At 74.0% G+C, this 57,671-nt stretch carries 51 protein-coding genes (2 of these 51 running past the window's edge); 35 read left to right on the top strand and 16 right to left on the bottom strand.

The features are described from left to right. Positions 1-204: the end of a SpoIIE family protein phosphatase gene (locus LG396_RS19260; protein ID WP_225795700.1), read on the top strand. 1,047 nt of this gene lie to the left of the window's left edge; the window shows 204 of its 1,251 coding nt (coding positions 1,048-1,251); its start codon lies off the left edge, out of view; its stop codon occupies positions 202-204. A gap of 164 nt (positions 205-368) precedes the next feature. Here LG396_RS19260 and LG396_RS19255 read toward each other — a convergent pair whose 3' ends face one another. Next, positions 369-1,142, bottom strand: a complete 774-nt coding sequence (locus LG396_RS19255) for an endonuclease I family protein (RefSeq protein WP_051642493.1) — start codon at positions 1,140-1,142, stop codon at positions 369-371. Between the two features lie 408 nt (positions 1,143-1,550). Further along, positions 1,551-2,180 (bottom strand): type III effector protein, encoded by a 630-nt coding sequence (locus tag LG396_RS19250; protein ID WP_225795699.1) that lies wholly within the window; start codon positions 2,178-2,180, stop codon positions 1,551-1,553. A gap of 127 nt (positions 2,181-2,307) precedes the next feature. On the opposite strand from LG396_RS19250, the gene LG396_RS19245 reads away from it, so the two are divergent. The 6 genes from LG396_RS19245 (at position 2,308) to LG396_RS19220 (ending at position 8,781) form a co-directional block, all read left to right on the top strand. Continuing rightward, positions 2,308-2,739: an Hsp20/alpha crystallin family protein gene (locus LG396_RS19245; RefSeq protein WP_037744228.1), complete on the top strand. Its 432-nt coding sequence runs from the start codon at positions 2,308-2,310 to the stop codon at positions 2,737-2,739. Between the two features lie 284 nt (positions 2,740-3,023). Continuing rightward, positions 3,024-3,458, top strand: coding sequence for a DUF2267 domain-containing protein (locus tag LG396_RS19240; RefSeq protein ID WP_225795698.1), 435 nt, complete (start codon positions 3,024-3,026; stop codon positions 3,456-3,458). Positions 3,459-4,518: 1,060 nt separating this feature from the next. Then, a complete protein-coding gene (locus LG396_RS19235) occupies positions 4,519-5,274 on the top strand; it encodes a (5-formylfuran-3-yl)methyl phosphate synthase (RefSeq protein WP_225795697.1) in 756 nt (251 codons plus the stop codon). A gap of 8 nt (positions 5,275-5,282) precedes the next feature. Continuing rightward, complete coding sequence (locus LG396_RS19230) at positions 5,283-6,686, top strand: aldehyde dehydrogenase family protein (protein ID WP_225795696.1); 1,404 nt, start codon at positions 5,283-5,285, stop codon at positions 6,684-6,686. A gap of 2 nt (positions 6,687-6,688) precedes the next feature. After that, on the top strand, positions 6,689-7,795 hold the full coding sequence (locus tag LG396_RS19225; protein WP_225795695.1) for an NAD(P)-dependent alcohol dehydrogenase: 1,107 nt from the start codon (positions 6,689-6,691) through the stop codon (positions 7,793-7,795). 80 nt (positions 7,796-7,875) lie between these two features. Continuing rightward, a complete protein-coding gene (locus LG396_RS19220) occupies positions 7,876-8,781 on the top strand; it encodes an SAM-dependent methyltransferase (RefSeq protein WP_225795694.1) in 906 nt (301 codons plus the stop codon). Positions 8,782-8,815: 34 nt separating this feature from the next. On the opposite strand, the gene LG396_RS19215 is transcribed toward LG396_RS19220, so the two are convergent. Beyond that, positions 8,816-9,349, bottom strand: coding sequence for an EF-hand domain-containing protein (locus LG396_RS19215; RefSeq protein WP_225795693.1), 534 nt, complete (start codon positions 9,347-9,349; stop codon positions 8,816-8,818). Between the two features lie 319 nt (positions 9,350-9,668). Between LG396_RS19215 and LG396_RS19210 the strand changes: the two genes are divergently transcribed. The 14 genes from LG396_RS19210 (at position 9,669) to LG396_RS19145 (ending at position 26,141) form a co-directional block, all read left to right on the top strand. After that, a complete protein-coding gene (locus tag LG396_RS19210) occupies positions 9,669-10,508 on the top strand; it encodes a DUF899 family protein (RefSeq protein WP_225795692.1) in 840 nt (279 codons plus the stop codon). A gap of 98 nt (positions 10,509-10,606) precedes the next feature. Continuing rightward, a complete protein-coding gene (locus LG396_RS19205) occupies positions 10,607-11,833 on the top strand; it encodes a sensor histidine kinase (protein ID WP_018835273.1) in 1,227 nt (408 codons plus the stop codon). Continuing rightward, positions 11,830-12,537, top strand: a complete 708-nt coding sequence (locus LG396_RS19200) for a response regulator (protein WP_225795691.1) — start codon at positions 11,830-11,832, stop codon at positions 12,535-12,537. Before LG396_RS19205 ends, LG396_RS19200 begins: the two co-directional genes overlap by 4 nt. A gap of 150 nt (positions 12,538-12,687) precedes the next feature. Then, positions 12,688-13,599 carry an ABC transporter ATP-binding protein gene (locus tag LG396_RS19195; RefSeq protein ID WP_225795690.1) on the top strand — a complete coding sequence of 304 codons (912 nt, stop codon included), beginning with the start codon at positions 12,688-12,690 and terminating at the stop codon, positions 13,597-13,599. Further along, a complete protein-coding gene (locus LG396_RS19190; RefSeq protein WP_225795689.1) occupies positions 13,596-16,094 on the top strand; it encodes an ABC transporter permease in 2,499 nt (832 codons plus the stop codon). The genes LG396_RS19195 and LG396_RS19190 overlap by 4 nt, the downstream gene beginning before the upstream one ends. Positions 16,095-16,235: 141 nt before the next feature. After that, positions 16,236-16,895 carry an RraA family protein gene (locus LG396_RS19185; RefSeq protein ID WP_100301916.1) on the top strand — a complete coding sequence of 220 codons (660 nt, stop codon included), beginning with the start codon at positions 16,236-16,238 and terminating at the stop codon, positions 16,893-16,895. Then, a complete protein-coding gene (locus LG396_RS19180; protein ID WP_225795688.1) occupies positions 16,892-18,082 on the top strand; it encodes a pyridoxal phosphate-dependent aminotransferase in 1,191 nt (396 codons plus the stop codon). The genes LG396_RS19185 and LG396_RS19180 overlap by 4 nt, the downstream gene beginning before the upstream one ends. A gap of 112 nt (positions 18,083-18,194) precedes the next feature. After that, positions 18,195-18,812 carry a TetR/AcrR family transcriptional regulator gene (locus LG396_RS19175; protein ID WP_018835279.1) on the top strand — a complete coding sequence of 206 codons (618 nt, stop codon included), beginning with the start codon at positions 18,195-18,197 and terminating at the stop codon, positions 18,810-18,812. 180 nt (positions 18,813-18,992) lie between these two features. Further along, positions 18,993-19,811 carry an alpha/beta fold hydrolase gene (locus LG396_RS19170; RefSeq protein WP_225795687.1) on the top strand — a complete coding sequence of 273 codons (819 nt, stop codon included), beginning with the start codon at positions 18,993-18,995 and terminating at the stop codon, positions 19,809-19,811. Further along, entirely contained in the window at positions 19,804-20,916 is a 1,113-nt protein-coding gene (locus tag LG396_RS19165; RefSeq protein ID WP_225795686.1) for a DUF3500 domain-containing protein, read from the top strand. The genes LG396_RS19170 and LG396_RS19165 overlap by 8 nt, the downstream gene beginning before the upstream one ends. Before the next feature lie 82 nt (positions 20,917-20,998). Then, positions 20,999-22,810, top strand: coding sequence for a gamma-glutamyltransferase family protein (locus tag LG396_RS19160; RefSeq protein ID WP_225795685.1), 1,812 nt, complete (start codon positions 20,999-21,001; stop codon positions 22,808-22,810). Continuing rightward, positions 22,807-23,541: a YoaK family protein gene (locus tag LG396_RS19155; RefSeq protein ID WP_225795684.1), complete on the top strand. Its 735-nt coding sequence runs from the start codon at positions 22,807-22,809 to the stop codon at positions 23,539-23,541. The genes LG396_RS19160 and LG396_RS19155 overlap by 4 nt, the downstream gene beginning before the upstream one ends. 33 nt (positions 23,542-23,574) lie before the next feature. After that, positions 23,575-24,972, top strand: coding sequence for an MFS transporter (locus LG396_RS19150; RefSeq protein ID WP_225795683.1), 1,398 nt, complete (start codon positions 23,575-23,577; stop codon positions 24,970-24,972). Beyond that, positions 24,969-26,141 (top strand): FAD-dependent monooxygenase, encoded by a 1,173-nt coding sequence (locus LG396_RS19145; RefSeq protein ID WP_225795682.1) that lies wholly within the window; start codon positions 24,969-24,971, stop codon positions 26,139-26,141. The genes LG396_RS19150 and LG396_RS19145 overlap by 4 nt, the downstream gene beginning before the upstream one ends. Before the next feature lie 84 nt (positions 26,142-26,225). On the opposite strand, the gene LG396_RS19140 is transcribed toward LG396_RS19145, so the two are convergent. After that, positions 26,226-27,464, bottom strand: coding sequence for an ROK family transcriptional regulator (locus LG396_RS19140; RefSeq protein ID WP_225795681.1), 1,239 nt, complete (start codon positions 27,462-27,464; stop codon positions 26,226-26,228). 162 nt (positions 27,465-27,626) lie between these two features. Here LG396_RS19140 and LG396_RS19135 point away from each other — a divergent pair, with 162 nt between their 5' ends. From LG396_RS19135 to LG396_RS19110, 6 genes are all read left to right on the top strand, one after another. Next, positions 27,627-29,120 (top strand): sulfatase family protein, encoded by a 1,494-nt coding sequence (locus LG396_RS19135; RefSeq protein WP_225795680.1) that lies wholly within the window; start codon positions 27,627-27,629, stop codon positions 29,118-29,120. Then, positions 29,117-30,016 (top strand): ABC transporter permease, encoded by a 900-nt coding sequence (locus tag LG396_RS19130; protein ID WP_225795679.1) that lies wholly within the window; start codon positions 29,117-29,119, stop codon positions 30,014-30,016. The genes LG396_RS19135 and LG396_RS19130 overlap by 4 nt, the downstream gene beginning before the upstream one ends. A gap of 2 nt (positions 30,017-30,018) precedes the next feature. Further along, positions 30,019-30,801 (top strand): ABC transporter ATP-binding protein, encoded by a 783-nt coding sequence (locus LG396_RS19125; RefSeq protein ID WP_225795678.1) that lies wholly within the window; start codon positions 30,019-30,021, stop codon positions 30,799-30,801. Next, positions 30,798-31,826: an aliphatic sulfonate ABC transporter substrate-binding protein gene (locus LG396_RS19120; RefSeq protein ID WP_225795677.1), complete on the top strand. Its 1,029-nt coding sequence runs from the start codon at positions 30,798-30,800 to the stop codon at positions 31,824-31,826. Before LG396_RS19125 ends, LG396_RS19120 begins: the two co-directional genes overlap by 4 nt. Beyond that, the gene (locus LG396_RS19115) at positions 31,823-34,057 is read left to right on the top strand and encodes a DUF4838 domain-containing protein (RefSeq protein WP_225795676.1); all 2,235 of its coding nucleotides are present in this window, start codon (positions 31,823-31,825) and stop codon (positions 34,055-34,057) included. Before LG396_RS19120 ends, LG396_RS19115 begins: the two co-directional genes overlap by 4 nt. A gap of 188 nt (positions 34,058-34,245) precedes the next feature. After that, positions 34,246-36,615, top strand: a complete 2,370-nt coding sequence (locus LG396_RS19110) for a glycoside hydrolase family 20 protein (RefSeq protein WP_225795675.1) — start codon at positions 34,246-34,248, stop codon at positions 36,613-36,615. Positions 36,616-36,694: 79 nt separating this feature from the next. Here the strand turns inward: LG396_RS19110 and LG396_RS19105 are convergent, their stop codons facing one another. The 6 genes from LG396_RS19105 to LG396_RS19080 all read right to left on the bottom strand — a co-directional run bounded on the left by LG396_RS19105 (position 36,695) and on the right by LG396_RS19080 (position 42,995). Beyond that, entirely contained in the window at positions 36,695-37,528 is an 834-nt protein-coding gene (locus LG396_RS19105; RefSeq protein ID WP_225795674.1) for a 6-phosphogluconolactonase, read from the bottom strand. A 4-nt stretch (positions 37,529-37,532) separates the two neighbouring features. Further along, on the bottom strand, positions 37,533-38,363 hold the full coding sequence (locus tag LG396_RS19100; RefSeq protein WP_018835294.1) for a carbohydrate ABC transporter permease: 831 nt from the start codon (positions 38,361-38,363) through the stop codon (positions 37,533-37,535). A 4-nt stretch (positions 38,364-38,367) separates the two neighbouring features. Next, positions 38,368-39,351 (bottom strand): carbohydrate ABC transporter permease, encoded by a 984-nt coding sequence (locus tag LG396_RS19095; RefSeq protein WP_225795673.1) that lies wholly within the window; start codon positions 39,349-39,351, stop codon positions 38,368-38,370. Next, complete coding sequence (locus LG396_RS19090) at positions 39,348-40,739, bottom strand: ABC transporter substrate-binding protein (protein ID WP_225795672.1); 1,392 nt, start codon at positions 40,737-40,739, stop codon at positions 39,348-39,350. Before LG396_RS19090 ends, LG396_RS19095 begins: the two co-directional genes overlap by 4 nt. Before the next feature lie 133 nt (positions 40,740-40,872). Further along, positions 40,873-41,829, bottom strand: a complete 957-nt coding sequence (locus tag LG396_RS19085) for a TIM barrel protein (RefSeq protein ID WP_225795671.1) — start codon at positions 41,827-41,829, stop codon at positions 40,873-40,875. Further along, positions 41,826-42,995: a Gfo/Idh/MocA family protein gene (locus LG396_RS19080; protein WP_225795670.1), complete on the bottom strand. Its 1,170-nt coding sequence runs from the start codon at positions 42,993-42,995 to the stop codon at positions 41,826-41,828. The genes LG396_RS19085 and LG396_RS19080 overlap by 4 nt, the downstream gene beginning before the upstream one ends. 181 nt (positions 42,996-43,176) lie before the next feature. On the opposite strand from LG396_RS19080, the gene LG396_RS19075 reads away from it, so the two are divergent. The 6 genes from LG396_RS19075 to LG396_RS19050 all read left to right on the top strand — a co-directional run bounded on the left by LG396_RS19075 (position 43,177) and on the right by LG396_RS19050 (position 49,901). Then, complete coding sequence (locus LG396_RS19075) at positions 43,177-43,920, top strand: GntR family transcriptional regulator (protein WP_225795669.1); 744 nt, start codon at positions 43,177-43,179, stop codon at positions 43,918-43,920. A 90-nt stretch (positions 43,921-44,010) separates the two neighbouring features. Further along, entirely contained in the window at positions 44,011-44,958 is a 948-nt protein-coding gene (locus LG396_RS19070; RefSeq protein ID WP_225795668.1) for an ROK family protein, read from the top strand. A 251-nt stretch (positions 44,959-45,209) separates the two neighbouring features. Beyond that, complete coding sequence (locus LG396_RS19065; protein WP_225795718.1) at positions 45,210-46,076, top strand: peptidoglycan-binding protein; 867 nt, start codon at positions 45,210-45,212, stop codon at positions 46,074-46,076. 173 nt (positions 46,077-46,249) lie between these two features. After that, positions 46,250-46,798, top strand: a complete 549-nt coding sequence (locus LG396_RS19060) for a 2Fe-2S iron-sulfur cluster-binding protein (RefSeq protein WP_225795667.1) — start codon at positions 46,250-46,252, stop codon at positions 46,796-46,798. Then, entirely contained in the window at positions 46,795-47,793 is a 999-nt protein-coding gene (locus tag LG396_RS19055) for an FAD binding domain-containing protein (RefSeq protein ID WP_225795666.1), read from the top strand. The genes LG396_RS19060 and LG396_RS19055 overlap by 4 nt, the downstream gene beginning before the upstream one ends. Next, complete coding sequence (locus LG396_RS19050) at positions 47,790-49,901, top strand: xanthine dehydrogenase family protein molybdopterin-binding subunit (protein ID WP_225795665.1); 2,112 nt, start codon at positions 47,790-47,792, stop codon at positions 49,899-49,901. Before LG396_RS19055 ends, LG396_RS19050 begins: the two co-directional genes overlap by 4 nt. Before the next feature lie 33 nt (positions 49,902-49,934). Here the strand turns inward: LG396_RS19050 and LG396_RS19045 are convergent, their stop codons facing one another. The 3 genes from LG396_RS19045 to LG396_RS19035 are packed head-to-tail and all read right to left on the bottom strand — an operon-like array spanning position 49,935 to position 51,804. Further along, positions 49,935-50,297: a GNAT family N-acetyltransferase gene (locus LG396_RS19045; RefSeq protein WP_225795664.1), complete on the bottom strand. Its 363-nt coding sequence runs from the start codon at positions 50,295-50,297 to the stop codon at positions 49,935-49,937. Next, positions 50,294-51,334, bottom strand: coding sequence for a pirin family protein (locus tag LG396_RS19040; protein ID WP_225795663.1), 1,041 nt, complete (start codon positions 51,332-51,334; stop codon positions 50,294-50,296). Before LG396_RS19040 ends, LG396_RS19045 begins: the two co-directional genes overlap by 4 nt. Then, positions 51,331-51,804: a carboxymuconolactone decarboxylase family protein gene (locus tag LG396_RS19035; RefSeq protein WP_100301943.1), complete on the bottom strand. Its 474-nt coding sequence runs from the start codon at positions 51,802-51,804 to the stop codon at positions 51,331-51,333. The genes LG396_RS19040 and LG396_RS19035 overlap by 4 nt, the downstream gene beginning before the upstream one ends. A gap of 526 nt (positions 51,805-52,330) precedes the next feature. Between LG396_RS19035 and LG396_RS19030 the strand changes: the two genes are divergently transcribed. Then, positions 52,331-53,482, top strand: coding sequence for a cytochrome P450 (locus LG396_RS19030; protein ID WP_225795662.1), 1,152 nt, complete (start codon positions 52,331-52,333; stop codon positions 53,480-53,482). Between the two features lie 148 nt (positions 53,483-53,630). Here the strand turns inward: LG396_RS19030 and LG396_RS19025 are convergent, their stop codons facing one another. Beyond that, positions 53,631-54,587, bottom strand: a complete 957-nt coding sequence (locus LG396_RS19025) for a TAXI family TRAP transporter solute-binding subunit (protein ID WP_225795661.1) — start codon at positions 54,585-54,587, stop codon at positions 53,631-53,633. Between the two features lie 166 nt (positions 54,588-54,753). Here LG396_RS19025 and LG396_RS19020 point away from each other — a divergent pair, with 166 nt between their 5' ends. Next, positions 54,754-55,956 carry a PucR family transcriptional regulator gene (locus LG396_RS19020; protein WP_225795660.1) on the top strand — a complete coding sequence of 401 codons (1,203 nt, stop codon included), beginning with the start codon at positions 54,754-54,756 and terminating at the stop codon, positions 55,954-55,956. A gap of 53 nt (positions 55,957-56,009) precedes the next feature. Here the strand turns inward: LG396_RS19020 and LG396_RS19015 are convergent, their stop codons facing one another. Beyond that, on the bottom strand, positions 56,010-56,879 hold the full coding sequence (locus LG396_RS19015) for an AraC family transcriptional regulator (protein WP_225795659.1): 870 nt from the start codon (positions 56,877-56,879) through the stop codon (positions 56,010-56,012). A 61-nt stretch (positions 56,880-56,940) separates the two neighbouring features. Continuing rightward, positions 56,941-57,671, bottom strand: the 3' portion of a protein-coding gene (locus LG396_RS19010) for a phytanoyl-CoA dioxygenase family protein (RefSeq protein ID WP_225795658.1). The gene runs 82 nt beyond the window's last position; 731 of the gene's 813 nt are visible here — the last part of the coding sequence; the start codon falls outside the window, past its right edge — the gene reads right to left on this strand; it ends in the stop codon at positions 56,941-56,943.

Raw genomic sequence — 57,671 nt, 5'->3', positions numbered from 1 at the left:
ACCGGCGACACCCTCGTCCTGTACACGGACGGGCTCATCGAGCGACGCGGCGAAGACATCGACGCCGGCCTGCACCGGCTGACGGACACGCTCGCCCGCTACGGCACCGTCGCCACCGAACGCCTCGCCGACACCCTCCTCGCCCGCCTCGGCGTGGCCGGCGGTGCCCGCGACGACATCGCCCTGATCATCGTCCGCCTGTAGTACGCCGGTGCCACGGTCCAGCTGCGGGCACCGAGGCCCGGGGCGTCAGGCTGCGGTGTGAGCCCCGGCGGCGTACGGCCGCACGAGTTGTCCGGTGGCATGCAGCAGCGCGTGTGGCGTGCCGCCGGGGCCCCACTACCGCACGGTCACGGCTTGGAGGATCGTTACGGCCAGATCGAGTCGACCCACTCCGGGTGGTCGATGAACGGGTTCCGGTTGTGCTGGACCTGGTCGAAGATCACCTGGTTGCGGTTCTTCTCGAAATCGCTCGGCGGGTCCTCGTTGTTCCACTCCTTGAGGACCGAGAGCTTGCCGATGGCCGGCGACGAGCCGTTGTTCACCTGGTCGTTGGGCTCCAGGTCGGCGAAGCCGTCGTCGCCGTCGTAGCGGACGGCCATGTAGAGGATCATGCGGGCGACGTCGCCCTTGACCTCGTCGCGGGGCTCGAAGGAGTCGTCGTCGGTGAGGCTCTCCGGGGCCTGGTCGACCGGGCTGCCGCCGTAGTCGAAGTCCTTGTTCCCGCGGGTGCTGTTGACCGTCACGTCCGTGGGGCGCAGGTGGTGCACATCGGTGCCCGGGCCGGTCGACGTACCGAAGTCGCCGTGGCTCTTGGCCCAGACGTGCTCGCGGTTCCAGTCATCGGCGTCGCCGCCGTTGGTGTCCTTGCTCTGCGAGTAACCGCTGTAGAGGAGGATGACGTTGTCCGGGTTCTGCGGGTCCTCGTCGGTCTCCTTGAGCGCGTCCCAGACCTCGCTGTACGAGATCTTGGTCTGGTCGCTGATGATCGTATGCAGGGCGCTCTTGAGCTCGGCGCCCTCCTTGCCGAGCGCGTCCTGGTAGTACGTGTCGTCGTACGCGACGACGGAGGACGTCGCGGGTTCGGCGGGCGTTGCCGCGACGGAGGGCAGCGTACCGGCGGTCGCCGCGGCCAGAGCCATGGCGGAGATCAGCGTGGCGCGCGGTATTCGGGACGTGTCCACGGAAGTACCTCTCTCCGGGAGTCGGCACCTGCCGGTGCCGGTTGTGGGGGGTGGCACGTGGGCCGGCCGGGTGCCGGACCTCCAACGAGCGTGACAGCACGCGCAGTTGGCTTCAAGTACGTACCCGCAGGTGGCCGCGCGTAGACCTGATTGCCCGTGTTGTCACGGTGTCCGGCGCGGGCGGCGGCCTCGCGTTCGGTAGTGGTGATCACGATGGCGGCTCGGCCCGGCGGGTGGTAGCCGAGTGCGGAGAAGGCGGCGACGGTGTGCGGGGCCGTGGTCTGCTCGCGCGGCATCGGACTCAGCGCGGCCGGAGGCGGCTCCGGGACTGTTCCTGCTTCGGCGCCGCGCCGGGCGGTCGTTCGGTCAGGGGGGTGTGAGAGCGTCGAGTTGTGCGGTGAGTTCGGGGTGGGCGGCCAGGTGTGGGCGGGTGGTGGCGAGGGGGGCGATGAGCTCGGCGGGGTCGTCGTGGGCGAGTGCCGCGTGGAGCCGGCGGAGCGGGGGGCGGGCCGCGGCGGGCAGGCCGGTCAGGGCCGTGATCTGTCCGGCGATGCGGCGCAGATCGGCGGCGTTGCGGCGGGCCCAGGTGGCGGTGGTGCGCTCTGCGGCGCGGCGTTCGCGGGTGGCTTGGACACGTTGTTCGCCGGTGGTGCCCGCGGGGCCGGGGCGGCCGCGCAGATAGCGGCGTTCGGCGGCCTGGCGGCTGGCGACGCCCAGAGGGTGGGCGAGGTCGGCCCAGCTCGCGCCCGCGCCACGGGCGGTTTCGATCAGGCCGGTCTCCCATCCGGCGAGTTGCTCGCGGACCTGCCGGAGCAGCACCAACGAGGCCAGTGCCTGCTCGGCTCCGGGGCCGGGCGTATCGAGGGCCTCCGGGGATTCTTGCCGGGCATCGCGCAGGGCTCCGTCAATGGCGTGCAGGGCCGCCGCGGCGGCGAGGAACGACGCCGGACTGTGGGCTTGCGTGCCGTCCGTGGACGGCTGGCCGGCTGCGCTCACGGACGCCTCCCTTTCGCCGTCATCACATCGACGACACGTTGTTTGTCATCCATTGGATGACATGCTACAACGGTGTCAGTGAGCGCATTGGCAGCAACTGCCTGAACCTGCTGGAGGTGTTTTCACGATGTTGATGCGCACTGACCCCTTCCGTGAGCTGGACCGGCTCGCCCAGCAGCTCGTGGGCCCGGGCACCTGGTCCCGGCCGTCGGCCATGCCGATGGACGCCTATCGCGACGGCGACGAGTACCTGGTGACCCTCGACATCCCGGGCGTCACCGCGGACGCGATCGACATCGACGTCGAACGGAACATGCTCACGGTCAGGGCCGAGCGGCGCCCCGTGGCGAAGTCCGAGGACGTGCAGATGGAGCTGTCCGAACGGCCGCTGGGTGTCTTCTCCCGCCAGATCATGCTCGCCGACACCCTCGACACCGAGCGGATCCAGGCCGACTACGACGCGGGCGTGCTCACCCTGCGCATCCCGATCGCCGAGCGCGCCAAGCCCCGCAAGATCTCCATCGGCCTCGCGACCGGGAGCAAGGAGATCTCCGGCTGACGCCGGCCGGACCGGTGCGGAGGGCGGGCACGGATCTCTCCCTCCACCCGCTCTCCGCGCCCCCGCCGGCAGTTCGAAGCAGAAGGGGTGACGACCGGCATGGCTCCGCGCCACGAGGCGTTCCTCGGGCACGTGAAGGAACGCGGCGAGTACGGCGACTTGACCGAGGCCGATCGTCCAACTGCCGGTCGGCTACGACCTGCTCTTCGGCCGCCCCCGGCCCATCTGACCACCACGCACACCGGTGCCCGCCCACCGGCCACAGACAGAAAGGCAACGACCCAGTGATCTCCGACCGGCAGGCGCTACCCCGGCAGTACAGGGCGGCCTACGAACAGATGCTGGAACGGGTCCGCTACGAAGGCGCCTACCCCACCCGGCACAGAGCCGACGAAGCCGTCCGCCTGGTCCTGGCCGGACTGGGCCGCCAATTGATCGGCGACGAACGGGTCGCCCTCGCCGCCTGCCTCCCGCCAGAAGCCGCGCGCATACTGACCGCGGAGATCCCCCGCACCGAGCCACTGACCGGCTGGGCCTTCGTCGAAGACCTCGCCGCCCGCACCGGTGCCTCCCTTGCCACCACCCGCTGGGACACCGGCTCCGTCTTCTCGGCCCTCGCCGCCTGCGCCGGCCCCGACCTCGTAACCTGCATCCTCCGACAACTCCCCACCGGATACGCCCTCCTGTTCGGCCGCGCCGAACTCACCGCCATCGGATAGGCGCGCCACGGGGACGGAGAACTCGGTTTCCCACACGGCCCACGAATCCAGCGGTGCTTCCCCGTCGGCCTCCTCCCGTTCCCGCGTGTTCGGCTGTCCGGCGGTCGGGGAGGGCGGCGTGGGGTTCTCGGAGTCGTCGGTGCGGCGGTGCCGGCCGCGGGGCGCGGCCGGTGAGTCGGGATCAGGGAGAAGCCCCTGGGTGGAGAGCCTCTTGAGCCGGTCGACGACGGTGTTCACCTCTACGCCGATCGCGGCGGCCAGCGCGTGCAGGTCCGCGCCGTTCCGCCAGCCTTCCGCCACCGCCGCGTCCAGCGCCGACAGAGGCAGCGGGTCGGCGGAGGCCCGTGCGCCGGGCTCGCCGGTCTGGTCTCGGCCTTCGGGATCGTCCCGCACGGCGCGCCGGTGGAAGGAAGCCAGCAGCTCGTCGGCCACGATGCGGGCGTCCTTCCTGCCGACGCTGCGGCGCGCTGCACGCACGTCGCGTTCAGCCAGCCCCAGCAGGTCGGCTGCTGAGCGGTCCCTCCCGAGGCTGACCGCGAAGGCGGCCAGCGCGTGCTGACGTGCGGTCTGCGCCTGGGCAAGGACCGTCTCGGCGATCCTGACCTGCTCGTCGTAGTAGCAGAACCCCTCGGCAATCGCCCGATTCCGCTGCCATGAGTGTCGTGGTTCCATATCCGATCAACGGCACGTCGGAAGAGAGGTACTGATCCAATCGCGTCCGCCACCCCAATGGCTTAACGGTGGGCTGACTACGAGAATGACCCGATTGTCGGACGTGTGCAGCGGAAGGTCCGCGCCCGCCCAGCCGGGCACGGAAGGAGCACCCGGTTGCCACGGGCGGCGAGGCGGGCAGGCGCGGGATAAGGAGGCGTAGTGATGCCTATGGTCCGGTCTGCTCCGGTATGCGCGGCGCATTGGGGTGGCGACGGGCACTCTGAGTACTCTGCGCGCCCTCCCGGTTTCTCAGGGTGACGGAAATGATGAGCGCACCGCACATCAGCCAGGCGATCCGCGGTCCCCTGTCCCTCGGCCGGGCGGACTGGCGGCGAAGGAGGTCAGGGTGTTGCTTCTCATCTCTCCGGACGGTGTCGAAGAGGCTCTCGAGTGTGCGAAGGCGGCGGAGCATCTCGACATCGTCGACGTGAAGAAGCCCGACGAGGGCTCTCTCGGCGCGAACTTCCCCTGGGTCATCAAGGAGATCCGCGACGCGGTTCCGGCGGACAAGCCGGTGTCCGCGACCGTGGGGGATGTCCCGTACAAGCCCGGCACGGTGGCCCAGGCCGCGCTCGGCGCGGTCGTCTCGGGGGCCGCGTACATCAAGGTCGGCCTCTACGGATGCACGACGCCTGATCAGGGCATCGAGGTCATGCGCGCGGTCGTCCGGGCGGTGAAGGACCACCGCCCCGACGCGCTCGTCGTCGCCTCCGGCTATGCCGACGCCCACCGGATCGGCTGCGTAAATCCGCTCGCCGTGCCCGACATCGCCGCCCGCTCCGGTGCCGACGCGGCCATGCTCGACACCGCCGTCAAGGACGGGACGCGGTTGTTCGACCACGTGCCGCCGGACGTCTGTGCGGAGTTCGTCCGGCTGACCCACGCGTCCGGTCGGCTCGCGGCCCTCGCGGGGAGTGTCACGCAGACCGACCTCGGCGAGCTGACCCGCATCGGTACGGACATCGTGGGCGTGCGGGGAGCGGTCTGTGAGGGCGGTGACCGCAATACAGGAAGGATCCAGCCGCATCTGGTGGCCGCCTTCCGGGCGGAGATGGACCGGCACGCCCGGGAGCACGCCGTCCGCATCTCCTCCATGAACTGACGGCCGCCATGCCGATCCCTGAGTCCGATCGCCTCGCCGGGGACCTTGCCGCGCGTTTCGCCGTCGTCGACCCGGCCACCGGGGAAGCCTTCGACGAGGTTCCCGACCAGCAGCCGGACGAGTTGGACGCCGTGGTCGACCGGGCCCACCGGGCCTGGCACGGATGGCGGGCCGACCCCGTCGCCCGCACCGCCGCGTTGCGCGGAGCGGCCGACGCGGTGGAGGTGGCCGGCGACGACCTCGCCCGGTTGCTCACCCGGGAACAGGGCAAGCCCCTGGCCGAGTCGTACGCGGAGGTCGCCCGCACGGCGGCCCGTCTACGGTACTTCGCAGACCTCGCCCCCAGAACCCGGCGGATCGTCGACGGCCGACCGGTGCGCAGCGAGATCCGCTGGCGACCGCTCGGGCCCGTCGCCGCGATCGTGCCGTGGAACTTTCCCCTCCAGCTCGCGGCGGCGAAGTTCGCGCCCGCGTTGGCCGCGGGCAACACCGTGGTCCTCAAACCGTCCCCGTTCACCCCCTTGGCCACCCGGCTCCTCGGATCCGTCCTTGCCACCGTCCTGCCCGAGGACGTCCTGACCGTCGTCACCGGCCGCGAACCCCTCGGTGCCCGCCTCGCGTCCCATCCGGGCATCCGCCATGTCACCTTCACCGGTTCGGTGTCCACCGGGCGGGCCGTCGCAGAAGCGGCGTCGGTCTCGCTCGCCCGGGTCACATTGGAACTGGGCGGCAACGACGCTGCCGTCCTGCTGGACGACGTCGACGTGGACCGGATCGCGGACCGGCTGTTCTGGGCGGCGTTTCGCAACTGCGGGCAGGTCTGCATGGCGGTCAAACGGGTCTACGCGCCGGCCCGGTTGCACGCCGAGGTCGTCGAAGCCCTCGCCCAGCGCGCGAAGACCGTCGCCGTCGGGGCCGGCCTCGACCCGGACACCCGGCTGGGCCCGGTCAACAACGCCCCGCAGCTGGCCCGTATCGAGCACGTCACACGGCAGGCTCTGGCGGACGGTGCCCGGGCGGCGGCGGGTGGCCACCGGCTGGACGGGCCGGGCTACTTCTTCGCTCCCACGGTCCTCACCGACGTGCCGCCCGGCAGTCCGGTGGTGACCGGGGAGCAGTTCGGACCGGTGCTGCCAGTGCTGCCGTACCGGAGCCTGGACGAAGCCGTCGACGCGGCCAACGGCACCGGCTTCGGCCTGGGCGGCTCCGTGTGGGGCACCGATGTCGACCGCGCCGAGGTGGTGGCCGGCCGGCTCGAATGCGGCACGGCCTGGGTCAACCACCATGCCGAACTGTCCCTCGCCCAGCCCTTCGCAGGTGTCAAGGACAGCGGGGTCGGCGTCGCGGGCGGGCCGTGGGGGCTGTACGGCAACCTCCGGCCGTTCGTCGTCCACCGCCCGCAGGAGGCCTGACGATGAGGTTTGAGGCAGCCGTACTGCGCTCGTACGAGAGCCCGTTCACGGTCGAGGAGGTGGTTCTGCGGACGGAGCCCGCCGCCGGCGAGATCCTGGTCGAGATCGCGGGCACCGGGATGTGCCGGACCGACCTCGCGGTCCGGCGATCCGCCGGACGGAGCCCTCTGCCTGCCGTCCTCGGCCACGAGGGCGCCGGGGTCGTGGTGCGGACGGGGGGCGGCCCGGACGCCGCGATCGCCGTCGGCGACCACGTCGTACTGAGCTTCGACTCCTGCGGGCACTGCCGGAACTGCCGCGGCGCGGCCCCCGCCTACTGCGACTCCTTCGCCTCCCTCAATCTCTTCGGAGGGCGCAAGGAGGAACCGCCGCGGCTCACCGACGCGACCGGACAAGCACTGGCACCCCGGTGGTTCGGGCAGTCCTCGTTCGCCGAGTACGCCCTCGTTCCGGCTCGCAACGCCGTACGGGTCGACCCCGCACTGCCGCTCGAACTGCTCGGGCCCCTCGGCTGCGGTTCCCTCACCGGCGCCGGAGCCGTGCTGAACACCTTCCGCGCAGGTCCCGGCGACACCCTCGTGGTCTTGGGCGCGGGAGCGGTGGGCCTGACCGCGGTGATGGCGGCCACCGCCGCAGGCGTACTGACCGTGGCCGTCGACCGGCATCCCGAGAGGCTCGCGTCGGCCGAGCGGTTCGGCGCGACCCCCCTGCCTGCCGCCACGCCCGACCTGCCCGAACGGATCCGGCGACTGACCGGCGGCGGCGCCCAGTATGCGCTGGACACCACGGCCTCACCCCCGCTCCTCAACAAGGCGCTCCACGCCCTGCGTCCCACCGGCAGCCTCGGCCTGGTGGCACGCCTCCACACCCCGCTGGAACTCGAACCGGGCACGCTCGACCGCGGCCGCAGCATTCGTCACATCTGCGAAGGGGACGCCGTACCCGGAGTGCTGATACCCCGGCTGATCGGACTGTGGCGGGCCGGACGCTTCCCTTTCGACCAGCTGATCCGCACCTACCCGTTGACCGGCATCAACGAGGCCGAACGCGACTGCGACGCGGGCCGTGTGGTCAAACCCGTCCTGCTCCCGGAGAGAACGAGCCGATGAGCGAGGCACGCGGCACCGAGGACTCACCCCGTCCGACAAGTGAACATCCGGCATCCACCACTCCCGCCGACGGAGGAAGCATGGCAGGCACGACGCCCCAGCACACAGACGTGGCAGGCGTGGACCGGGGTGTGGGCCTGACCGCCCTTCTGGTCGCCGCGGCACGGTCCATCGAGACCCACCGCCACGACAGTCTGGCCCAGGACGCCTATGCGGAGCACTTCGTACGGGCGGCCCCTGCCTGCGCGGACTGGCCGGTGCGCATCGAGCAGGTTCCGGACGGGGACGACAACCCGCTGTGGGGACGGTTCGCCCGCTACTTCGGCCTGCGGACGAGGGTGCTCGACGACTTCCTCCTCCGGTCGGTCGGTACGAGCCCCCGCCAAGTGGTCCTGCTGGGAGCGGGGTTGGACACCCGCGCCTTCCGGCTGGATCTGCCGTCGGACTGCGTCGTCTTCGAGATCGACAGGCCGGGTGTGCTGGCCTTCAAGCAACGGGTGCTCACGGACCTGTCGGTCGCCCCGAAGGCGAAGCGTGTCCCCGTACCGGTCGACTTGCGCGAGGGCTGGGTCAGCGCGCTGACCACCGCCGGCTTCGACCCGGCCGCGCCGAGCGTCTGGCTGGCCGAGGGACTTCTCTTCTATCTGCCGGGCCCCGCCGAGACGTTCCTCATCGACACGGTGGACAAGCTGGCCAGCGGGGGCAGCGCGCTGGCCTTCGAGGCCAAGCTGGAAAAGGACCTGCAGGCGTACCGCGACAGCGCGATCTACACGGCGACGCGAGAACAGATCGGCATCGACCTGCTCCACCTCTTCGACAAGGGGCCACGACCCGACTCCGCGGGCGACCTGACGGCCATGGGCTGGTCCACCGAGATGCGCACGCCCTTCGACTTCACCCGCCGGCACCGACGCGGCCCCCTCCCCGAGCCCAACGACGCGCTGGAGGGCAACCGGTGGGTGTTCGCGCACAAGCCAGCGCCATGACGCCCGCGGCCGGGAAGGGCGCTGACGGACCGTGTCAGACGGCTCGCGCGGACACCAGCTGGTCGCCCGGGATCCCGGCCATGTCCGGCGCGTAGTAGTCCTTGATGCCGACGGCCCACGTGGCCACGGTGATGCGGTCCTCGGTGTCCGGGCCGAAGGCGTCGAAGAGGGCGTGGATGTTCGGCTCCTCGAAGCCGATCGCCTTCATCAGCGATACGAAGAGGGGACGCTCGATCAGGCCGTCTCCGTCGGGGTCGCCGAGCGCGGAAAGGGCCTCGGCGAACTCGGCGATCGTGGGACCGAAACGCTCGGGGTCGAGCACGAACGGACGGAACTCGTCCACGGTGATCACGCCGTCGCCGTTGGCGTCCAGTTCCGTGGCCAGCGTCGTCCAGTAGCGGCGGAACGCGGCCTGGATGGCGGCCTGGGCGCCCTCGTCCGAAGCGGCCGCCGCCTCCAGAACACGGCCCGTCATCAGGTCGAAGTCGTCGGAGTCGATGACTCCGTTGCCGTTGGCGTCGAAGAGGGAGAAGACCAGCTCGACCCGCTTGGCGGCCTCGTCTCGCATTTCCATCACCTGTCTTCTGCGACCCGACGATTCCGGGCCTGGGTCAATGAGGGCCTCTGCGCAGCCGCGTGCAGCGGCCATGACCCATCGAAGCCCCATGACGGGCCCCAGGCTCCCGATCTCCGCTTTTGGTGACATAAAAACTGCTGAATGAGCGTATGTGACAAGTCGGATGCCTCACCTGGGACAACCAGACTGCTTCCACGATGTGCTTGCGTGCGCGGTGCTGCCGTGCGGCATACGCCCGCGATCCCGGCCGGCGGCTACGGTGCTGAGAAGCGACCCCGCAGCCACGACGAAGCGATCCCAGGAGCCGGATATGGCCGAGAACCCGAGCAAGGCGCAACCGCCGGTGGCCGACCGCGCCGCCTTCGAACAGCAGTTGGAGGCGCTGCGGGCGAGGGAGAAGGCCCACACCCGCGAAGGCGACGCGATCGCCGCCGCGCGCCGCAGGCTCCCCATGGTCGAGGTGGCCGCGGACAGCCGGCTGCTGGGGCCGGACGGCCCCGTGACGCTCCTGGACGCGTTCGAAGGCCGACGTCAGATGATCGCCTACTACTTCATGTGGTGGCCCGGCCGGCCGGCCGCCGATCAGTGCGAAGGCTGCACCTGGGTGATGAGCCACGTGGGCGAGCTGGCCTATCTGCACTCCCGCGACATCACCTTCGCCGTGTTCTGCCAGGGGCGGAACACCGCCTACGGCTTCGGGGACGCGCAGACGTCCTACGAGGAGAGCCTGCGCTACCGGGACTTCATGGGCTGGGCGATGCCGTGGTACTCCGCCCAGCCCTCGCTCGAATCGCTTCTTGTCGGCCGGGAGCTCGGTTTGTTCCACCTGGTGTGCTACCTGCGCGACGGCGACCGCGTCTTCGAGACCTACTGGACCAAGCGCCGCGGGGCCGAGGCGGTGGACTACAGCTACGCGCTCATGGATCTCACGGCGTTCGGGCGCCAGGAGGACTGGGAGGACTCACCGGCGGAGTGGCCGCGTCTCGGGCAGGCCACGCGGACCCTGGGCGGGGCTCCCGACTGGCCGCCGCTGCGGGAGTGGCCGGGCGGACGTCCCACAGCACAGTGGCCCCGTATCGACGCCGGCCGCTCCGACGACCTGGGCGCCACCGGCACCGGACCGGCGGCCGAGCCCGGCCACTGCCACTGAGCTTCTTCAGCCCGGCCCGGACGGCGGGCCCCACCCCGCCCGCCCGGTCCACGGGGCGGGCGCACCGGGCCCCGTACGGCCGCGCATAGGGTGGGCCCATGACGTCCGTGGAGCCGGAGCGCCCGCGCCCGCTGCTCGCGACGGCGTCGCACCGGTGGGTGCGACTGCTGCCGTGGGGCCTGGCGTTCGTGCTGTGCGTCGCCCTCCTGCCCACCACCATCCGGGTGCTCACCGTCGACTACGGCCTGAACGCCGGTGTCGCGAGCCTGCTGGCCGTCGCGCAGTCGGCGCCGCTGCTGCTCGCCGTCACCCGGCCGCTGCTCGCCTGGTACGTGATCTTCGCCGCCGACGTGGCCGGCGCGCTGGCGCTGCTCAGCGGCGACTACGGCGAGCGGCAGGAGTGGCCGTTCCCGCCGATGCAGATCGTCGGGTACATCGGCCTCTGCCTCGCCCTCGGCCTGCGCGAGTCCCGCCGGACGCTGGTGCTGGTGTGGCTGGCGACGGCGGGCGCGAACGTCGGGCTGCTGTACGTCGCGCCCGACCGGGTGAACGACAGAAGCGTCCTGCTGATGATCCTCGGCGGGGTGACCCTCCTGATCACCGGCGTGCTGCGGGAGCGGCACGAGGTGCAGCGCAGGCTGACCGAGCAGGAAACGATCAGCGAGGCGGAGCGCGGCAGGCGGACGCTGCTGGAGGAGCGCGCCCGCATCGCGCGCGAGCTGCACGACGTGGTGGCGCACCACATGTCCGTCATCACGGTGCAGGCGGACACCGCGGAGTACCGGCTCGCCGAGCTGCCCCCGGAGGTGCGCGGCGAGTTCACGTCCATCGCGGCGACCGCGCGCGAGTCGCTGGGCGAGATGCGCCGGCTCCTCGGCGTGCTGCGCAACGAGGAGACGCACGGCGAGGTCGCGCCGCAGCCGGACCTGGCGCAGATCGGGCAGTTGGTGGCGGCGACGGAACGGGCCGGCGGGCCGGTGGAGTTCACGCCCTGTGACGCCGACGTGCCGGAGGCGGTGGGGCTGTCCGCGTACCGCATCGTGCAGGAGGCGCTGGCGAACGTCGTACGGCACGCGCCGGGCGCGGCGACGCGGGTGTCGCTGTCGCTGTCGGACGCCGGCGACCGGCTCACCGTCCTCGTCGTCAACGGGCCGCCGCCGGAGCCGCCCGCCGGGCCGCTGGAGCAGAGCGGCACCGGGCACGGCCTCGTCGGCATGCGCGAGCGGGTCCGGCTCGTCGACGGCACCTTCGAGGCCGGCCCGCTGCCGGACGGCGGCTTCCGGGTCGCGGCCCACCTCCCCCTGAACGGAAAGGACCCCGGGTGACGACGCGCGTCATCATCGTCGACGACCAGGCCATGGTGCGGGCGGGCTTCGCCGCACTGCTGGCCGCCCAGAGCGACATCGACGTCGTGGGGGAGGCCCCCGACGGCGTACAGGGCGTGGAGCTGAGCCGGCGTGTCCATCCCGACGTCGTGCTGATGGACGTCCGCATGCCCGAGATGGACGGTCTGGAGGCCGCGCGCCGCATCCTGACACCGCCCGCGGGGGATGGGGGCACCGCCCACGCCGTTCAGGCTGTGGGGGAACACCGGCCACGGGTACTGATGCTCACCACCTTCGACGTGGACGACTACGTCTACGAGGCGCTGCGCGCGGGTGCGAGCGGCTTCCTGCTCAAGGACGCGCCGCCGGCGGACCTCATCGCGGCGGTACGGGTCGTGGCCTCCGGCGACGCGCTGCTCGCCCCGTCGGTGACCCGGCGGCTCATCGCGGACTTCGCCCGGCAGCGCCCCGCCGGCCGGGGCAAGCCCGCGCTGCGGCTGAAGGCCCTGACGGAGCGCGAGACCGAGGTCCTCACGCTGGTGGCCCGCGGCCGGTCCAACGCGGAGATCGCGGAGACGCTGGTGCTGGCGGAGCAGACGGTGAAGACGCACGTCAGCCGGGTCCTGACCAAGCTCGATCTGCGCGACCGCGCGCAGGCCGTCGTCATCGCGTACGAATCGGGGCTGGTCGCCCCCGGCGAGTAGGGCCAGCCGCCGGCGGGGGGTGGGGCCAGCCCCTCCGCCACCCCCTACCGCGGTACCACCTCCACATCGGCTCCCGGGTATGACGCCCGGCGGGCAGCCGTCCGCGCACTCTTCAGCCGTCAGCACGAAGAGATGACGAAAGGGCGGATCATGAGACTGCGTGGCAGCAAGCGGCACAAGGCGGACCACCGGCCGGCGGCCGGCGGCGGGCCGGAGGTCCCGGCCGCCGAGGCCCCGGCCGCCACCCCTGGACTCGCCGTGGAGCTGCGCGGTGTCCGGCGGCAGTACGGCCGCCGCAGCGGCGCCGTACACGCACTGGCGGGTGTCGACCTCGCACTCCCGCGCGGCACGTTCACCGCGGTGATGGGCCCCTCCGGGTCCGGCAAGTCGACGTTCCTGCAGTGCGCCGCCGGCCTCGACCGGCCGACGGCCGGGTCCGTGCGCCTCGGCGGCACGGAGATCACCGGCATGAAGGAGAACGAACTCACCGAGCTGCGGCGCAGCCGCCTCGGCTTCGTCTTCCAGGCGTTCAACCTGCTGCCCTCCCTGACCGTGGAGCAGAACGTCCTGCTGCCCCTGCGCCTCGCCGGGCAGCACCGGAACCGGGGGAGGGCGGACGCGGTGCTGGCGCAGGTCGGGCTCGCCGACAAGGCGCGGCGCCGGCCGGGCGAGCTGTCCGGCGGGCAGCAGCAGCGCGTGGCGATCGCCCGCGCCCTGGTCACCGACCCCGACGTGATCTTCGCCGACGAGCCCACCGGTGCCCTCGACACCGCCACCGCCGCCGAGGTGCTCGGCCTGCTGCGGCACGCCGTCGACACCCCCCGCGCCCTCGGCTCCGCTCCGGCAGGCAGGCACCCCCACGGCGCCACCGTCGTGATGGTCACCCACGACCCGGCCGCCGCCGCCTGGGCGGACCAGGTGCTGTTCCTCGCGGACGGCGCCTTCGCCGACCGGCTCGCGGGCGGCTCCGCGGCGCAGATCGCGGCGCGGATGGCGGGCCTCGGCGCCCGTACCGCCGCCCGCCCGGTGCGCGACGAGACCCTTGCGGGGGTGCCGGCATGATGCGCCCCAACGGACTCGCCCGCGCCGCCGTCCGCTTCAAGCCCGCGTCGTTCGCCGGGACCTTCGTGGTGCTGATGATGTCGGCGCTGATCGTCACGGCCTGCGGCATCCTGCTCGAAACCGGCCTGCGCGCCTCGGTGCCCGCCGAGCGGTACGAGAAGGCGCCGGTCGTCGCGGCGGCCGACCAGTACGAGTACGTCGTCACCGGCAGCGGCGAGGACCTGGAGAAGGAGGCCGTTCCCCTGCCGGACACCGCACGCCTCGACGCCGGGCTGGCCGCGAAGGCCGCCGGGGCGCCGGGCGCCGAGGAGGCGGTCGCGGACTTCACCTTCCCGGTACGGACCGGGGACGGCCCGCTCACCGCGCACGGCTGGGGTTCGCACGCCTTCACCGGTACGGAACTCACGGCCGGCAGCGCGCCCCGTACCGGCGAAGTGGTGCTCGACGCCGCCGCGGCCCGCGCCGCGAAGGCCGGCGTCGGTGACACCGTCGCGCTGGAGACCGCGTCCGGGAAGCAGGACTTCCGCGTCGCGGGCCTCGCCGAGGCCGGCGCGGGGGACACCGCACGGGACAGCGGAGAGCAGGGCTCCCTCGCCTGGTTCGCGGACGGCCAGGCGCCCGCGCTCGCCGGGCACCCCGGCAAGGCGGACGCCGTCGCCGTACTGGCCGAGGACGGCACCGACGCCGACGCCCTCGCCGGCTCCGTGAAGAAGGCCCTCGCCGGGTCGGACGCGCAGGTGCACGTCGGCGACGACCGCGGTGCCGTCGAGGACCCGGGCCTGGCCTACGGCAAGGACACGCTCTTCGGCATCGGCGGCCCCTTCGGCGGCGTCGCCGCCATCGTCGCGGTCTTCACCGCGGCCGGGACCGTGGCGCTGTCCGTCTCGCAGCGGGCCCGGGAGTTCGCGCTCCTGCGCGCCGTCGGCGCCACCCCGCGGCAGATCCGCCGCGCGGTCTCCGCCGAGGCGCTGGTCGTCGCGCCGCTCGCCGGGATCCTCGGCACCCTGCCCGGCATCGGGCTCGCCCACTGGTGGTTCGGGCAGCTCCGGGACCGCGGCGCGGTCCCGGAGGCGGTCGACCTGCACGTGTCGGGGCTGCCGCTGCTCGCCGCCGTCGGGGCCGGGCTGCTCACCGCGCTCGGCGCCGGCTGGGCGGCGGGGCGGCGGCCCGCGAAGATGAAGCCGGGCCAGGCGCTCACCGAGGCGTCGATGGAACGCACCCGGCCGGGCGTGGTCCGTACCGCACTCGGCGTCGTCGCCCTCGCCGGCGGCGCGACCCTCACGGGCGTCGCGGCCAACTCCTCCGGGGACGACGCGGCCGGTGCCTCCCTCGGCGTCGTGATGAGCTTCATGCTCGCCGTCGGGCTGCTCGGCCCGCTGCTGGCACGACTGTGCGCCAGCCTCTTCGGCCTGCCGCTGCGCGCCGCGGGCGCGGCCGCACACCTGGCAGCCGCCAACTCCCGTACCAACGCCCGCCGGCTCGCGTCCGCGATCACTCCGATCGCGCTCGCGATGGCGTTCGCCTCGACGCTCGTCTTCATGAACACGAGCGAGAACCACGCCGCCGACGAGCAGCTGCGCGCCGGCGTCACCGCGGACCATGTGGTGACCGACCCGGCCGGGCTGCCGGCGGGCGCGGCGGCCGACGCCGCCCGCGCACCGGGCGTGGACACGGCGGTCGGGGTGCTCAACACGCAGGTGCTGGTGCCGGTCGGCTCCGGCGAGTTCAAGTCGCTGCTGGGCGCGGCCACCCAGGGGGTCACCTCCGCCGACAAGCTGACGAAGGTGCAGGACCTGGACGTACGCGAAGGCAGCCTGGACCGGCTCGGCAAGGACCGGATCGCCATCGACAGGACCCTGGCGTCCTCCGCGGGCGTCTCCGTCGGCGACCGGCTGCCGCTCTACCTGCCGGACGGCACGAAGGCCGACCCGGAGGTCGTCTCGGTCTACGGCCGGGGCCTCGGCCTGGGCACGGTGACGATGGACCGGGCGGCTCTGGACGGGCACGTCACCTCGGGCTTCGACACGACGCTGCTGGTCCGCGGCGGGGAGGAGGAGTCGCTCACCGGCCTGGGGGAGGTCACCGACGCGACCGGCTACGCGACCGAGAAGAGCCTCGACGCGAAGCTGGGCTCGTGGTCCAACAAGACCATGGCCGCGGTCCTCGGCGGCTTCGCCGCCGTCGCCGCCGCCAACACCCTGGTGATGACGGTCCTCGACCGCCGCCGAGAGCTGGGCACGCTGCGCCTCGTCGGCTCCACCCGGCGCCAGGTGCTGGCGATGCTCCGCTGGGAGGGCGCGCTGGTCTCGGCGGTGGGCGTGGTCGTCGGCACGGCGATCGCCGCGGCCACGCTGGTCCCGATGATGAGCGGCCTGACCGGTACGGCGCCGTACGTGCCGCCGCTGGTGTACGGGTCCTTCGTGGCCGGCGCGGGCGGCCTGGCGCTGCTCGCGGTCACCCTCCCGGCGCGGGCGGTGCTGCGGCGCTGGTCGTAGGGGCCGGGACAAGGGCGGCGGTCGGCGGTGTGCCGGCTGCCGCCTTTGGCGTACCGCCGGACCGCCCGTTGTCGTTGACCGGCCGAGCGGCTATGGTCCTCCTATCTGAGATAACTACCTCATTTAAGAGCGGAGGCCATCGTGTTCATTGCCGCGGCGGCGGACAGCGTGTCCGTCACTCCGGGCTGGGACCGCGTGGCGGCGGGGGAGACCCGCCGGCTGGGGGAGGTGCCGGCCGCCAACGTCGGCGACGCGCTGGAGCGGATGACCGTCGTGGACGGCGGCATCCGGCTCGTCACCGAGCGCGCCGCGCTGCTGGGCAACGCCCTCACCGTCGACGTGCGGTCGGGCGACAACCTCGCCGTCCACCGGGCGCTCGACGAGGCCCGGCCGGGCGACGTCCTGGTCGTCAACGGGCACGGGGACACGACCCGCGCGCTGATCGGCGACCTCATCGGCGAGATCATGGTCAACGCCGGGCTCGCCGGCGCGGTGGTCGACGGCGCGGTGCGCGACGTCCAGGCGCTGTCCGACATGGGCCTGACGGTCTACGCGCGGGCCGTCACCCCCGCGGGACCGTTCAAGGAGGGGCCGGGCACGGTCGGCGCCCCGGTGGCGGTCGGCGGCGTGGTGGTGGCGGCGGGCGACGTCCTCGTCGGCGACGCCGACGGTGTCGTCGTCGTACCGCGGCGCCGCGCGCGGGAGGTGGCGGGCGCGGTCGACGGGATCGTGGCGAAGGAGGCGGCGCTGCGCAGCCGCATCCTCGCCGCCCGCCCCGGCGACGAGGCGGCGGTCCGGTGACCGCCGTGCCGCCCTCCTCCGTGCCGCCCGCACCCGGTCCCTCCTCCGTGGCGCCCGCCTTCCGGATCGCGGAGGTGCGCCGCCTCTCGCGGCGCCCGGCCCTCGCCCCGGCGCCACCCGGGACCGTCTCGCTGGCCATGGGCGAGCCGGACTGCCCGACCCCGCCGCCGGTGATCGCCGCCGCCGTGACCGCCCTGCGCAGGGGGCACACCCACTACGCCGACCAGCGCGGCATCCGGGAGCTGCGCGCCGCGCTCGCGGCCCGCCTGCCGGCCCGCCCGGACCGGGCGTGGACCGCGGACGACATCGCGGTCACCCACGGCGCGACCGCCGCGCTGGCGGCGGTGGTGCTGGCGACGATCGACCCCGGCGACCGCGTGGTGATCCCGGAGCCCGCCTACTCGCTCTACGCCGACCTGGTCGTCCTCGCCGGGGGCACCGTGGACCACGTCCCGCTCGCCCCCGACCTGCACTGGGACCTCGACGCGCTGGCCGCCGCGCTCCCGGGCGCGGCCATGGTGGTCTTCTCGAACCCGGCGAACCCGACGGGCATCGTCCACCGCAGGCAGGAACTGGCGGCCCTCGGCGAGCTGCTGGACGGCTCCGACACGCTTGTCGTCAGCGACGAGGCGTACCACCGGCTGATCTATCCGGGGCACGAGCCGGCATCGGCGCTGGAGATCGACTCGCTGCGGGACCGGACCGTGTACGTGCAGACCTTCTCCAAGACGTACGCGATGACCGGCTGGCGGGTGGGGTTCCTGACCGGGCCCCGCGCGGTGGTGGACGCGGCGGCACACGTGCACCGGAGCCTGAACGGCTCGCTGAACACCGCCGTCCAGCACGCGGCCCTGGCCGCCCTGGAGCTGCCGGAGGACGTCGTGGCGGCCATGGTCGACGGGTACCGGCGGCGGCGCGATCTGGCGGTCGCGCGCCTGTCCGGCGTGCCCGGCCTGCATCTGGTGCCGCCGGAGGGCGCGTTCTACGGGTTCCTCCGCTACGACACCGGCGTGCCCTCCGAGGACGTCGCCCGCGAGCTGGCCGGGCAGGGGGTGCTGGTGCGGGCCGGCGCCGAGTACGGGCCCTCGGGCGAGGGGCACATCCGGATCTCGTTCGCGACCGCGGAGGACGACCTGTGGACCGGGCTGGAGCGCATCGTCCGCTACTTCGGTGCCGCGGGCCCGTGACGGTGCCGGTGCATGTGCCGGCGGGGGCGGGCCCGCCGCGTACGGGCGTGCGGCCGGCCCGTACCCCGAGGCGCTACCCTTTGCCTGCACGTCGATGAGGCGGAGGAGCCCCGTGGCCGACCAGCAGGCCGCCCCGGGAGGGGGGCGCAAACTGCGCAGCGACACCCGCCGCAACCGCCGGCGCCTCCTGGAGGCCGTCGGCGAGCTCGCCCGGGAGGCGCCCGACCGGCTCACGATGCAGGCGGTCGCGTCGCGCGCGGAGATCGGCCCGGCCACCGCGTACCGCTACTACTCCTCGATGGACGACGTGCTCGCCGCCTACGTGCTCAGCGTCGTCGAGGAGCTGCGCGACTTCAGCGCGACGTCGGCCGCGCAGGGCCGGCCGCTGTTCGACGCCGTCGTGGACAAGTGGGTGGACCTGCTCGCCGAGCACGGCCCGGCGCTGGTGCAGCTCCGCTCCCGGCGGGGCTTCCTCGAGCGGCTGCACGGCGGGAACGAGATCATCGTCGCCACCCGGGACGCCTGGAGCGGCCCCGTGCGCGGGCTGATGGACGACATCGGCGTCCCGGACGACATGCTCGAGTACGCCCTGTTCCTCAGCAACGTGATCTTCGACCCGCGGGAGGTCCAGGACCTGCTGCGGGAGACGGGGCTCTCCCGCCGCGAGGTCATCACGCGGCTGACCGAGGCATACCGCGGCGCGCTGCGCGGGTGGGCCCGGGCCGGCTGACCGGCCGCACCCTCCCCCTACCGCGGTAGCACCCCCTCTCACCCCCCGGGTATGACGCCCGGCGCACAGCCGTGCCCGCACACTCCCCTCCGTCGGGCGGAAAAATCCCTTCCTGTGAAGTGATAGACGCGTCTCAAATCGTAGGTATATCTTACGACTGCATCGACAAGGAGGTCAGCGGTGGCAACGCACCAGCAAGAGCAGGAACCCGCGGAACCGGCCAGTGCGACCGTGCGGGCGGGCGGACTCGACGTCGGGGTCGTCGACGGCGGCAGCGGCGTGCCGCTCGTCCTCGTGCACGGCGGCGAGAGTGACCGCACGCAGTTCGCCGCGCTCCGCGGCCGGCTCGGCACCGGGGTCCGGGCGATCTCGTACGACCAGCGGGACTCGGGGATCACCGTGAACCCGCCGGTCCCGTACGCGCTCGAAGACCTCGCCGACGACCTCGCCGCGCTGCTCGACGCGCTTGAGCTGCCGCGGGCGCACCTGCTGGGCACCTCCTTCGGCGGCGCCGTCGCGCAGCACGCCGCGCTCCGGCACCCCGACCGGGTCGCGTCCCTCGTCCTGGTGGCCACCACGCCGAGCTACGCCATGGGCGGCGAGGCGGTCGACGAGCTGCTGCGGATGTCGCCCGACGACCGGCAGCACGCCGCCGCCGACTTCTTCTTCACCCCCGCGGGCCGGACCGGGCTGCCGGCCGCGGCCGGCCGGACGCTCACCGTCCGTACGCCCGGGCAGCGCGCCCGCCGCCACGACGTGGCCCGGCGGCACGAAGTCCGCGATCGGCTCGGGGAGATCACCGCGCCCGCGCTGATCGTGCACGGCACGGCGGACCGGCTGGCGCCGTACGCCGGCGCCGTGCTGATGGCGCAGCGGATGCCGCACGCCGAGCTGTGCGCGATCGAGGACGGGCGGCACGGGATCGCGGTGGAGTTCGCGGACACGATCGCCCTTCGGGTACGCGACTTCCTCGGCGTCGCCGGCGGCGGCCGTGGCTGACCGCAGCCGCGAGGTCGCGGCCAGGATGGCCGAGGCGGCCCTGGTGTGGCTCGACTCCCTCGACCCGGACCAGCGCCGGGCAGCGGTCGGGCCGCCGCCGGCGGCGGGCGGGGGCGGCGAGGCCGAACGGACCCGGTGGTTCTACACCCCCACCGACCACGGCGGACTGACGTTCCACCAGCAGCGCCCTGCCCAGCACCGGCTGGTGATGCGGCTGGTCGCCAGCGGCCTGTCGGAAGCCGGGTACACCACCGTCGCCACCGTGCTCGGCCTGGAGAACGTGCTCGACCGCGTCGAGGGCTTCTCGATCGACTGGGGGCGGGAGCGCACCCGCGACCCCGGCATGTACTACCTGCGGGTCTTCGGCGAGCCCGGCGGGGCGGAGCCGTGGGGCTGGCGGTTCGGCGGCCACCACGTCTCGCTCAACAACCTCGTCGTGGACGGGCGCGTCGCCGCCGCCACCCCGTGCTTCCTGGGCGCCGACCCCGCCGTGTCGCCGCTGCTGGGCGGGGCGGCACTGCGCCCGCTCGGGACGGCCGAGGACCTGGCCCGGGAGCTGGTACGTTCCCTGCGCCCCGGCGCCGCCGCCCGCGCCGTACTGCTGCGGCGCGCCCCGCACGACGTCGTGGCGGGCAACAGCACCCGGGTCGACGGCCGCGAGCTGCGGCGCAGCGAGCTCTGGCGCCCCGGGCGGCACGTCCCGGACCGCGCCGACCACCCGGTCACCGGGCTGGCCGGCACCGACCAGCGGGCGCTCGCGCTCACCCCGGTGCCCAAGGGCGTGCCGGGCGCGGAACTCGACGCCGCGCAGCGGGAGTTGCTGCGCGCGCTGCTCGGCACGTACCTCGACCGCGTCCCCGCCGGGGTCTCCCCGCTGGCCCGCTACGAAGAACCGGCGGCGCTGGACGCCGTCCACCTCGCCTGGGCCGGCTCCACCGCGGCGGGCGAACCGCACTACTACCGGCTGCAGGGCCCGCGGCTGCTCATCGAGTGGACCAACATCCACCGCGGCGTCAACCACGCCCACGCCGTGTGGCGGGACCCGGTCGCCGACTTCGGCGGCGACGTGCTCGCCGCCCACCACGCCGCCCACCACGCGCCGTAGGCCCGTCGCGTACCGGACGAACCGCGCACCAGACGAACCGCGTACCGGACGGACCGCGCACCAGACGAACGGAATGACAGACATGGCCGGTCAGCAACCGTCACCGACCGACGCACCCCCGCACACCACGCGCCCCACGCTGCGCGGCTCCTTCGGCATGTGCGCCTCGACGCACTGGCTGGCCTCCGCGACGGCCCAGTCCGTGCTGGAGCGCGGCGGCAACGCCTTCGACGCGGCCACGGCCGGCGCCTTCGTCCTCCACGTCGCGGAACCGCACCTCAACGGCCCGGGCGGCGACCTCGTCGCCGTACTCGCCACCGCGGCGGACCCCGCACCGCGGGTCCTCGCCGGGCAGGGCCACGCCCCGCGGGGGGCCACGATCGCGCACTTCCGGGCCGCGGGCCTCGACCACGTGCCGGGCGCCGGGGCGCTGGCCGCGGCCGTCCCGGGCGCGGTCGACTCCTGGCTGTGGCTGCTCGCCGAGTTCGGCACCTGGGAGCTCGCGGACGTCCTGGCGTACGCCGTCGACTACGCGGAGCGCGGAGTCCCGGTGGTGCCCCAACTGGCGCGCGTCCTGGCGACGGTCGAGGACCTCTTCCGCACGCACTGGCCGACCTCGTACGCGCAGTGGATGCCGCGGGGCCGCGCCCCCGGCCCGTACGAGACCCTGGTCAACCCCGCCTACGCCCGCACCCTGCGCCGGCTGTGCACCGAGGGCACCGGCGCGACCAGGGCCGCGCGCATCATCGCCGCGCGGGACGCCTGGCGCACCGGCTTCGTGGCCGCCGCGCTGGCCCGCTCCGCGGCCGTACCGCACCGGCACTCCTCGGGCCGCGACCACGCCGGCGTGCTCACCGCCGCGGACCTCGCCGACTTCCAGCCGTCACTGGAGCCCGCGGTCACCGCGGAGTTCCGCGGTATCACCGTGGCGAAGGCCGGGCTGTGGTCCCAGGGCCCCGTGCTGCTGCAGGTCCTCACCATGCTCGACCACTTCGACGACGACCGGATCGACCCGTCGACCGCCGACGGAGTCCACACCCTCGCCGAGGCGCTGAAGCTGGCCATGGCCGACCGCGAGGCGTACTACGGGCACCTGGACCCGGCGGACGCCGAGACCGTCCTGCGCCGGCTGCTCTCGCCCGCGTACGCCCGCGAGCGCGCCGCGCGGATCGGCGCCGCCGCGTCGGCGGCGTTCCGCCCCGGCGACATCGGCGCCGCGCCGTACACACCGCCGCTGGTCACCGAGCAGCACCCCGTACGGGCCGGCGGCGTGGGCGAGCCCACCGTGCAGCAGACCGGGGACACCCGCGGCGACACCTGCCACCTCGATGTCGTGGACCGCTGGGGGAACATCATCTCCGCCACCCCGTCCGGCGGTTGGCTCCAGTCCTCACCCGCCGTGCCGGAACTCGGCTTCGCCCTGGGCACCCGGCTCCAGATGACCTGGCTGGACCCGGCGGCCCCCGCCCGCCTGGCGCCTGGGCGCCGGCCCCGCACCACCCTGAGCCCCACCCTGCTGCTGCGCCGGGGCCGGCCCGTGGCCGCGCTGGGCACGCCGGGGGGCGACCAGCAGGACCAGTGGCAACTGCTCTATCTGGTACGCACCCTGGCCCTCGGGCTGACACCGCAGGAGGCGATCGACGCACCCGCGTTCCACACGACCGCGGTGCCGAGTTCGTTCTGGCCGCGCACCTGGACGCCCGGCGGGCTGGTGATCGAGGAGCGGGCGGGGGAGGGGACCGCCGGCGAACTGCGCGCCCGCGGCCACGACGTGACCGTCTCGGGGCCGTGGAGCCAGGGCCGGCTCTCCGTCGTCACCCGCGACCCGGACACGGGCCTCCTCCAGGCGGCGGCGAACCCGCGCGGCGCCCAGGGTTACGCGACCGGGCGATGAGCGGCACCGCGGCCCGCCCACGGCCGGCCACCCCGCCGGCGCTGATGCTCGCCCTCACCTTCGCGACGGGTGTGGTCGACGCCGTCGGCTACCTGCACCTGGACCAGGTGTTCGCGGGCAACATGACCGGCAACGTGGCCATCCTCGGGATGGCGGCCACGGGCGGGACGGGCCTGCCGGTGCTCGGTCCTTCCCTGGCGCTGGCGCTCTTCCTCACCGGCGCCGCGGTCGCCGGCCGGCTGCTGCGTACCGCAGCCGCGGGCTGGAGCCGACGGTGCACGGTGCTGCTGGCCGGCGTCGGACTGGCCCTGGCCGCAGCGGCGTTCGGCCTGACCGCGGGCGGGGCCGGCTCGCCCGCCGCCCGCGCGATGACGGCCTCGGGGCTCGCGCTGGCCATGGGGGCGCAGGCGGCGACGGCCCGCCACCTGGCGGTCAAGGACGTCACCACCGTGGTCGTCACCTCCACGCTGACCGGGCTCGCGGCGGACTCCCGGCTGGGCGCGGCCCGCGGGCAGGGGGCGCTGCGGCGGAGCGCGGCCGTCGCGCTCCTGGCCGCCGGCGCGGTCGCCGGGGCGGCGCTGTGCCGGGTGCACACGGGTCTCGCGGTGGCGGTGGCGGCGTGCGTCGCGCTGGCGGTGTCCGCCCTCGGCCACGCCGCCGCGCGCTCCGCCGGCGTACGCCCCCGCGGGGCGGCGCGCCCCCGTACCGCCGCGGCCTCACCGGCTCCGTAACCCCCCGAACCCCTCGGCTCGGAAAGGACCCTCATGACCTCAACCCTGGCTCCACCCATCCCCATCGGAAAGGCCGCCGTCGGGGCCCTCGGCATGCTGGCCGTCGCCACCGGCGCCCTGGAGTCGGTGGTGACGCCGACGCTCCCGCTCCTCCAGCGCGAGCTGCATCTGAGCCCGGCGGAAGGCGCGCTGCTCAGCGTCGCGCTCCTCATCACCGGCGCGCTCACCACCCCGATCGCCGGCAAGTTCGGCGACCGCTACGGCGGGAAGCGGGTCCTGATCCGGCTGATGGCGGTGGTCTCGGTGGGCGGCCTGGTGTCCGCCGTGGCACCGAACCTGCCGGTGCTGCTGCTCGGCCAGGTGCTCCAGGGCGCGATGGTGGGCGCGCTGCCGCTGTCGTTCATCGTCGTACGCGCCCACTTGCCCGCCGGCGAGTCGAAGGTGGCCATCGGGGTCGTCAGCGGGCTGTTCCTCGCGGGCGGGATGACGGGCACCCTGGCGGCCGGGCCGGTGGCCGAAGAGCTGTCCCGGCACTGGATGTTCGCGCTGCCGACCTTCGCGGTCATCGGGTCGACGCTGCTGGTGCAGCGGCTGATGCCGTCCGACGGGCCCGGCCGCTCCGACGACCGCGGGATCGACTGGCCGGGCCTGCTGCTGCTGAGCGGCGCGCTGGGCACGCTCATGACCATCCTCGCCAAGCTCCCGGAACTCCGCTCGCGGCCCCTGGTGCTCGCGGCCCTCGTCGCGGCACTGGCCGCCTTCACGGTCGGCTGGACCGCCGTCGAGCGCCGCGCGTCCGCGCCGATGATCGACCTGCGCATGCTGGCGCGCCCGGAGATCTGGAAGGCGTGCGTCCTGACGTTCCTGATCTGCGTCGGGACCTCGGTGCCGGTCTTCCTCGTACCGCAGTTGCTCGCGCTGCCCAAGGAGGCGTACGGGTTCGGGGCCGGCGCCACCGCGATCGGCTTCCTCCTGCTGCCGGGCGCCGTGGCCGCGTCGCTGGCCGGGCCGCTCGGCGGGCTCGGGACGCGGCGGTTCGGCTCGCGCGCGGTGGTCGGCACCGGGGCCGTCATGCTCGCCGTGTCGCTGTTCGCCCTGGCGGCCGTGCACGGCGAGGTCTGGCACGTCGTCGTCGGCAAGGCGCTGATCGCGCTCGCCAACGGCCTGTGCGTCACGGCGATGATGACCAGCACCGCCACGTCCGTCGAGCAGCGCGACACCGGCATCGCCAGCAGTCTGATCCTGGTCACGCGCGTGGTCGGCTTCGCCGTGGGCGCGCAGCTCGCCGGCGCCCTCCTCACCGCCGGGACCCCCGCGGGCGGGCAGATCCCGGCCGAGTCCTCCTTCGTCACCGGCCTCGTCATAGCCGGCGCCGTCGCCGCGCTGTCCCTGCTGGTCACGCGCACCATGAGCAAAGGAGCCAAGGAATGAGCACCACGCCCACCCGCGTCCTGATCTCCGGGGCGAGCATCGCGGGCCCCGCCCTCGCGTACTGGCTGAACCGCCGCGGATACGAGGTCACGGTGGTGGAGAAGGCGAGCACCCTCCGCGCCGGCGGCTACCCCATCGACGTACGCGGCACCGCCCTGGAGGTCGTCCGCAGGATGGGCATACTCCCGCGGCTGCGGGACGCCCACATCGACCTGCGCCGGCTCACGTTCCTCGCCGGCGACGGCAGCACGGTGGCCGCGGTCCACCCGCACTCCGTCACCGGCGGCGTCGCGGGCCACGACCTGGAGGTACGGCGCGGCGACCTGGCCGACGCCCTGTACGCGGCGGTCCGCGACGACGTGGAGTTCGTCTTCGACGACTCGGTCGACACCCTGGAGCAGCACGGCCGCGGGGTCGACGTCGCCTTCCGCGGGGGCGGGAGGCGTACGTACGACATGGTGTTCGGCGCGGACGGGATGCACTCGCGCACCCGGGAGCTGCTCTTCGGCCCCGAGGAGCAGTTCCACCGCTACCTCGGCTACTGCTTCGCCGTCTTCACCGTGCCCAACACCTTCGGACTCGACCACGAGACCGTCATGTGGAACACCCCCGGCAGAGCCGCCGCGCTCTACGCCACCGGCCCCGGCGACGACGTCCACGCCTTCCTGAACTTCGCCCGCCCCGCACCGCCGTTCGCCGCCTTCCCGGACCCGCGGGCCCAACGGCACCTGGTCGCCGAGGTCTTCGCCGACGCGGGGTGGGAGGTCCCGTGGATGCTGACCGCGATGCAGGAGGCGGACGACGTGTTCTTCGACGCGGTAGCCCAGATCCGGATGCCCCGCTGGTCGAGCGGCAGAGCCGCCCTGCTCGGCGACGCCGCGTACGCCCCCTCGTTCCTCACCGGCCAGGGCACCAGCCTCGCCCTCGTCGGCGCGTACATGCTCGCCGCCTCGCTGGCCGACCGGGACCACACCGGGGGCCTGGCCGCGTACGAACACGCCACCCGCGACTTCGTCACCCGGAACCAGGACCTGGTCGGCGAAGGCGGCGCGACCCTCTTCCCGACCACCCCCGAGGCCCTCGACGCCCGCAACACCAGGCTCCGCGCCCTCACCTCCCTCCCCGCCCCGCGTCCCCGCCCGGAGCACACGGCCCTCGCCCTCCCCTGAGACTCCGCTCGGTTCACGCGCCGTTGCCCGAGCGGAAAGCCCCGGTCGCCCCAGGGGGCGACCGGGGCCCTCGAGTCCGCAGGTTCAGCCGCCCGGTACCGCTCCCTGCCCGGCCGCGGCGGCCGCGGAGGCCGGGTCGCCGCCGCCGGCCGGATGCCCGCCGGCCGTGCTCGCGGTGTGCAGCAGCAGCGCCACGCCCCCGCGGGCCGCGGCGTCGGCGCCCAGCGTCGCGGGCCGCACCGCGATGGTGCGGGCGGCGGCCGGCAGGGACAGGGCGGCGACCTGCTCCGCCACGTGATCGAGCACCAGACCGCCCAGCGCCGCGGGCTCGGCGTCGATCAGGATGCACTCGGGGTCGAGGTGGCCGGCGAGGGCGGCGAGGGTCCGGCCGACGGTCGCGGCGGCCTCGCGTACGACCTCGACGGCGACCGGATGCCCTTCGGCGGCCCGCGCGGTGAGTTCGTCCGCGTCGGCGACGGCGGCGCCCCGCGCGGCGCAGGCCCCGAGGAGCGCGGGGATGCTGACGGCGCCCTCCAGGCAGCCGCGCCCGCCGCAGTGGCAGGGCGGCCCTTCGGGGTCGCAGCTCGTGTGCCCGATCTCGCCCGCGGTGCCGTGGGCGCCGTGCACCAGGCGGCCGTCCACGACGAGGCCGCCGCCGACGCCGTGTGCCCAGCGCAGGTAGACGATGTTGCGCAGGCCGCGGCCCGCGCCCCAGGTGGCTTCGGCGAGCGCGGCCAGGCGGGCGTTGTTGTCGGTACGCACCGGGGCGCCGAAGCGCTCGCCGAGCGCAGCCGCGATCTGCCCGGCGAACGGTGTCATGTCGTGCGGCACCTGTGAGGCGGGGTCCCGTACGAAGCCCACGAGGCCGAGCCCGATGGCCTGGAGCGGGGCGAGCGAGATGCTCTCGCGGCGCACCAGTTCCTCCACCGCGGCGACCGCCTGCGCCGCGGCCTGCTCGGGCTCGCCGGCGCGGGACAGCGGGGCGCTGTACCGGCCGACGAACTCGTGGGCGCAGTTGGCGATCACCACCTGGATCTGGTCGCGGCGCAGGTCGATCCCGATCAGCTCGGCCCCGTGCGCGTTCAGGGCGATCTCCAGCGGCGGCCTGCCGTTGCGGCGCGGTCCGTCCTGCGGCGTGGGCTGCTCGACGACGGCCTTGCGTTCCAGCAGGTCGGAGACGATGCGGAACAGCGTGGTACGGGACAGTCCGACCCGCTTCATGAGCTCGCTGCGGCTGAGTGCGCCGGACCGGCGCAGCTCGCCGAGGACCGCGGCTTCGTGTGCGCCGCGCAAGCGCTGAAGGGCGTCGGTGCGTTCGCTCATGGGCGCATCGTCGTCCGCGCCCGGGACTTCTGTCAACGCGTGGGAAGAAGCTGCGACGAGGTTAGTCCCAAGGGTTGACGTAAATCGCCGCACGTCCTTACGGTTCCGGTCACCGGGCCGCGGCACACCCGTACGACAACCCCCCGGAAGGGCGGCAGGCCAGTGTCTCCGCGCAACATCCTCTTCCTGATGACCGACCAGCACCGGGTGGACACCCTCGGCTGCTACGGCAATCCCACCGTCAAGACACCCGCCCTCGACGCGCTGGCGGCGGCGGGCACCCGCTTCGACCGCTTCTACACGCCGACCGCGATATGCACCCCGGCCAGGGCGTCACTCGCCACCGGACTGCACCCGTTCCGGCACGGCATGCTCAACAACCCCGAACGCAACGGCGGCAGCAAGGACGAGCTGGACGACGACGCCCCGCTGCTCTGGCGCCGGCTGCAGGACCACGGCTACCGGGTCGGTCACGTCGGCAAGTGGCACATCGGCCGCGAACGCGGCCCGGAGCACTACGGCCTCGACGGCGAGCACCTGCCCGGCGCTCTCAACCCCTTCCACCACCCGTCGTACGGGAAGTGGCTGGCCGAGCACCGCTATCCGCCCTTCGCCGTGGCCGACCCCGTCTTCGGCACCGCCGCCAACGGCACCGGGCGCGGCCACCTCATCGCCGGCCGGCTGCGGCAGCCCGCGCACGCGACCGTCGAGGCCTTCCTGACCGAGCGCACACTCGAACTGCTCGAACGCTACGCCGCCGCCCGGCAGTCGGACGGCACACCGTTCATGCTCTCCTGCCACTGGTACGGGCCCCACCTGCCGTACCTGATCCCGGACGAGTACTACGACCTCTACGACCCCGCCGACGTACCGCTGCCCGCCTCCATGGCGGAGACCTTCGCCGGCAAGCCCGACGTGCAGCGCCGCTACAGCGAGTACTGGTCGGCCGACGCCTTCGACGCCGACGCCTGGCGCAAGCTCATCGCCGTCTACTGGGGCTACGTCACCATGATCGACCACCAGGTCGGCCGCCTGGTCACGGCCCTGAAGCGGCTCGGGCTGTGGGACGACACGGCGGTGTTCTTCACCGCCGACCACGGCGAGTTCACCGGCGCCCACCGGCTCAACGACAAGGGCCCGGCGATGTACGAGGACATCTACCGCATCCCCGCCATCGCCCGCGTCCCCGGCGCCCCGGCGGGCCGGGTCCGCGACGACTTCGCGACCCTCACCGACCTCAACCCGACCCTGTCGGACCTGGCCGGCGCTCCCCGTACCGAGTACTGCGACGGCAGCAGCCTGCTGCCGCTCCTCCACGGCGCCGCCGCGGCCGACGGCGAACGGGACCAGGTGGTCGCGGAGTTCCACGGCCACCACTTCCCGTACTCCCAGCGCATGATCCGCGACCGGCGGCACAAGCTCGTGCACAACCCGGAGAGCACGCACGAGCTGTACGACCTCCAGGCCGATCCGCACGAGCTGCGCAACGTCTACCGCGCCCCCGCCTACGCCGCCGTGCGCCGGGACCTCACGGTCCGGCTCTACCAGGAGCTGCAGCGGCGCGGCGATCCCGCCTACACGTGGATGAGCTACATGGCCGACATCGGCGGCGGCCGCGCGGCGGACGTGGACGGCGTCGCCGGGGAGGTGTCGTGAGCGCCCGGCTCACCGGCGGCGGGCGCCTCCGCGCCGGTGAACCCGCCGCCCCCGGCGACCCGGAGGCACCGCCGCGGCACCCGGGGCCGAAGCCGGCGGCGGGCGGGGAGCAGCCCGCACCCGGCCCGGCGCCCTCCGGCCGCGGTCGCCGGTTCCTCGTGTCGGCCGCCTTCGGCGCCGCCTCCGCCGTGCTCGGCCTGCTCCTCTGGATCGCCCTCGCCGCCGGCGGCGTCGACGACTTCCCGGGCCCCGTGCCCGTCGCCCGCCGCGCAGGCACGCTCCTCGCGGACGGGACGCTCCTCGAGGACGCGTGGTCGAGCCTGCGCCGGGTGCTCACCGGGTTCGCACTCGGGACCGCGCTCGCCGTCCCCGTCGGCTTCGTACTGGGCTGGTACCCGGTGGTGCGCCGGCTGGTCGAGCCCTGGCTGCAGTTCTTCCGCATGGTGCCGCCGCTGGCGATCATCCCGCTGGCGATCGTGCTGATGGGCATCGACGAGAAGCCGAAGATCTTCGTCATCTTCCTCGCGGCCTTCCTGACCTCGGTCGTCTCGACCTTCCAGGGCGTCGTCGCCGTCGACGTCACCCTGGTCAACGCCGCCCGTGTGCTGGGCGCCCGCGACCGGCAGGTCTTCCTCGGCGTCGTGGTCCCGGCCTCGACCCCGTTCATCCTCGTCGGCATGCGCGTCGGCCTCGGCGCCTCCTGGGCCACGGTGGTCGCCGCCGAACTGATCGCCGCCCAGGGCGGACTGGGCTTCCGCATGCAGCAGGCCCAGCTCTACAACGACCTCACGACGATCTTCGTCCAGCTGATCGCCATCGGCACCATCGGCCTCGCCATGGACCGGTTGCTGCTGCTCGCCGAGCGACGGCTGACGCAGTGGCAGGAGCGGAGATAGCCATGCCGACCATCGCCTTCCGCGCGGTGACGCGCCACTTCACCACGAAAAGCGGCGGCTTCACCGCCCTCGACCGGGTGAGCCTGGACATCGCCGACGGCGAGTTCGTCACCGTCGTCGGCCCGTCGGGCTGCGGCAAGTCCACACTGCTCAACATCGCGGCCGGACTCCTCGAACCCACCGCGGGCGACGTCGCCGTCGACACCGAGCCCGTCCGGGGCCCCGGGCCCGAACGCGGCGTCATCTTCCAGCAGTACGCGCTCTTCCCCTGGATGACCGTGGCCGCCAACGTCGAGTACGGGCTGAAGGTCGCCGGCGTACCCCGGGGGCAGCGGCGCGAGCGGGCCCGGGCGGTGATCGACCTCGTCGGACTCGCCGACTTCGCCGACGCGCTGCCCAAGACCCTGTCGGGCGGCATGAAGCAGCGCTGCGCCATCGCCCGGGCCTACGCCGTCGACCCGAAGATCCTGCTCATGGACGAGCCGTTCGGCGCGCTCGACTCCCTGACCCGGGTACGCATGCAGGACGCCCTGCTCGACACGTGGAGCCGGGACCGCCGGACGGTCATGTTCATCACGCACGACGTCGACGAGGCCGTGTACCTCGCGGGCCGCGTCGTCGTCATGGCCGCACGCCCCGGCCGCATCCACAGCGTCATCGACGTGGACCTGCCCTACCCGCGCACCGAGGAGCAGCGGCTCTCGCCCGCCTTCGCCGAACTGCGCGCCCGGGTGTGGAGCGCCGTCCACCACCAGCCCGCCGCCCCCGAAGGAGCCACGCCGTGAACCCACCCCGCACCCTCCGCCGCAGACTGACCGGCCTGCTGCTCGCGCTCGTGCTGCTCCCCGCCGCGAGCGGCTGCGGCGACGACGGCCCTGAGGCCGCCGAAGGCGGCGACCGGGCCGTGACGTTCGGCTATATCGCCGACTACAGCGGCGCCGCCGCGCTGGCCGTGGCCGACCGGCAGGGCCTGTGGGACGAGGCCGGCATCGAGCCGGAGCTGAAGGTCTTCACCAACGGGCCGCTGCAGGTCCAGGCGCTCGACGGCGGCGACCTCGACTTCGGCTACCTCGGCCCGGGAGCGCTGTGGATGCCCGCGTCCGGCCGGGCGGCCATCGTCGCCGTCAACATGCTCGGCCACGCCGACCGGGTCATCGCCCGTCCGGACACCGGCATCACCGGCCCCGCCGACCTCAAGGGAAAGAAGGTGGCCGTCCCCGAGGGCACGTCCGGCGAGATGATCCTCAACCTGGCGCTGCGCGAGGCCGGGCTGGCGCCGGACGACGTCGAGAAGGTCCGTATGGACCCCTCCACCGTCGTCACCGCCTTCTCCTCGGGCCAGGTCGAGGCCGCCGCCATCTGGTACCCGCTCGTCGACACCATCAAGGCGAAGGTGCCGGACCTGGTGGAGGTCAGCTCGACCACCGACTACTACCCGGAGCAGACCTTCCCCAACGTCTTCGTGGCCCGGCCGCAGATCGCCGAGGAGGACCCCGAGCTGGCCCGGGAGGTCACCGGGGTGCTGAAGGCGGCGGGCGACTGGATCGCGGCGCACCCGGAGGAGTCGGAGAAGGTGACCGCCGAGTTCCTCGACCTGCCGCCCGAGCAACTCGCCGGTTCCACCGAGCACGTCGAGGTCCTGACCTCCGCGAAGCTCACGAAGCTCACCGAGGACGGCACCGTCGCGGGCTGGTTCGACGAACTCGCCGGGCTCTTCGAGGAGATGGGCACGCTGCCGGAGCCGGGCAAGGCCGAGGACTACTACCTCGGCGACCTCTACACGTCCGCGGGAAAGGGAGAGCACAGATGACCGGAACACCACGACGTGGCTTCCTCGCCGGCACCGCCGGCCTCACCGCGGCCGCGGCCCTCGCGGGCCCGGCGGGGGCGGCGGGGGCGGAGTCGGAGCCCGACGCGGCCGGCGCCGCGCTGACGCTGGTCGCCCGCGGGCGGGCCCGTGCCACCGTGCTCTGGCACGGCGGCGGCAGCACCCGGTTCGCCGCCGCCGAGGTACGCGACTACGTCCACCGGATCACCGGCGTACGCCTGCCGCTGCGCCCGGCCCGCCTCGCCCCCGACGGGCCGGTGCCCGACGGCGTCGGCGGCTTCGTCGCGCTGCGGGCCGGCACGGGACCGGACGACACCGTGCCCGCAGCCCGCGTCGCCGCCGCCGCGGCGGAACTGTCCGGCGCGCCCGAGGACGCTTTCGCCGTGCACGTCGACGACGCGTACGCCGTGCTCACCGGCCTCGGCGACCGCGCCCCCCTCTACGCGGCCTACGCGCTGCTGGAAGGGCTCGGCGTCCGCTTCTTCGCCCCGGCGTTCCCCGCCTACGAGGGCCACCACGAGTACGTCCCGCGCAGCCGCTCCCTCGCCGTCCCGGCCCGGCGCCTCGCGGACCGGCCGGCCTGGACCATGCGCCGCCAGTACGCGGAAGAGGGCTACAGCCACAACGACGCGACCCTGCCTCCGCTGCTCGACTGGATGGCGAAGAAGCGCCTCAACACCTTCGTCCACCCCACCGACTACCTCGGCATCGGCGTCACGGTCTACGACGAGGTACGCGACGTGCTGGTCCGCGAGGCGGGCAGGCGCGGCATCCGCATCGAGTCCGGCGGCCACGGCTACGACACGTTCCTGCCGCCGGAGGACTATCCGCAGTTCTACGAGTCCGGCGGCCCGCTCTTCGACATCTACAACCCCGAAGCACTCGACGCCTACGTGGCGCGCGTCGTGGCCTTCCTGGCCGAGCGCCCTGAGATCACCGTCTTCGACTGCTGGCCGCCGGACGTCTGGCAGTTCCAGAAGCCGATCCTCGACCGCTACGGCACCCCGTCCAACGCCGAGTCCGTCGTCGTCAACGCCCTGGCCGCGGCGGTGCGCGAGCAGCTGCCCGGCGTGCGCGTCGAGCGCATCGCCTACGCCTCCACGTTGCAGCCACCCGACCCGGAGTACGCCACCGACCCCGACGTCGTCGTCGACTTCGCCCCGTACGCCCGCACCTACGCCGGCCCTCTCGACGACCCGGCGATCCCCGCCAACGTCCGGCACGCCGAAGCCCTGCGCGCCTGGCGGGAGTCGTACCGCGGCACCCTGTCGATGTACGAGTACTACCGCCGCTACCGGTGGCGGAGCCTGCCCGTGCACCCGCTCGCGACCATCGCGGGCGACGCGGCCTTCACGGCACGCACCGGCGCGAACGGCGTCGGCATGTACTGCGAGCCCGCCGACTGGATCACGTACGAGCACGTCCAGAACCTGGTCGCCGCGCTGGCCTGGGACCCGGCGCTGGACGCCGGCGGCCACCTGGCGGACTACCTGCGGACCCGCTTCGGCGTCGCGGCGGTCCCCGCCATGCGCACGTACTACGACCTGACCCGCTTCGACCCCGACACCCGGGCCGCCGCCGCGCTGCACGAGAGCTACGCCGGGGCCCGGGACGCGCTGACCGCGGCCGCCGGGCACGCGGCCGGCGAGGGTGCGCGCCTGGTCGTCGACCGGCTGGCGCGCAACGCCGACATCGCCCTCGCCGACATGGCCGTCGGGAAGGCGCCGCCGGACAGCCCGGAACAGCGGGCCGCCCGGCTGGCCTACCGGCGCCTGGTCCAGCGCAACCGCTTCAACGGCGTCAGCCTCCCCAACGTGCAGGCCCGGGGGCGCTGGGGGAACGAGGGGTCCTACGGCGACGCCGAGGTGCGGCGCAACATCGCCGACGACTACCGCGCCGCCGCGGCCGGCTTCGCCGACCCGGGCGAGTTGACGCTCGTCCGCGGCGGCGACCCGGCGTCCGTGACGGTCGAGGCGCAGGACGTGGACTTCACCGGCCACACCGTCACCTGGACCGCCGTCGCGCCCGAGGGCGTGCGGGTGGAGCCGGCCGGCGGCACCCTCCGGGTGGCGGGGACCCGGGGCGGCGCGCAGCGCGTGGCCGTCACCGCGACGGCCGCCGCGCCCGCCGGGGAGCACCGCGTCACCCTGGTGTTCCGCCTCGCGGACGGCCGCCGGCAGCCGTCGGCGCACCGGTGGCTCACGGTGGAGTGAACGCGTACCGGTCCGCCCGGCACCGAGCGGTCGGTGCCGGGCGGACCGGCGCCAACTCTGCTCGGTCATGCACGAAGTAGTGGGACTTCTTGCAGAAATCCGCACGCACACTCTTGCGGCCCGGTTGGACCAGTGGTGTAGTCCACTGCGCCGGGCATCAACCCCACGCCTCCCTGGAGGGCCGCATCTTGGGCAGCAGCCACGTCTCCCGCAGAACCGTGATCACGGCCGTCACCGTCGCCGCGGCGGCCACGGCACTGCCGCAGGCTCCGGCGACGGCGGTGCCCCGGGCCGCGCGTTCGGAGGCCTCCGCGGACGGCCCCGACGCCCGCCCCGCCGTCGCCCCCGCGCTCCAGGAATGGACCGGCGGCACGGGGGAGTTCCGCCTCACGGCCGGCTCGCGCGTGGTCCTCGCGCCCCGCGACGCCGGACGGCTGATGCCGCTGGCCGCACAGCTGACGAAGGACATCGCCGACGTCACCGGCGTCCGGACGGCCGCCCCGCTGGTCTCCGCCACCGCGCCGGCGGGCGCCGTCGTCCTGCGGCTCGACAGCGGTGACACGCACCCCGCCGGCGGCGAGCTGTACGCCCGCGAGGGCTACACCTTCGAGGCGACGGCGCGGAACGTCACCGTCACCGCCCCCGCGTACAGCGGTGTCTACTACGGCACCCGCACCCTGCTGCAGATCCTCCTCGGCGACGAGCTGCGCAGCCGGGTCCCGGCCGGCACCGCACGCGACTGGCCCAACTACCGGCTGCGCGGCTTCATGCTGGACGTCGGGCGGCGCTTCTTCACCCCGGAGTTCATCCGCGACTACCTGCGCGTCATGGGCTGGTTCAAGCTCAACGACCTCCAACTGCACCTCAACGACAACGAGATCCAGCCGCCCGGCGGCGACTGGTCGCGCGCGTACGACGCCTTCCGGCTGCGCAGCGACAAGCCCGAGTGGGACGGCCTCGCCGCCCCCGACGGCTCGTACTCGCGCGCCGACTGGGACTCCTTCGAGGACACCGCCGCCCTGCACGCGGTCCAGCTGACGCCGGAGATCGACGCCCCCGCGCACGCGCGCTCGTTCGTGCGCTTCCGGCCGGACATCGGCCTCGGCGGCGCCAACTCCGACCACCTCGACCTGGGCAACCCGGACACCCTCCCCTTCATGGAGTCGGTCTTCGCCGAGTTCGCCCCGTGGTTCCGCAGCCCCGAGGTGCACTTCGGGGCGGACGAGTACACCGGTCCGGAGGAGCACTACCGCGCGTACTTCAACGGAATGGCAGCCCACCTGCGCGGTCTCGGCAAACAGCCGCGGGCCTGGGGCAGCCTGACCCGGATGGCCTCCGACCCGTCGGCCTACGACCGCGGGATCACGATGCACAGCTGGAACAACGGCTGGTACGGACCGCGGGCGGCGAAGGCCGACGGCTACGAGATCGTCAACACCAACGACGCGCTGCTGTACATCGTGCCGTTCGCCACGTACTACCACCCGCTGGGCCTGGACGGGCCGTACCTCTACGACAGCTGGGAGCCGCACGTCTTCCCCGGCGACCAGAGCCTGGAGCCCGGCGACCCGAAGCTGCGCGGGGCGATGTCGGCCGTCTGGAACGACCTGGTGCACGCCGACTACACCGAGCGGGACGTGCACGGGCTGGTGGAGAAGACGTTCGGCATCCTGGGGCAGAAGATGTGGAGCGGCGCCGCCGCGGGCGTCTCGTACGGCGACTTCACCGGGCGGCTGCGGCGCGCGGCCCTCGGCCCCGGACTCTCGGCGGTCGCGCCGACGAGGCCGGAGCCGGAGCAGGTGTCCTTCGGCGCGGCGGCCGCCGCCTCCTCCGGCGCCCACCCGGGGGCCGCGACGGACGGCAACCCCGTCACGCGCTGGACCAGCGGGGCGGAACGGGGCGGGCCCTGGCTGCGGATCGACCTCGGCGAGCCGCGGAGCTTCGCCCGGGTCCGGCTCGACTGGGCGGCGGACCACGGCCGTTCGTACGACGTGGAGGTCTCCGGCGACGGCTCCGCGTGGCGCACGGTGGCGGGCCGCCGGGACCGCGACCGGGCGGGCTGGGACGAGCTGGCGTTCGAACCCGTGCACGCCCGCCATGTGCGGCTGCGGGGCCGCGAGCGCGGCAGCGCCCGCTGGAGCCTGTGGTCCGTCCAGGTCCTCGACACCCCCGACCTGGCGCGCGGGAAGCCGACGACGGCGTCCTCCGCCGAGACGCCGTCGCTGGCCGCCCCGCGAGCGACCGACGGCGACCCCGGCACCCGCTGGAGTTCCGCCTACACGGACGACGAGTGGCTGGCCGTCGACCTCGGCACCGGCACCCCGGTCGGGCGGGTCCTGCTGGACTGGGAGACGGCCGCCGGCCGCGACTACGACATCCAGGTCTCGCCGGACGGCACGACGTGGACCACGGTCGCCGAGCGCCGCGGCCGCGACGCGGCCGGCGAGGACGCGGTGGTGCTGGCGGAGCCGGTCACCGCACGGCACGTACGCATGCTCGGGCTGGCGCGGCAGACGGACTACGGATACTCCCTCTACCGCTTCGAGGTCCGCGGCTGAACCGGCTCCGCCCCGCAGGGAGTACGGGCCCGCCGGCCCCGGTGCACCGCGGTGCACCGGGGCCGGCGGCCTGTTCCGCTCAGCCGTCCGCCCGGCTCCCCGCGTACGGCGCGGGCCCGGCGGCGAAGGCGGCGGCGTCGACGTAGAGCGCCGGGTCGCGGCAGTCGGCGACGAGGGTCGCCGGCCACTGCGGGTCGTACGCCGTGCTCGCGGCCAGCCGCCGCACCGCCTCCCGCTTGTGCGCGCCGTGCACGGCCATCACCGCGCGGCGGCTGTGCGCGACGATGGTGCGCACGCCCACGGTCACGCCGTGCCGAGGCACCTCCGCCAGGTCGGCGAAGCCGGGGAAGGTGCCCATGTTGTCGGCGCGGGTGGTCTCCGCGAGCGCCGTGATCCGGCTGCCCGAGTCCGCCGCCGTACCCGGCGGGTTGAACGCGACGTGCCCGTCGGAGGCGCCCGAGGCCAGCAGGAACAGGTCCACCCCGCCGGCCTCCGCCAGCCGCACGTCGTACGCGGCCGGGTCCTGCGGGGACGGGAACCACACCGCGTCGGCGGGCATCGAACGGCCGGGCCCGGCCGCCGCGTCGAGCGGTCCGGCGATCTCCTCGGCGGCGAAGCGGTGGCAGCTGTGGTGCGCGGTGTGGTCGATGTCCCGGAAGCCGCCGCCCGGCGCCGGCAGCACGTACTCGTCCATCATCGCGATCACCACGTGGCGCAGGTCGAGGCCGCGGGCCGCGGTCAGCCGGGCCAGCGCCCGGTACACCGGCCGGGGGCTGCGACCGCCCGGGCACCCCAGCACGTACCGGCGGCCCGCCTGCCCGGCGGCGGCGATGCCGTCGGCGATCTCGGCGGCGAGTGCCGCGCCGAGGCCGTCGGGGGTGGCGAAGACGCGGGGGGTGAGGGGGGCAGGCACGGAGTCACTCCTTGACGGCGCCCGCGAGCATGCCGCTGATCATGCGGCGCTGCAGGGCGAGGTAGGCGATGAGTACGGGCAGCGCGACGAGGACGGCCGCGGCGGCGGTGACCCCCGGGTCGCTGTTGCGGCGGTTGCCGGAGAAGAACGACAGCGCCAGCGGCGCCGTCTGCACGCTCGCGTCGTCGGGTACGAGCACCAGCGCCAGCAGGAACTCGTTCCAGGCGAAGAGGAACAGCAGGGTGGCCAGGGTGCCGATGGCGGGCAGGGCCATCGGCAGCAGGACGGAGCGCAGGGTCCGCAGCCGCGAGGCGCCGTCCACGGAGGCCGCCTCGCGCAGCGCGGCGGGGGTGGAGACGAAGAACGTGCGCATCCAGAAGATCGCGAACGGCAGGGAGAGGCCGATCTGCGGCAGGATCAGGCCCGCATAGGTGTTGACCAGGCCCCAGTCCTTGAGCTGGTAGTACAGCGGGATGACGGTGGCCTCGTACGGCATGACCAGGCCGGCCAGCAGCAGCACCAGGAACACGCCCTTGAGCGGGAAGGGGAAGACCGCGAAGGCGTAGCCCGCGAGCACCGCCATCACCAGGGTGCCGATCACCACGCTGGTGGCGACCAGCAGCGACGACAGCAGCGGCTGCGCGTCGAGGCCGCGGTCCCAGGCTTCGGTGAAGTTGGCGAAGCTGATGCTGGTGGGCAGCGAGAATCCGCTGGTACGGGCGCCCGGTTCGCCGAGGGCGAGCAGCAGCACGGACAGGAACGGATACAGGGCGACACAGGCGGCGCCGATGAGGATGGCGTGGCCGATGGCACTCTGGCGTCTGCTGACGTGCATGGTGTCAGCCCTCCTTCCCGCGCACCAGGCGCATGATCACTGCGGTGACCGCGAGGACGAGCACCGTCAGACAGACGGACAGGGCGGAGGCGGCGCCCACCTCGCGGGTGAGGAACGCGCCCTGGTAGATGAAGACGCTGGGCACCGAGGTGGACTCGCCGGGGCCGCCGGCGGTGGTGTTCCACACCAGGTCGAAGTTGCGCAGCGCGTACGTGACGGTCAGGACCAGCGCGATGGCGATCTCCCCGCGCAGTGCGGGCAGCGTGACGGTGAAGAACTCCCGGACGGGCCCGCAGCCGTCGAGCCGCGCGGACTCGTACAGCTCGGTGGGGATCTTCTGCACGCCGGCCAGGAACAGCACCATGCACAGGCCGAACATCACCCAGGTGCCGACAAGCCCGACCGCGGGCAGCGCGGTCGCGTAGTCGCCGAGCCAGGCGCGGGTCAGCGAGCCGAGGCCGACGGCGCGCAGCGCGGCGTTCAGCGGGCCGTCGATGTCGTACACCCAGCGCCAGGAGACCGCGACCACGACGGTGGCCAGGATCTGCGGTACGAACAGCACGGCGCGGAAGAACGACAGCCCGCGCACCCGCATCCGCGACATCAGCCCGGCCAGCGCCAGGCCGATGGCGACGGGCAGGACCGCGTAGAAGACGACGAAGACCAGCGAGTGGCCGAGGGCGGCGAGGATGCGGCTGTCGCCGAGCAGTTCGCCGTAGTTGTCCAGACCGGTCCAGCGGCCGACGGTGAGGCCGTCCCACTCGAACAGCGAGATCCAGGCCGTCTGGCCGAGGGGGCGCAGGACGAACAGGCCGTAGCAGACGGCGGCGGGCAGCAGGTAGAGGAAGGAGGGCCAGTACTGGCGCGAGGCCCAGGCGCGCACCCGCCCGGATGCGCCGACCCGCCGCGCCGGGGCCGCCCCCGCCCCGGGCCCGGCACCGGTGTCCGCGCCCGCGGTGCCGGAACGCGGCGTGCTGAGCGTGCTCATGAGGCGTCCTCGGCGCCGGCCCCGGCCGCCTCCCGCTGCTCCGCGGCGAAGTCCTGCCAGTCCTCCTGGAGTGCCTCGGTGAACCCCGCGGGGCTGGTACGTCCCGACAGCAGGTCCTGGGTGGTGGCGCCGACGGTGTCGTACATGGTCGTCGACGCCCAGTCGAGGTAGAAGTTCTGGCCGTCGTCGGCGAGCAGCTTCAGTCCGGTGTCGTTGACCGCGTCGGCCACGGGGCTGGTGGCCTCCGCGGAGCCGGTGACCGGGGTACGGCCCACGTCGGCGATGGACTGGGCGAAGTCCTCGCTCATCAGCATGTCGAGGAAGGCGACGGCGGCCGGGAGCTTCTTCGTCTTGGCGGAGATGTGCCAGCCCATGCCCAGCGAGCCGACGGTGGCGCGGGTGCCGTCCGGGCGGGTCGGGAGGGTGAAGCCGACCTCGCCCTTCATCGACTCCTGGAGCGCGGGCGCGTTCCAGGAGCCGGCCACGAGGAAGGCGCCCTTGCCGGCGGCGAACTTCGCGACCGCGTCGTCGGAGGAGATGCCGTCGTAGCCGCGGCCGAAGTAGCCGTCGTCGGCCCACTCCTGGACGGTACGGGCGGCGTCCTGCGTGCCCTTGTCCGCCACCGTCGCCCCGGGCACGCCGCTGACCCACGACCGGACGTCCCTGCTGGACACGTTCTGGCCCTGCACCAGGCCGATGACCTGACTGGCCGGGTACTTCTCGGCGTTGCCGAGCATGAGGGGCTGCCGGCCGGCGGCCTTGACCTCGTCCAGGGCCGCGGTGAACTCCCGGTAGGTCCCGGGCGGCTCGATGCCGAGGCCGTCGAGGATCTCGCGGTTGTAGAAGACGCCGACGTACTCGGTCACCGGGCTGATGCCGTAGAGGCTGCCGGAGCCGAAGAGCGCGCCGTCCGGGGTCCAGCGGTACTGCTTGAGCGCGCCGTCGGTGTAGGTGTTCTCCCAGCCGTAGGTGCGCATCACGTCGTCGAGCGGGCGGAGCAGGCCGGCCCTGACCAGCGGGCCGTCGGTGCCGTAGCCCTGGTTGCCCTGGGCGAGGTCGGGGGCGTCGGAGCCGGAGAGGGAGTTGGGGACGGTCTTGAGCAGGTCGTCGAAGCCCTTGGTGACGACCTCGACCTCGACGTTCGGGTACGCCTTCTCGTAGCGCGGCACCAGCGCCTCGAGCGTCTGCTCCTCGCCGGCGTCGGCGAGGACGCGCAGGGTGGTGTCGCCCATCTTCGCGACGTCCTCGGGGGTGACGCGCTCGGTGATCCGCGGGCCCTCGAACCCGGAGGAGGCGGCACCGCCGCCCGCCCCCGGGACGCCGCAGGCGCCCGCCAGCAGCGCCGTCAGGGCGATGCCCGCCGCTGCGGTGATACGCGGTTTTCTCATGAGTGCTCCGACGTGACGGGCCCGCGCCGTCGCGGGCTGTGGAAGTGGCGGAACCACCTGGGGGTGTCGGTCGTGTCCAGGGGACGGGTGCTCGGGGCCGGGGCCGGGCACCGAGGGGGAGCCGGCGGGCGGCTCAGCCGGGCGGCCGGGCGGAGGCGGCCGCGGCCCCCCGCGCCAGCCAGGCCCTGTTGGCGGCCTGCTCCGCGGCCACCTGCGGGTAGTCCGCCGCGGAGGCCGGGGCACGGTCCTGCTCGACGAGCAGCCAGTCGCGGTAGCCGCCGGCCAGCAGTTCGGTGAGGAAGGCGTCGACGTCCACGTCACCGGAGCCGAAGGGCACGCACACGTCGGCCCACCACTCGTCGAAGTCCTTGCGGCCCTCGTCCTTGGCCCGCTGGAGCACCGCCACGCGCACGTCCTTGATATGCACGTGGTTGACGCGCTCGCGCCACCGCCGCAGGCAGCCGACGGGGTCCCCGCCGGCGAGCCGGACGTGCCCGGTGTCCAGGGTCAGCCCGACCTCGGTGAGCTCCAGCAGCCGGTCGACCTCCCAGGGGGACTCGACGTACGTGGAGACGTGCGGGTGGAAGGAGGGGCGCAGCCCGTACGAGCGGGCCAGTGCGACCGCGCGCTCGGAGAGCCGCGCCAGCCGGTCCCAGCCCTCCTCGTCCAGCGCGAGCCTGCGGTCGTCCCAGGCGCGGGCCGGGTTCTCCAGCAGCGCCTGGCTGCCCTCGTCGGCGAGGATCGCCAGCGGCTGCCCGCCCGACTGCTCGGCGCAGGCCGCCAGCTCGCGGCAGGTGCGCTCCATGCGCTCCATGTCGTACGCGACGACGTCGTCGCCGAGGGCGTAGTGCACGGGGATGTACGCGCCGACGGCGGCAAGACCGTGGCGGGCGAGGGCGGCCGCGGTCTGCTGCGGGGTGCCGAAGAACCCGGGCGGGCCGAGTTCGGTGCCCTCGTAGCCGGCCTCGGCCATGGAGGCCAGCAGCGCGTCGGGGGAGGCGCCGGCGCCGCCTGCGCCCTCGCCGTAGACGCCGTAGCTGACGGGCGCGTTGCCGAGGCGGACGCCCGCGGGGAGGTCGTGGCGCGTCATGCGGGCCGCCCCTTCCCGGCGGACGCGGCCTCGCCGCCGACCGTCACACCCTGGCCGGCGGCGATCGCCGCGAGCAGCGCCTGGAGGCAGCGCACGTCGGCCGCGGCGCCGGCGGCGTCCGAGCGGACGGGGGCGCCGGTGCGTACCGAGGCGGCGAACTCCTCCAGCTGGCGGACGAATCCGGTGTCGTACCCGTGCCGCAGGACGGCGTCCTGGCGTACCCCGTCCTCGGCGCGCTCCACGTGCAGCGAGGAGCGGACGTCGACCAGGTACGGCGGGGCCATGTGCAGGGCGAGGCGCCCGTCGCGGGCGAGTACGGCGATCTCCTCGCCGTACTCCGGGTGGTCGGGCAGCCAGTTCCAGTTCACCACCAGCCGGGCGTCCTGGCCCAGCGCGGCGGTGGCGAGCAGGCACGGCGGTTCGCCGCCGCCGGATATCGGCCCGGGCCACAGCTCGGCGTGCTCGAAGCGGTCGGGGAGGGTGAGCCCGAGGGCGCGCAGCACGGACAGCTCGTGGATCACTGAGCCGTTGAGCACGTCGCGGTAGTAGCGGCCCAGTTCCTCGGGGATGTCTCCGAGCGCCTCGGCGGTGCGTACGGCCTCGTAGGTCTGCGCCTCCCGGAGCGCGGCGGGGTCGGCGTCGCGCGCGGCCGGCGCGAGCCGGAGGTGGTCGACCTGCGGCTCGTCCGCCGGGTGCAGCACGGTGACGCGGACGGTGCGCGGGGTGTCCATGCGGGCCAGCTCCGCGGCGGCGGTCTCGGTCAGCGGGTCGTACATCTTCATGTAGCCGACCTGGAGCACCAGGCCGCGGGACGCGGCGAGTTCGCCCAGGACCGCCGCTTCCGCCGCGGTCAGGCACAGCGGCTTCTCGGCCAGGACGTGCTTGCCGGCCTCCAGCGCGGCGCGGGCGTCCCGTGCGTGGGTGCCGGGGGTGGCGAGCAGCACCGCGTCGACGTCGGGGTCGGCCAGCACCTGCGCGTAGTCGTGGGTGGCGCGCACCCCCGTGCCGGCCCGGGCCGCGACCTCGGCCGCCCGCGAGGGCGACAGGTCGCACACCGCGGCAAGCTCGAAGAGCGCGCCGAGCCGGTGGACGGCGGGCAGGTGCACCGACTGGGAGATGGTCCCCGCGCCGACGACGGCGAGGCGGACCGGTACGGGTACCGGCATCGAGGATTTCCTTGGGCTGGGACGCGAGGCGTGGCGGATCGGAGGCGGCGGAGTCCCGACCCGTGTCGGGCCCGGGTTCCGCCATGCCCCGGATGATGCACCACCTCAGACCAGATAGTCCAGTGATCAGACCATATTGCGATCTGGTCTGGCGATTGGTTGCTCTGGTATTTTCCTGCCTGTGACCGAACTCGACGAGCCCGCGAACGCCGGCCCCGCCGTCCAACTCGCCTTCCGCGAGCTGGGGATCCTCCTGGACAAGAGGGTCTGGACTCCGGGCAGCCGGCTGCCCGGCGAACGCGCCCTGGCCGGACAGCTCGGCGTGAGCCGCAGCAGCCTGCGCCAGGCCCTGGCCTTGCTGGAGGCCGAGGGCCGGGTGCACTCCTCCGCGCAGCGCGGGTGGTACGTCACGACGAGCGTGGTCAGCGAGCCGCCGAGCGTACTGAAGAGCTTCACCGACAACGCCCGCGAGCGTGGGCTGGTCCCCACCGGCCGCGTCCTGCACCGACGGGTGCGCCCGGCGGCGTACGAGGAGTCGCGGCGGCTGCGCATAGCGCCCGCCGCCGAGGTGCTGGAGATAGCGCGCGTGCGCGGCCTCGACACGGTGCCGGTGTGCTTCGAGACCACGGTGCTGGTACGGGCCAGGGCGGCGGGGCTGGAGAGCGTCGATCTCACCGACCGCTCGCTCTTCGCGACGCTGGAGGAAGTCGCGGGCGTCCGCGTGCTGCGCAGCGCCTACTCGGCGCACGCCGACGCCGCGGATGCCGAGGCGGCCCGGCTGCTCGGCGTCCCGGTGGGCTCCCCGGTCCTGGTCGGCGAGGAGATCACCTCCGACCAGGAGGACACACCGGTGCTGCTGTGCCGCTCGGTCTACCGGGGGGACGCCTACCGCTTCGAGGCGACGCTGCACCGTTCGCCGGACTGACGCTCCGCCGGCCGCCGGAGCGCGGCACCCCGGCTCCTCCCGGCGGGCAGCCGGAACGCGCACGCCCCTCCGGGCGGGAAGGTGAACAGCATGAGTACCACCACCGGCGTCACCGCCGCACTGGACGTCGGCGGCACGAAGATCGCCGCGGGGCTGGTGGCCGCGGACGGAAGCCTGCTGCACCGGCACCAGGCGCCGACCGCGGTCGCCCCCGGCGGCCGGCTGCGCGACCCGGGTCTGGCCGGCACCGCGGCGGGCCTGCGTGCCCTGCTGAAGCGAGCCGCGGAACTGGACCTCGACGTCACCGCGATCGGCGCCGGCTTCCCCGAATACGCCGCCCCCGACGGCCTGCTGACGAGCCATGAGGTCCTGGCCTGGGACCGCCAGCCCCGCGACGTCCTCGCCGCCGAGGCGCCGGGGCTGCCCTGCGTCACCGGCTCCGACGTGCGCTGCGGCGCACTCGGCGAGGCCCGGTACGGCGCCGGCCGCGACCACGACGGCTTCCTGTACGTCTCCCTCGGCACCGGCCTGTCCTCCACCCTGGTGCTCGACGGCATCCCGGTGCCCGGGCACCGCGGCGAGGCCATCGCACTCGGCGAGTTCGAGGTCCCCGCCTCCGTCGACCCCCGCTGGCCGGGCACCCTGGAGTCCTACTGTTCCGGGCTCGGCATCGGCGGACGGTACACCGCGCTCGGCGGCACCGGCACCCCTGGAGCCCGGGAGGTGGCGCGCCTCGCGGCCGCCGGCGACACCGCGGCCGGCCGCGTCCTCGACGGCGCGGGCGCCGCGCTCGGCACCGTACTCGCCATGGCGGTCCGGCTCCTCGACCCGCCCGCGGTCGTCCTCGGCGGCGGACTCGGCAGCGCACCGGGGCGGCTGCGCACCGCGCTGGACCACGCCTACCACCGCAGAACCGCCGCCCGCCCCGGCCCCCCGCCGCTGCTCACCGCGGCGCTGGGCCCGGACGCCGCGCTCATCGGCGCCGCCTGCCTGGCGACGATCCCCACGGCAAGGCCCGGGACGACACCGGGGCGTTGAGCCGCGTACGCGGCCGGGGAGATCCCCCTGTCCGCAGGTGACAGGCGGCGGCCTCCCGCAGGGCAGGCGGTCTGGAGGGCGGCGTCCTGACATGGCATGCTCTCGTCATAGCTACGCGAGTAGAACGAGCGGCATCCAGGGAGGAACGGGACATGTGTGAGCAGTGTGGTCCGGCGGAGACGTCGCAGGATGTCCGGTCTGCGGACCCGTCGCGCAGGAAGCTGGTCCTCGGCCTCGGTGCCGGGCTCGGCGTGGCGCTGGCGGGCGTACCGGCCCTGACCTCGTCCGCCTGGGCGGCGACGCTCAAGGACGGCCGGTGGTGCAACCCCGCCCTGGGCTACTTCCCGTCCGGCGGCCACTACGGGGCCCCGCGCGGCTCCTCGTCGCACGCCGGCCAGGACGTCACCAACTCGACCGGCACGGCCGTCTACGCCGCGGCTGCCGGCACCGTGATACGCCGCGGCACCGCGGTCGTTCCCGGGCGTACGGGGAACGGACTGGTCATCTCGCACGGCAGCGGGCGCTACACCTACTACGGGCACCTCAGCGTGTTCCGGGTGTCGCTCAACGCCACGGTTGCCGCGGGTCAGTGGATCGCCGACATGGGCGCCACGGGCAACGTGACCGGCCCCCACCTCCACTTCGAGACCCACAGCGGCGCGCTGGGCACCACGGTCAACCCCGTCTCCTACCTCGCCGCCCGCGGCGTGGACCTCGGCGGCGGCTGGTCGACGATCGACCCCGGCGCCGTGGGTGCGACCGTGAAGGCCGTCCAGCACCTGATCACCCAGCGCGGTACCACGCTGGTCGCCGACGGCGACTACGGCTCGGTGTCCGTCAACGCGGTCAAGAAGTTCCAGGCCGCCCGGGGCCTGGTGGCCGACGGCCAGGTCGGCCCGAAGACCTGGGCAAGCCTGGTGTACTCGCTCAAGCAGGGCAGCTCCGGAGCGCATGTGCGCGGGCTGCAGACAGCGTTGAACAAGCGCAGCGCGGGGATCGCGGTCGACGGCGACTTCGGCTCCGTGACCAACTCCGCCGTCCGCACTTACCAGAGCGTCAACCGCCTGGTCGTCGACGGCGTCGCCGGCCCGAAGACGTGGGCGGCCGCCGTCGGCTGACGGCACGGCCGGTGGTGCGGGGCGACACGCGCCGCGGGTTCCATGGCTCCGGATCCGGGCTTTTTATCGGTAATGTCCGGTTGTGAGCGTCGGCGCGGTCACCGGGTTTTCGCCCGGCGCAGCGTGGTACCCCTGCGCTGGGACCGACACCGGAGCGCCCCGGGAGGCGGCATATGGAACACCGGATCACCCTGCGGGTGGACGGCACCGAGAGGGCCGTGACGGTCGACTCGCGCACCACCCTGCTCGACGCACTGCGTGAGCGTCTGGGGGTGACCTCACCGAAGAAGGGCTGCGACCACGGCCAGTGCGGCGCCTGCACGGTGCTCCTGGAGGGCCGCAGGCAGCTGAGCTGCCTGACCTTCGCCGTCGCCCACGACGGCGACCAGGTGGTCACCGCCGAGGGGCTCGGCGAGGTACGAGGTGACGGCGGACTGCACCCGGTGCAGCAGGCGTTCATCGAGCAGGACGGCTTCCAGTGCGGCTACTGCACACCCGGCCAGGTCTGCTCCGCGGTCGGCATGCTCGACGAGGCGGAGGCCGGCCACCCCAGCCACGTCACCCGGGACCTGGCGCCGCCCGGCGCGCCGGACTCGCCCGCTCCGCTCGACGACGGGGAGATCCGCGAGCGGATGAGCGGCAACCTGTGCCGGTGCGGGGCGTACGTGAACATCGTCGCCGCGCTGCGCGAGACCGCGACGGCATCGCGGGGGGCGTCGTGATCCCCTTCGAGTACCGCCGGGCCGCCGACGCCCAGGAGGCGGTGGCCACCGTCGCCGCCCGTCCGGACGCCGTGTTCCTCGGCGGCGGCACCAACCTGGTCGACCACATGAAGCTCGGCGTCGCCGCGCCGCACATGCTCGTCGACGTGTCGCGGCTGCCTCTCACGGAGGTGGAGGAGACGCCCGGCGGCGGGCTGCGCGTCGGCGCGGCGGTGCGCAACAGCGACCTGGCCGCCCACCCCCTCGTACGGCAGCGCTACCCGGCGCTGGCCCGCGCGCTGCTCTCCGGCGCCTCCGGGCAGCTGCGCAACACCGCCACCACCGGCGGCAACCTCCTGCAGCGCACCCGCTGCCGCTACTTCCAGGACGTCACCACCCCGTGCAACAAGCGCGAGCCCGGCTCCGGCTGCGCCGCGATCGGCGGCTGGGACCGTCACCACGCGGTGCTCGGGGCCTCCGAGCACTGCATCGCCGTGCACCCCTCCGACATGGCGGTGGGCCTCCTCGCCCTGGACGCGACGGTGCATGTGCTCGGCGCGGACGGCGCCCGTTCGCTGCCGCTCGCCGATCTGCACCGGCTGCCGGGGGACTCCCCGGAGCGGGACACGGTGCTGGCGCACGGTGAGCTGATCACCGCCGTCGAGCTGCCGCCGGCGAGCGCCATGACCCGGTGGTCGACGTACCGCAAGGTCCGCGAGCGCGCCAGCTACGCCTTCGCCCTGGTGTCGGTCGCCGCCGCGCTGGACGTGGACGACGACAGCGGTGTCGTACGGGACGCGCGGGTCGCGCTCGGCGGCGTCGCCCACAAGCCGTGGCGCGCCGGGCGGGCGGAGGACGTGCTGCGCGGCGCCCCCGCGACGGAGGAGTCCTTCCGCCTGGCCGCCGGCGCCGAGTTGGCCGCAGCCGAGGTACGGGACGGCAACGCGTACAAGGTGCCGCTGGCCCGCAACACCATCGTTGCGGTCCTGCGCGACCTCACGGAGGCAAGGCGATGACCACTCTCCGCCCCCGCGCCGTCGGCACTCCGCTGGAGCGTCTGGACGGCCCGGCCAAGGTGACCGGGACCGCCCGCTACGCCTTCGAGCATCCCGTCGAAGACCCGCTCTACGTCCATCCGGTGCAGGCCGCCGTCGCCCGCGGCCGGATCACCGGCGTGGACACCGAGGCGGCCGCGGCCTGCCCCGGCGTCGCGGCCGTGCTCACCCACCGCGACGCACCCCGGCTCGAGGAGACCGGCGACGAGGAGCTGGCGGTGCTGCAGTCCGGCCGGATCGCGTTCCGCGGCCAGCTCGTGGGCGCGGTGGTCGCCGCGGACGCGGAGACCGCCCGGCACGCTGCCTCCCTGGTGCGGATCGCATACGAGGACGAGCGGCCAGACGTCGAGCTGCGTGCCGACCGCGACGACCTGTACGCCCCGGAGACCGTCAACCCCTTCTTCGCCACCGACACCGGGGAGGGCGACGTCGACGCGGCGATGGAGCGGGCCCCGGTCACCGTCGACGTCACGTACACGACACCGATGGAGCACAACAACCCGATGGAGCCGCACACCACGGTCGCCGTATGGCAGCCGGACTCCCCGGTGCGGCTGCTGCTCTACGCCTCCACGCAGGGCGTGCACACCGTACGCACCGCCCTCGCCCCGCTGTTCGGGCTGGAGGCCGACCAGGTGCGGGTGATCTCTCCGCACGTCGGCGGCGGGTTCGGCTCGAAGGGCATGCCGCACGCGCACGACGTGCTGGCCGCGCTGTGCGCCAGGGCGGTACCGGGCCGGCCGGTGAAGCTGGCGCTGACCCGCCAGCAGATGTTCACGCTCGCCGGGCACCGCACCCCCACGATCCAGCACCTGCGGCTGGGCTGCGGAACGGACGGCCGGATCACCGCGATCAGCCACGACGTGGTCGAACACACCGCCCGTATCAAGGAGTTCGCCGAGCAGACGGCCACCGGCACCCGGATGATGTACTCCGCGGCCAACCGCCGCACGTCGCACCGGCTGGCGGCGCTGGACGTGCCCGTGCCCTCCTGGATGCGGGCACCGGGCGAGTGCCCGGGCCTCTTCGCGCTGGAGTGCGCGATGGACGAACTGGCCGCCGCCTGCGGCCTGGACCCGATCGAGCTGCGGGTGCGCAACGACCCGCCGCAGGACCCCGAGACCGGGCGCCCCTGGTCCGGGCGGAAGCTGGTGGAGTGCCTGAGCGAGGGCGCCCGCCGGTTCGGCTGGGACCGGCGCGCCGCCGCTCCCGGCGCCCGCCGCGAGGGACGGGAGCTGGTGGGCCTCGGCGTGGCGTCGGCCACGTACCCGTACTACGCGAGCCAGGGCTCGGAGGCGCTGGTCCGCCACGAGGGCGCGGGCCGCTGGACGGTGCGGATCGGCGCGGCCGACATCGGCACCGGGACCTGGACGACACTCACCCAGATCGCCGCCGACGCGCTGGACGCGGCGCCGGACGACGTGACGCTGCACATCGGCGACACCGCACTGCCCCCGGCGACGGTGGCCGGCGGCTCCTCGGGCCTCGCGTCCTGGGGGTCGACGGTGGTCGCGGCCGTCCGCGCCTTCCGCGAACAGCACGGCGACGACCCGCCGCCTGGCGCCGAGTCCCGCGCCGGCACACCGGAGAACCCGGACCAGAAGAAGTACGCGCTGCACTCCTTCGGCGCGCACTTCGCCGAGGTACGGGTCGACGCCGACACCGGCGAGATCCGCGTGCCGCGGATGCTCGGGGTCTTCTCCGCGGGCCGCATCGTCAACCCGCGCACCGCCCGCTCCCAGTTCATCGGCGGCATGACCATGGGCCTGTCGATGGCGCTGCACGAGCACACCGTGCTGGACCCGCGCACCGGGCAGGTGGTGAACGACGACCTCGCCGACTACCACATCGCCGCGCACGCGGACGTCTGCGACCTGGACGCGGTCTGGCTGGACGAGGAGGACCCGCACAGCAACCCGATGGGCACGCGCGGCATCGGCGAGATCGGGATCGTGGGATCGCCGTCGGCCGTGGTCAACGCGGTGTTCAACGCCACCGGCGTGCGCGTACGGGACCTGCCGGCGACCCCGGACAAGCTGTTGGAGGGCCTGGACGCACTGCGCGCATGACGCCTCCCCGGCATCGACGGCCCCTGACCGCCGCTACTTCTGCCGGGAGTCCACGGCGCGCAGGTGGTCGGGTCTGGGCTTGACGACGTGGTCGTCGTACTCGGGGTGCCTGGGGAGCCACCCGGCGACGTACGGGCAGACCGGGACGACGGCGTAACCGCGCGCCACGACATCGTCGACCGCACCGCGGACCAGCAGGGAGGCGAGGCCCTGCCCGGCGTAGTCCGCCGACACCTCGGTGTGGAACAGCACGCGCTGGACGCCGTCGGGACCGTCGACGTCGACGTAGTCCTCCGCGCCGATGATCTGGTCCGCAGGGTTTGCGGCATCGTGGTCGACGAGGACGTAGCGCGACTCCTCGGGCCGATCCTGCACCTCGAAGCGCTGGTCCGTCATGGCCGTCCTCCCTCTGGTGGCGTGTTCTCCGTGGCGTGCGGCTGCCGGCGCGGCCGCAGGCGGGTGGTGGGCAGGACCGGGGCGGGCAGTGCAGGCGGCTGGTCGGGCGGGAACGGCCCGAACAGCTCCGGTTTGCCAGCGTCGTCGGGGTCGGCCGGTTCGGCTCCGATCTCCGCCTGGTAGCGGCGCCGGAACTCGACGATCTCCTCGTGGCTGCGGCCCACGAAGTTCCACCACATGACGATCTGCTCGTCCAGCGGGACGCCGCCGAGCAGGATGAGCCTGGCGCCGTCCGGGCCGGCGGTGAGCGTGAGCGTGTCCGAGCCGGGCGGTACGTACGCCAGGCAGCGGTGTGCGAGATCGGTGGCGTTGACCACGGCCGTGCCCGTCTCGGCGAGGGCGGCATGCTCGAAGTCCGCCCGCACGTCGAGGGTCACCGTGGCGCCCGGGTCCAGCATCAGCTCCGCGCCGAGCAGGTCGGGGGTGCGGGTCAGGACGGTGGAGGACGAGCCGAGGAGGTCGCCGAGGAAGACCCGGGCGGTCATGCCGGGCACGGTGACGGGCTCGGGGCGGTAGTGCTCGAAGTGGTTCGGGCCGAAGCGCGTCGCCTCGGGGAGTGCGTACCAGAGTTGGACGCCGTGCAGGGTGTCGGCGTCGGTGGGGCTGATCTCGGAGTGGGTGATGCCCTGTCCGGCGATCATGAGGTTCAGTTCGCCCGGCCGCACCTGTGCCGCGTTGCCGCCGGAGTCGAGGTGGTCGATGCGGCCCGTGAACAGCCAGGACACGGTGGCCAGCCCGGTGTGGGGATGCCGGGCGACCTCCATGCCGCCGGTGGCCGAGACGTCGTCGGGGCCGTAGTGGTCCAGGAAGCACCACGCCCCGACCAGGGACCGGCTGCGCTGCGGCAGCGTCCGGTACACGGTCATGGCCCGCGGCCCGCCCAGGGGCACGAGCCGCGGTTGAAGGACCTCCACGGCGGTGCACGGCTGACCGGGAGCCAGCACGGCCAGGTCGGGACGTCCGTCGAGGTTGCTCACCGGATCACCTTCCCGTCCAGCCCTCGCGGGCGTACCGGATGCCGGCTGAGGATGGAGATCCGGTTGAACATGTTGATCGATACCGCGACCCACTCGGCTGCGACGAATCCCTCCTCACCCAGGATGTCGCGCGCCGCCTCCAGGTCGGCCTGCGCGTCTTCGCCGAGGGGCAGCACGGTGGCCGCCTCCGCGACGGCGAGCGCGGCGGTCTCGCGATCGGCGTAGACGCCGGAATCGCGCCAGGCCGGAAGCAGGTCCAGCTTCTGCTGCGCGACCCCGGCCTCCCGGGCCTCCCGGGAATGGAGGTCCAGGCAGAACGAACACCCGTTGAGCTGCGAGGAGCGCACCTTGATGAGCTCGATCTCCTGCGGATCCAGCCCACGGCCCAACGCGGCGTCGCGGATCGCCGCCGAGTAGGACCTCGCGGCCTGCCACGCCTCCGGCATGACCTTGTCCAGGAACGGTCGCATCTGGCTCCTCACCGTTGTCACCCTCATTCTCAACGACGTCCCCACCGGTGCGGCGGCGGCCCTTGTCCCCGGCGCTCCCGGTGCGGACTCGCGAGCAGAACGTGTGATGAGACCAGGTGTATTCCGCGGCGCGGCTCATCGCGGGGTCAGCCGCCGCGGTCGGCCCCGGCTCCCAGCGGGTGGCGCGGGCGGTCGAAGCTGGCGTGCGCGGCGTGCCGGTACCACCGGGGGTCGGATGTGCTCCGGCGTGCACTCCTTCATCCGTGTGACCGTGCGCATCCCCCGTACCGGAGGGGCCCGGGCCGGGGCTGCCGCGGGCGCGCCGCCAGGCGTGCGCTGCGCGGGGACGCAGGAGCGGCTGCGTCGCGTGGCGGCGGTAGCGGCAGTTCGGAGCACCGGCGTGCGCTCACACCTTGGGGTCACCGCTGACATGCACCGACAGCCGAGTGGAATCAGCCAGGTGATTCCACTCGGCTGCGGGGCGCTCCGGCTTCGCGTGCCGGGACACCGGAGAGGGGGGATGAGGATGAGGCACAAGATCCGCTTGCTGCGGGATCCCCTCGTCTGCATCGAGCAGCTGAGCCACGGCAGCACGGCCGGGGTGATGCGGCTGCCGTGGGGTGGCTGGTGCGTCCGCGATACCGAACTGGCGCAGGCACTGCTGCAGGATCCGGACTTCCACACGGGCGGGTCGCTCTTCTTCGGCGAACTGCTGCCCGCCCGCGGCGCGCAGGCCGGGCTGGGCCGCGCGGTGCGCAGCCTCCTGCGGACCGCCGTGCCGCACTACCGCGCCGCGTTGCCCGGGGCCGTGGCCGCACTGCCGCCGGCCAGCCGGTGGCCGGACGCCGGCACGCGGCTGGTCCACCGCTGCCTCGCGGACGTCCTGCTGCACCCCGGCACACCGGGCGGCTCCCGCGAGCTGATGCGGCAGGCCGCCCACGGGGGTGTGGCGGTGCGCTCGCGGTACGTGTGGCGGCGGGCCCGGGCGGAACTCGTACGGGCCAGGCTCTTGGCCGCAGTGACCGAGGAGGCGCACCGCCGCCGCCGCCAGCCCGCCGGCGAACCGCGGGACATGCTGGACGCGGTGCTCACGGCATGCCCGGAAGCGGATGTGTCCGACCGAGTGGTGGCCGAACTGCACCTGATGATGTTCCGGGCGATCATGGCCCCTGTCAGCGGCTCGCTGGCCTGGTCGGTGCTGCTGGCCTGTCTGCACCACACCGGGGCCGCACCGTGGCCCTGGGCGATCGACCACGTCGTGCGCGAGGCGCTGAGGCACCGCCCGGTGCCCTGGATGCTCGGGCGTACCCTCCCGCACGCCATGGACATCGGTGGCACCGTCATCCCATCCGGTGAGGTGCTCTCCGTCTGCCCGTACCTGCTGCACCACGACGCACGCCACTGGGCCTCCCCGGGCGCGTTCCGGCCCGAGCGCTGGGCCAGCGACAGCGGACACGGCCCGTACATCCCTTTCGGCACGGGGCCCTTCAGCTGCGCCGGCGCAGCGGTGGCACAGACGCTGCTCACCGAAACCCTGTCCGCCCTCACCGGCCACGCCCGCCTGGCCGTCACCGGCGGCGACACCCGCGCAGCCATGTCGGAGGGCAACGTTCCGCGACCCTTCGTCCTGCACCGCACCCCGGACCACCCGCCCGCACTCGACACGGGAAGGAGGTGAGCAGCCGTGGCCGCGACGATGCGACGCATCTTCACCAACAAGCCAGCCCGACGCTGGTACTGGTACTGACGATCGGGCCCCACGGACCCGGACGCCCCGGCGTCCGGGTCTTCCTCTTGGGGGGCCTTCCGCCTGGAGGTGCCGGGGTTCAGGCCATGAAGCCCGCTTCCCGGTAGGCGTGCGCGGCGCCCGGGTGCAGCGGCGCGGGGACGTTGCGCCAGGCGGTGGCCGGGTTGAACCCGGCCAGCGACGGGTGTACGCCGGGGAGTCCGTCGAGGGCGCCGAGCAGCAGCCGGGTCAGTGCGTACGCGGTGCCGTCGGCCAGTTCCGCGGAGACCACGAGGACGGTGGCGGCGAAACACGTCGCCACGTCCGCGGTGTGCAGGCCCGGATAGGTGCCGGCCGGGATCGCGCCGGGGGTGCAGCCGTAGCGGCGGGCGAGGTGGGCGATGAGGTCCGCCGGCAGCGGGGCGAGTTCGACCCGCCGGACGCCCCGGGCCGCGGCGGCGATGCCGGGGGAGGGCAGTGTCGTCGCGCCGAAGACGTGGTCGATCTCGCCGGCGTGGAGGGCGCGGACCAGCGCGTCGTAGCCGTCGAGGAGCACCCGGCCGCCGCAGGCGCGGATCCGGGCGTACGTCGCGCCGTAGTGGCCGACGACGGCACGGAACATCAGCTCGTCGGTGGTGTCCTCCGGCGGCGCCCCGAACCGCCCGCCGGGCCGCCCCGTGATCGCCTCGCCGAGACGGGACCCGGACCCGGCACCGGCGTCGGCCGCCCGCAGCAGGTTGTACGGCAGTGCCGACCACCCGGTGCCCAGAACCCGCAGGGCGGGCATCGGAGCGTCGAAGGGCGGGCCGCCGTTGTACGCCGCGGCCACCACGACGTCCGTGCTCATACCCACATGGCCCGCGCCGTCGCGGATCCGGGTCAGGTTCTCCCGCCCGCCGCCGGCGGCCAGCGTCAGGTGCAGGGCGGGGTCGCGGCCTTCGAGGAGGCGGATCAGCCCGCCGGTCATCTCGTACCAGCCGTCGCCCGGGTTGCCGCCCAGCCACGTCAACTCCCGGAGCGCCACGGGCTCGCGCGCCTGCTCCGTACGGTCGGCCACGGGTGTCCGCCTCTCGGCTCGGGCGGCCACGGCCGGGACGGCCGGGGCCGGGGGAGATCACCACGCTAGGCCGGGGCGGGTCCCCGGCACATCGGACGCGTGACGGGACCGGCCCGCGCCCTCTCCTACACTTGTAGGAACCCAGCGGTACGTCGAGGACGGTCCCGTGGCCCACGCCGGCAGCCTCCAGGAGCAACTCGACTCGCTCGCCGACGAGCTGGGGCACAGCCTCTCCGTGGACGCCCCCGACGGCCGCCTCGTCGCCTACAGCGCACAGGGCGCCGACGCCGACCCCGCGCGGATCGCAGCCATCCTGTCCCGCCGGGTGGCCCCCGCGGTCCTGGAGTGGGAGCTGCGGCACGGCATCGCGGATGCGGCCGGGCCCGTCGAGGTGCCGGCCAACCCCGGGCTCGGCATGGCCGCCCGGCTGTGCGTGCCGATTCGCAGCGGACGCGGCTGCCTCGGCTACCTCTGGGTGCTCGACGCCGACACGGCGCTGGACGGGACGGCGAAGGCCGCGGCCGCGCGTGCCGCGCGTGCCATGGCCCCGGCGCTCGCCCCGCACCCGCCCGCCGCCGCGGCCCCGGCCGCGGGCCGGGAAACCGACGAACTGATCCGCGCCGTGCTCGTCGAGAGCCCCGACCCGCAGGCTCTGGACCGCCTCGCCGCGGCGGCCCCGGGCCTCCTCGGGTCCCGGATCCGGGTGTACGCGGTGGTGCCCGCCGCGCCGGGACGGGGCGGCGCGGTGCCGTTCGCCGGGCGCGAGTTCCGGCGGCTGGCCGGGGCGCTCCCGGCGGCCCTGCGCGCGTACGCGGGGTACGTCGGTTCGTACGTCGGCGCGAGCCACGCGGTGGTGCTGGCCCGGCACGGGGCGGGGGAGGACATCGCGTACGGGATCGGCCGGATCGCCGAGCCGGCGGGTTCCGCCACCGTCATGGTCGGCAGCTGCGACCCCGCGCCGTTCACGCTCGACTCCGTCCGCACCGCCCGCGCCCGGGCGCTGGCCGCCGCCGAACTCGCGGCGCTGGACCCCGCGTTGCCCACCCCGCTCACCTGGCGCGACCTCGGCCCGTACCGCACGCTGCTGTACTCCGCCGCGCCTCCGCCGCCCGCCCCCGGCATCCTCGCCCCGCTCGACGGCGCCGGTGCCTCCGCACCCATGCTCCTCGCCACCCTGGAGACGTACCTCGACCTCGGCGCCGACGCCGCCCGCACCGCCGCCCGCCTCCACCTGCACCGCACCAGCCTCTACTACCGCCTCGGCCGCGTCGCCGCCCTGCTCGGCGCCGACCTCGCCGACGGCCTCGTCCGGCTGGACCTGCACCTCGCACTCAAACACCGCCGCCTCGCCCGCCGCACCCTGAGCTGAGGCGCCGGCCGGTGATCGGGCAGCACACGCCGGCCCGGGGGAGTGCCGCCGTGTCAGCGGTGCTCGGGCTCGACCGGGAGCCAGAGTTCGGCGTCGGCCCCGGTCCTGTCCGGCGACAGGCGGGTGCGCAGGATCTCCGGGCCGGTGCGGGTGCGGTACGGGTTCGACGGGAACCACTCGGTGAACACGTCCCGCCAGAGTTCCTGGATGGCCTGCGGCGCCGGCCCGGAGGTGGTGAAGACCGCCCAGGCGCCGGCCGGGACGGCCAGCGTGGACGTGCCTTCCGGAGCGGCCGCGGCGGTGATCACGCCGTGGTGGTAGTCGAGCCCGGTGCCCTCGGCGCGGCTGGGGTCCATGTCGTCGCAGACCGCGACGATGCCGTGCGGCTCCTGGTCCGACAGCTTCTCCAGGCGCTCCAGGGTCCGCGGATCGATCCGTCGGACGAAGTCGATGATCGCCTGGTTCGGTCCTGCGTGCACGAGGGGCACCCGGGCCCTGAACCCGACGACGGTGAACTCCGCCTTGTCCACGACGCGGTACCGCATGCTGCTGCTCCCCTCGATGGTGAGGCGGAAGGCCATCCGTGACTGGGAGGTCAGTGCGGCGCCGGTACGGCGGGCCTCGCCCGGTCCGATGCCGTTCATGGCACGGAACGCCCGCGCGAACGCCTCGCCGGAGCCGTAGCCGTAGCGCACGGCGATCTCCAGCAACGTGTCGCGTCCCGCGAGTACTTCGGCGCCGGCGAGGGTGAGGCGGCGGCGCCGGACGTACTCCGACAGCGGCATTCCCGCGAGCGCGGAGAACATCCGGCGCAGGTGGTGCTCCGAGGTGGCCGCGATGCGTGCCAGTTCCGCCACGTCGAGGTCGTCCTGGTCGAGATGGCCCTCGATGTGCTCCATGGCCCGGTTCAACCGCTCCAGCATGCCCGGCCTCCTCCCTCTTTCCTTTCACGGCCACCTCGGCGGCGAGGGCCGTGAGGCAGGACTATCCCGCGCTGCGGCCGGCGCCCTCTCCGTCCGGACCGGGGGTGTCCTGTCCCAGCCCCCGGCGGATCGCGATCTCCACGGGGGAGTACGCGCCGTCGGCCCGTTCCGGTTCGTACGGTACGGCCGGCATCAGCGGCGGCTGCGCCATGAAGCGCGGCCGCGTCCCATGGTGCGGTTGAGCCGCGTGCACCAGGAACGGATGGCACAGGAAGACGTCGCCCGGGGACCCGGTGGCAAGGGCGAGCGGCCGGTGGTCGGACGCCGCCACCAACTCGGGTGCCAGGGTCAGCCCGCTCGCCCCGTCCTCCCCGTACTTCTCCAGCACCTTCGGCACGTCGAGGTGCGAGCCGACCCGGATCCGGGTCGGGGCGTCCTCTTCGCCGACCTCGCTGAACAGGAAGAGCATCAGCAGCGCCCGGCCCCGGGAGCGCAGATTCGTGAAGTACCAGTCCTCGCCTTCCGGCAGGTAGCTCCCCTCGATGTGCCAGCCCGCGTCGTCCGGCTCCTCCTCGTGCGGGAAGCGCAGCGGGAACGTACCCAGCGAATAGCGCGGCTCCCAGCGTCCCGCGCCGACGAGCAGATCGTACGCGCGGTGCAGGGACGGGGAGTTGGGCGCGGCGGCGAACGGCCCCTGCGCCATGCCGCCCACCCAGTGCACGGGCTGCGTCCACGTCGACGGGTCGTCCGGGTCGCAGCCCGTCTCCCGCCACAGCAGCCGCGCGCAGTCCG

Origin of the sequence: Streptomyces aculeolatus (assembly GCF_020400605.1) — a bacterium.
GTDB classification, from domain to species: domain Bacteria; phylum Actinomycetota; class Actinomycetes; order Streptomycetales; family Streptomycetaceae; genus Streptomyces; species Streptomyces aculeolatus.
The sequence above is the reverse complement of the archived record's forward strand: the minus strand, read 5'-3'. Positions and strand labels throughout refer to the sequence as shown.

Excerpts from the sequence above, each read along its gene's own strand:
- LG396_RS19255 (WP_051642493.1), bottom strand. The coding sequence starts at position 1,142 with ATGGCTCTGGCCGCGGCGACCGCCGGTACGCTGCCCTCCGTCGCGGCA.
- LG396_RS19245 (WP_037744228.1), top strand. The coding sequence starts at position 2,308 with ATGTTGATGCGCACTGACCCCTTCCGTGAGCTGGACCGGCTCGCCCAG.
- LG396_RS19230 (WP_225795696.1), top strand. The coding sequence starts at position 5,283 with ATGCCGATCCCTGAGTCCGATCGCCTCGCCGGGGACCTTGCCGCGCGT.
- LG396_RS19225 (WP_225795695.1), top strand. The coding sequence starts at position 6,689 with ATGAGGTTTGAGGCAGCCGTACTGCGCTCGTACGAGAGCCCGTTCACG.
- LG396_RS19220 (WP_225795694.1), top strand. The coding sequence starts at position 7,876 with ATGGCAGGCACGACGCCCCAGCACACAGACGTGGCAGGCGTGGACCGG.
- LG396_RS19215 (WP_225795693.1), bottom strand. The coding sequence starts at position 9,349 with ATGCGAGACGAGGCCGCCAAGCGGGTCGAGCTGGTCTTCTCCCTCTTC.
- LG396_RS19210 (WP_225795692.1), top strand. The coding sequence starts at position 9,669 with ATGGCCGAGAACCCGAGCAAGGCGCAACCGCCGGTGGCCGACCGCGCC.
- LG396_RS19205 (WP_018835273.1), top strand. The coding sequence starts at position 10,607 with ATGACGTCCGTGGAGCCGGAGCGCCCGCGCCCGCTGCTCGCGACGGCG.
- LG396_RS19195 (WP_225795690.1), top strand. The coding sequence starts at position 12,688 with ATGAGACTGCGTGGCAGCAAGCGGCACAAGGCGGACCACCGGCCGGCG.
- LG396_RS19190 (WP_225795689.1), top strand. The coding sequence starts at position 13,596 with ATGATGCGCCCCAACGGACTCGCCCGCGCCGCCGTCCGCTTCAAGCCC.
- LG396_RS19160 (WP_225795685.1), top strand. The coding sequence starts at position 20,999 with ATGGCCGGTCAGCAACCGTCACCGACCGACGCACCCCCGCACACCACG.
- LG396_RS19155 (WP_225795684.1), top strand. The coding sequence starts at position 22,807 with ATGAGCGGCACCGCGGCCCGCCCACGGCCGGCCACCCCGCCGGCGCTG.
- LG396_RS19150 (WP_225795683.1), top strand. The coding sequence starts at position 23,575 with ATGACCTCAACCCTGGCTCCACCCATCCCCATCGGAAAGGCCGCCGTC.
- LG396_RS19145 (WP_225795682.1), top strand. The coding sequence starts at position 24,969 with ATGAGCACCACGCCCACCCGCGTCCTGATCTCCGGGGCGAGCATCGCG.
- LG396_RS19140 (WP_225795681.1), bottom strand. The coding sequence starts at position 27,464 with ATGAGCGAACGCACCGACGCCCTTCAGCGCTTGCGCGGCGCACACGAA.
- LG396_RS19125 (WP_225795678.1), top strand. The coding sequence starts at position 30,019 with ATGCCGACCATCGCCTTCCGCGCGGTGACGCGCCACTTCACCACGAAA.
- LG396_RS19115 (WP_225795676.1), top strand. The coding sequence starts at position 31,823 with ATGACCGGAACACCACGACGTGGCTTCCTCGCCGGCACCGCCGGCCTC.
- LG396_RS19100 (WP_018835294.1), bottom strand. The coding sequence starts at position 38,363 with ATGCACGTCAGCAGACGCCAGAGTGCCATCGGCCACGCCATCCTCATC.
- LG396_RS19095 (WP_225795673.1), bottom strand. The coding sequence starts at position 39,351 with ATGAGCACGCTCAGCACGCCGCGTTCCGGCACCGCGGGCGCGGACACC.
- LG396_RS19090 (WP_225795672.1), bottom strand. The coding sequence starts at position 40,739 with ATGAGAAAACCGCGTATCACCGCAGCGGCGGGCATCGCCCTGACGGCG.
- LG396_RS19085 (WP_225795671.1), bottom strand. The coding sequence starts at position 41,829 with ATGACGCGCCACGACCTCCCCGCGGGCGTCCGCCTCGGCAACGCGCCC.
- LG396_RS19080 (WP_225795670.1), bottom strand. The coding sequence starts at position 42,995 with ATGCCGGTACCCGTACCGGTCCGCCTCGCCGTCGTCGGCGCGGGGACC.
- LG396_RS19070 (WP_225795668.1), top strand. The coding sequence starts at position 44,011 with ATGAGTACCACCACCGGCGTCACCGCCGCACTGGACGTCGGCGGCACG.
- LG396_RS19060 (WP_225795667.1), top strand. The coding sequence starts at position 46,250 with ATGGAACACCGGATCACCCTGCGGGTGGACGGCACCGAGAGGGCCGTG.
- LG396_RS19050 (WP_225795665.1), top strand. The coding sequence starts at position 47,790 with ATGACCACTCTCCGCCCCCGCGCCGTCGGCACTCCGCTGGAGCGTCTG.
- LG396_RS19045 (WP_225795664.1), bottom strand. The coding sequence starts at position 50,297 with ATGACGGACCAGCGCTTCGAGGTGCAGGATCGGCCCGAGGAGTCGCGC.
- LG396_RS19035 (WP_100301943.1), bottom strand. The coding sequence starts at position 51,804 with ATGCGACCGTTCCTGGACAAGGTCATGCCGGAGGCGTGGCAGGCCGCG.
- LG396_RS19030 (WP_225795662.1), top strand. The coding sequence starts at position 52,331 with ATGAGGCACAAGATCCGCTTGCTGCGGGATCCCCTCGTCTGCATCGAG.
- LG396_RS19015 (WP_225795659.1), bottom strand. The coding sequence starts at position 56,879 with ATGCTGGAGCGGTTGAACCGGGCCATGGAGCACATCGAGGGCCATCTC.